We start from the raw sequence: 54,391 nt of genomic DNA, 5'->3' as shown, positions 1-54,391 counted from the left end.
CCTCGGGCGACGGCCGCACCGCCAAGCGGCCCCTGCTGACCCCGGTGGATCAGTCGACGCCGGGGACGTCCTCGGCGTCGTAGTCCACGTCGCCGTCGTCGGCCCGGCGCAGCTTGATGTCCTCCAGCCACTCCCGGGCGAAGCGCCGGACCGCCCGTACGCCCTCCTCGTCCAGCCCGCACGCCTCGAACTCCTCGTCGGCGATGAACTCGGCGAACTCCAGCCGGTCGGCCAGCTCGCGCACGGAGAAGGTCTCGTGGCGCCGCCGGGCGAGGCTTTCGAGCTCGCGGAAGGAGTAGAGGTCCCGGGCGGCGGCGACCTCGGCGAGGTCGCCCGCGTGGCCGCGCTCGTGCAGCGCCCGCATCGCGAGCGCGAGCTCGTCCACGCTCACGTGCGCCGGCGTGCGCGCCGCGTGGACGGCAGGTCGTGCCGCCCGGACAGGAACTCCTGGAAGGCGATCTTGGCCCGGATCGCCGGCCGCCGCCACTTCTCCTCCCTGCGCAGGGCCCGCGCCATCTTGCGCGGCGAGCGCCGGGCGAAGACCCAGCGCGCCCACGGCGAACCGGGACGGGCCAGCCGGATCGCGCCCACCAGCAGCACGGGCGGCACGAACAGTCCGGCCATCCCGGTCCAGATCTTCCCCTTGAGCAGGGTGATCACGGCCAGCACCAGGTTGCCCACGATCAGCACCGCCGGGTTGACCAGGAGCGGGCCGTAGTCCCAGGTGAGCGGCCGGAGCCCGATGAGCAGCAGCCCGGTGACGGCGACCGCGATGAAGACCGCGTCGACCGAGGTCCGCCCCTCCTCCTCCCAGTACACGTCGTGCAGGTGCAGGATCAGCGCGAACTCGTCGAGGACCAGCGCCGAGCCGACCCCGAAGACGCCCGCCGCCATCGCGTGCCCGGCCTGCGCGGCGGGCGCGACGACGATCTGCGTGACGCCGCCGACGAGCATCAGCACGACGCCGAAGACGACGTGGTGGATGTGCATCTCGCCCACGTTGACGTCGCGGAACCAGCCGACCTTCGCCCTGATCAGCCGGACGTTGATGCGGGTCGCGATGAACGCCACGATGAGCATGACGAAGAAGCAGAACAGCGACAGCCGTCCCGTGGCGACGATGGTGTGCTGAAACCAATCCCCCATGACCTTAAAACGATGGTACGAGGCGATCGCCCTTACCGTGACGTATCTTCCGTCAGGCGAGGAACGCCCGCAGCAGCGCGGCCGTGCCCTCCAGGTGCTCGGCCATGGCGCGGCGGGCCGCGTCGGGGTCGCCGGCGAGGATGGCGTCCACGATGGCCCGGTGCTGGACGGCGGCGTGGTCGAGGTTGACCTGGAGCATCGGGATCGCGTTGAGCAGGTCGCTGACCCGGGAGCGCGCGTCGGCGCAGGCCGTGGCGAGCAGCGAGGAGCCGGTCAGCTCGGCGATGGACAGGTGGAAGGCCGTGTCGAGGCGGCGGTAGTCCTCCAGGGACGCCCCGTTGAGGTCGGCAAGCCGGCGCAGGAGCAGGGCGCGCCGGTCGCCGGTGAGCTCCATGCCGGCCAGCACCTGGGCGGCGCCGCACTCGACCGCCAGGCGGAAGGTCAGGGCGTCGGCGAGGTCGTCGCGGCCCATCTCGGCGACGGCCTGGCGCAGCTCGCGGGCGTCCGGGGCGGGCGGCTCGTAGGTGACGAACGCGCCGCCGTAGCGGCCCCTGCGCACGTCAAGGTAACCGGCGTCGGACAGGGCGCGGATCGCCTCACGCAGGGTGACCCGGCTGATACCGAGCCGCACGGCGAGCTCGCGCTCCGGCGGCAGCTTGCCGCCCGGCGGCACCACGCCCAGCTTGATGGCCTGGAGCAGCCGTTCCACGGTCTCCTCGAAGGCGTTGCCGGCCCGCACCGGGCGCAGCACCGTCATCAGTCGCGCCGACTCGTCCAACATGTCCTCGGGTCTTGACAGACGATCCCACCATGCACATCAATGGTCTGAGACTAGCCCAATCAACGGGAAAGCGCCTCAGGCCAGATCGGAGCGACCTGAACGTGCACGAAGGCTTCCTGAGCGTGGACGAGCTGCGCGACGAGGTGACCGCGGGCCGGATCGACACGGTGCTCCTCGCCATCGCCGACATGCAGGGCAGGTTGCAGGGCAAACGGCTCTCGGCGCGCTACTTCCTGGACGAGGTGCTGCACCACGGCTCGGAGGGCTGCAACTACCTGCTCGCCGTGGACGTCGACATGAACACGGTCTCCGGCTACGCGATGTCGTCCTGGGACCGGGGCTACGGCGACTTCGTCATGAAGCCCGACCTCGCGACCCTGCGCCGGGTGCCCTGGCAGGAGGGGACCGCGATGCTGATGGCGGACCTGGCCTGGGAGGACGGCGGTGACGTGACCGCCTCGCCCCGCCAGATCCTGCGCCGCCAGCTCGCCCGCCTGGCCGAGCGGGACCTGGTCGCCTACGTCGGGACCGAGCTGGAGTTCGTCGTCTACGACAACTCCTACGAGGACGCCTGGAATCGCGCCTACCGCGACCTCACCCCCGCCAACCTCTACAACGTCGACTACTCCCTCCTCGGCACCGCCCGCGTCGAGCCCTTGCTGCGCCGCATCAGGCGCGACATGGAGGGCGCCGGCATGTACGTCGAGTCCGCCAAGGGCGAGTGCAACCTGGGCCAGCACGAGATCGCCTTCCGCTACGACGAGGCGCTCAGGACCTGCGACAACCACGCGATCTACAAGAACGGCGCCAAGGAGATCGCCGCCCAGGAGGGCCGGTCGATCACCTTCATGGCCAAGCCGAACCAGCGCGAGGGCAACTCCTGCCACATCCACATCTCGCTCCGCTCCACCGCCGGCGACCCGGTGATGGCCGGCGAGGGGCCGCACGGCCTGTCGCGGCTCGGCGCCCGCTTCATCGCCGGCCAGCTCGCCTGCCTGCGCGAGCTGACCCTCCTGCTCGCCCCCAACGTCAACTCCTACAAGCGCTTCGTCCCCGGCAGCTTCGCCCCGACGGCCGTCAAGTGGGGCCTGGACAACCGCACGTGCGCGCTGCGCCTGGTCGGCCACGGGCTCTCGCTGCGCATCGAGAACCGGGTGCCGGGCGGCGACGTCAACCCTTACCTGGCGGTCGCCGCGCTGGTCGCGGCCGGGCTGCACGGCATCGACGGCGAGCTGCCGCTGGAGGACCCGTACGAGGGCAACGCCTACGACTCCGGCGCCGAGACCGTGCCCGCGACGCTGCGCGACGCGCTGACCCTGTTCGAGGGGTCGAAGCCGGCGCGTGAGGCGTTCGGCGAGGACGTGGTCGGGCACTACGCGAACAACGCGCGGGTGGAGCTGGCCGCGTACGACGCGGCGGTGACCGACTGGGAGCTGTTCCGCGGTTTCGAACGGATGTGAGCATGAAGATCGTCAATCCGGCGACGGAGGACGTCGTCGCCGACGTCGAGTTCGCCGACGCGGCCGAGGTGGACCGGGCCGTGGAGCGTGCCAGGAAGGCGTACGCGTCCTGGCGCGCGGTGGCCCCCGGCGACCGGGCGCGGCTGCTGCGGCGCTTCGCCGACCTGGTGGGCGAGCACGCCGAGGAGCTGGCCAGGCTGGAGGTGGACAACGCCGGGCACACCATCGGCAACGCCCGCTGGGAGGCCGGCGCGGTCCGCGACGTGCTGCACTTCTACGCCGCCGCGCCCGAGCGCAACCACGGCAAGCAGATCCCGGTGCCCGGCGGCGTGGACGTCACCTTCCAGGAGCCCCTGGGCGTGGTGGGCGTGATCGTACCGTGGAACTTCCCCATGCTCATCCTGTCGTGGGGCGTGGCCCCCGCGCTGGCCGCGGGCAACACCGTCGTCGTCAAGCCCGCGGAGCAGACCCCGCTGACCGCGCTGCGGCTGGCCGAGCTGGCCCTGGCGGCGGGCCTCCCCGAGGGGGTGCTCCAGGTGGTGCCTGGGGCAGGGGAGGTCGCGGGGGCCCGGCTGGTGGAGCACCCGCACGTCGCCAAGATCGTGTTCACCGGCTCGACCGAGGTCGGCAAGGAGATCGCGGCCAAGGCGGCGGCCCAGGTCAAGCGGGTGACGCTGGAGCTGGGCGGCAAGTCGGCGAACATCGTCTTCGCCGACGCCGACCTCGCGAAGGCGGCCGCGGCGGCGCCGTACGCGGTGTTCGACAACGCCGGCCAGGACTGCTGCGCCCGCTCCCGGCTGCTGGTGCAGGCCGAGGTGTACGACGAGTTCATGGCGCTGCTCGCCCCCGCCGTGCGGGCCGTCCGGGTCGGCGACCCGCTCGACGAGGCCACCGAGATGGGCCCGCTGATCAGCGCCGAGCACCTGGAACGGGTCCGCGGGTTCGTCTCCGACCCCTGGCTGCAGGGCGAGTGCCCGGCGGGCAAGGGCTACTGGTTCCCCGCCACCGTGCTGACCCCGGAGGTGACCGATCCGGCGTTCACCGAGGAGATCTTCGGGCCCGTCGTGTCGGTGGCCCGCTTCACCGACGAGGCCGACGCGATCCGGGTCGCCAACGACACGCCGTACGGGCTGAGCGGCTCCATCTGGACGCGCGACGTCGGGCGGGCGCTGCGCGTGGCGCGGGCGGTCGAGTCGGGCGCGCTGTCGGTCAACTCGAACTCGTCGGTCCGCTACTGGACCCCGTTCGGCGGTTTCAAGCAGTCCGGCCTCGGCCGGGAGCTCGGCCCGGACGCCCTCGCGGCGTTCACCGAGACCAAGAACGTCTTCATCTCCTGGGAGTGAGCAAGTGCAGCGGTTGCAGGATCGGGTCGCCGTCGTCACCGGCGCGGGCAGCGGCATCGGGCTCGCCACGGCCCGCAGGTTCGCCGAGGAGGGGGCGCAGGTCGTCTGCGTGGACATCGACGCGGAGGCGGGCGTCAAGGCCGCGGGCGAGGTCGGCGGCCTGTTCGTCGAGGCGGACGTGACCCGCGAGGACGACGTCGAGCGGATGTTCGCCACGGCGTACGAGACCTACGGCAGCGTGGACGTCGCCTTCAACAACGCCGGCATCTCGCCGCCGGACGACGACTCCATCCTGGAGACCGGGCTCGACGCCTGGCGCCGGGTCCAGGAGGTCAACCTCACCAGCGTCTACCTGTGCTGCAAGCACGCGATCCCCTACATGCGGCGGCAGGGCAAGGGCTCGATCATCAACACCGCGTCGTTCGTGGCCGTGATGGGCTCGGCGACCTCGCAGATCTCCTACACCGCATCCAAGGGCGGGGTGCTGGCGATGTCGCGGGAGCTCGGCGTGCAGTTCGCCCGCGAAGGCGTCAGGGTCAACGCGCTCTGCCCGGGGCCGGTGAACACGCCGCTGCTGCAGGAGCTGTTCGCCAAGGACCCGGAGCGGGCGCAGCGGCGGCTGGTGCACGTGCCGCTCGGGCGCTTCGCCGAGGCGTCGGAGATCGCGGCGGCGGTGGCCTTCCTGGCCAGCGACGACTCCTCGTTCATCACTGCCAGCCAGTTCCTGGTGGACGGCGGCATCAGCGGCGCCTACGTGACGCCGCTCTAGGGGGAGCCCGTCGTGCGTCGCCCGTTGATCGGGATCACCTCGTACGTGGAGCCCGCCAGCTTCACGGTCTGGACGGACGTGACCGTGGCGCTGCTGCCGTACATGTACGTCGAGCAGGTCGTGCGGGCCGGCGGCCAGCCCGTCGTGCTGCCCCCGGCCGGCGAGCCAGCCGGGGCGCTGCGCGGTCTCGACGGGCTCGTCCTGGCCGGCGGCGGCGACATCGACCCGGCCAGGTACGGCGCGCAGGCGCACGAGCGCACCGGCTACGTACGCGGTTTCCGCGACGAGGCGGAGTTCGCGCTGCTGGCACGGGCGCTGGACGCCGGGCTGCCCTACCTGGGGGTCTGCCGTGGCCTCCAGGTGCTCAACGTGGCCCTCGGCGGCACCCTCCACCAGCACCTGCCGGACGTGGCAGGGCACACGGGGCACGCGCCGGGGCCGGGCGTGTTCGGCCATCTGCCGGTGACGCCGGTGCCCGGCAGCCGCCTGGCCAAGGTGCTCGGCACGGAGCCGGTGACGGTCCCGCACTACCACCACCAGGCCGTGGACCGGCTCGCCCCCGGCCTGACCGTGACCGCGACCGCCGGTGACGGCACGATCGAGGCGGTGGAGCTGGAGGGGGCGGCGTTCGCGATGGCCGTGCAGTGGCATCCGGAGGAGGCCGAGGACGGCGCGCTGTTCGAGGCGCTGGTCGCGGCCTGCTGACCCCCTAGGCGACAAATGCCCCGTACCGGCACTAGGCTTGCCGACATCACCGTCGAAACCGTGCGGGAGAGCACTCTGACAGCCGGTCAGGGTCCCTGAAGGAGCAAGCCCTCCCCGCGAACCTCTCAAGGCAAAGGACCGCACGGACGAGGTGGCCTCTGGAAAGCAGGCTCTTGGCCTCGCCGAAGGTGAAAGTCCGGCAAAAATCGGGCGAAGCTCTCAGGCATCGATGACAGAGGGGGAGGATGCTGGCATCCACTCCTGTCCTGAGGTGCGACACATGTCCCGACCGACACCGCTACGCGACGTCCACGAGAGCCTGGGCGCCACCCTCACCGACTTCGCCGGCTGGCTCATGCCCCTCCGGTACGGCAGCGAGTCCGCCGAGCACAAGGCCGTGCGCGAGGCGGCCGGGCTGTTCGACCTCTCCCACATGGGCGAGATCTTCGTGACCGGTCCGCAGGCCGCCGAGGCCCTGGACTACGCGCTGGTCGGACACCTGTCCGTGCTCGCGACCGGCCGCGCCAGGTACACCATGATCGTCGACGAGCGGGGCCGGGTGATCGACGACCTCATCGTCTACCGGCTCGGCGACGAGGAGTTCATGGTCGTCGCCAACGCCTCGAACTACCCGAAGGTCGCCCAGGAGCTCCAGGAGCGGGCCAAGACGTACGACGCGGCGGTCGAGGACCGCTCCGACCGCTACGCGCTCATCGCCGTCCAGGGCCCCCGCGCGCAGGAGATCCTGGCCACGCTGACCGACGCCGACCTCGCCGGGCTCAAGTACTACGCCGGACTGCCCGGTCTGGTCGACGGCCGCGAGGCGCTCATCGCCCGCACCGGCTACACCGGCGAGGACGGCTTCGAGCTCTTCGTCGCCAACCAGGACGCCGTCCCGCTCTGGAACGCGCTCATCGCCGCCGGGGAGCCGTACGGGCTCGCGCCAGCGGGCCTGTCCGCCCGCGACACGCTCCGGCTGGAGGCCGGCATGCCGCTGTACGGCAACGAGCTCGGCGCGGAGCTGACCCCGTTCGACGCGGGGCTGGGCAGAGTGGTGAAATTCGACAAGCCCGGCGATTTCGTCGGACGAGCGGCGCTGGAGGCGGTCAAGGACGACCAGCCCGGCCGCCGCCTCGTCGGTCTGGTCGCGCGGGGCCGCCGGGTGCCGCGGCACGGCTACCCGGTGACGCAGGACGGCGCCGTCGTCGGCGAGGTCACCAGCGGCGCGCCTTCCCAGACCCTGGGCAAGCCCATCGCGATGGCCTACGTCGACACCGGCGTGAGCGAAGGCCTGGCAGTGGACATCCGGGGCAGCCAAGAACCCGTGGACCTCGTAGAGCTGCCCTTTTACAGGAGGAAGAAGTGAGCAACATCCCTGACGAGCTGAGCTACACCAAGGAACACGAGTGGGTGGCCGGGCTGGACGACGGCCTGACCATCACCGTGGGCATCACCGAGTTCGCCGCCGAGGCCCTGGGTGACGTCGTCTTCGTGCAGCTCCCCGACGTCGGCTCGAACGTCGAGGCCGGCGACTCGATCGGCGAGGTGGAGTCCACCAAGTCCGTCAGCGAGATCTACGCGCCCGTGGGCGGCGAGGTGGTCGAGGTCAACCAGAACGTGGCCGACGACCCGTCCCTGGTGAACAGCGACCCCTACGGGGAAGGGTGGATGTTCCGGGTGCGCATCGAGGGCGAGCCCGAGGACCTGCTCTCCCCCGCGGAGTACACCGCACTCACCTCCGGCGAGTCCTGATCTCCCGCCGGGGCCCCGCCCGGGCCCCGGCTCCCGTCCCAAGAGAGGCGCACATCAATGGCGATCAGCGTCTTCGACCTCTTCAAGATCGGCATCGGGCCCTCCAGCTCCCACACGGGCGGCCCGATGGCGGCCGCGCACAAGTTCGCCCGGGGGCTGCACGAGGACGGCCTGCTGGAGCGGGTGGCGCGGGTCGAGGCCATCCTGTACGGCTCGCTCGGCCTGACCGGCAAGGGCCACGGCAGCGACAAGGCCGTCCTGCTGGGCCTGTCCGGCGAGAAGCCGGAGCTGGTGGACGTCGACACCGTCGACGAGCGCCTGGCCGCCATGCGCGCCTCCGGCACCGTCCACCTCCACGGCCGCCACGAGATCCCGTTCGTCGTCGGCGAGGACCTCGTCTTCGAACGCAAGATCTCCCTCCCCGAGCACCCCAACGGCATGCGCTTCACCGCCTACGACGCCGGCGGCGGCACCCTGCGGGAGAAGGTCTACTTCTCCGTCGGCGGCGGCTTCGTCGTGGACGAGAACGCCACCGGCGCCGACCGCATCAAGCCCGACGACACCGTGCTCCCCTACCCGTTCACCACGGGCGAGGAGCTGCTCAAGCACTGCTCCAACACCGGCCTGTCGATCTCCGCGCTGATGATCGAGAACGAGAAGGCGTTCGGCCGCACCGAGGCGGAGATCCGCGCGGGCGTGCTCAACCTGTGGCGGGTCATGCAGGAGTGCGTACGCCGCGGCATCTCCCGCGAGGGCGTGCTGCCGGGCGGGCTCAAGGTCAAGCGCCGCGCCAACCAGCTCTATCGGCGCCTCCAGACCGAGCCGCCCGAGAAGGACCCGCTCCAGGCGATGGACTGGGTGACGCTGTTCGCGCTGGCGGTCAACGAGGAGAACGCCGCCGGCGGCCGCATCGTCACCGCGCCCACCAACGGGGCGGCCGGCATCATCCCGGCCGTGCTCACCTACTACACCCGCTTCGTCCCGCAGGCCGACGACGAGGGCGTGATCCGCTTCCTGCTGACGGCCGCCGCGATCGGCGTGCTGTTCAAGGAGAACGCCTCCATCTCCGGTGCCGAGGTCGGCTGCCAGGGCGAGGTGGGCTCGGCCTGCTCGATGGCCTCCGCCGGGCTGACCGAGGTCATGGGCGGCACGCCGGAGCAGGTGGAGAACGCCGCCGAGATCGGCATCGAGCACAACCTGGGCCTCACCTGCGACCCGATCGGCGGCCTGGTGCAGATCCCGTGCATCGAGCGCAACGCGGTCGCCTCCAACAAGGCCATCACCGCGGCCCGCATCGCCCTGCGCGGCGACGGCCGCCACTTCGTGGCCCTGGACAAGGCCATCAAGACCATGCGCGACACCGGCCGCGACATGCTCGACAAGTACAAGGAGACCTCCCGCGGCGGCCTCGCCGTCAACGTCATCGAGTGCTGACCGCTTTTGAGTGGTACCCGTAAAGCTGTACCACTCAAAGGGAGGGTCATGTCCATAACCGCCGGCGAGGCCCGCCGCCGCCTGTTCCCGCTCATCGAAGAGGTCAACAACGACCGCACCGCCGTGGAGATCGTGTCCAAGAGCGGAAACGCCTACCTGGTCGCCGCCGAAGAATACGAAGCGCTCCGGGAGACGGCCTACCTGCTACGCTCTCCGGCCAACGCTCGAGGGCGTCGCGGCGCATCACCGAAGAGCACAGACTGGTCTGTCCGCCCATGGACGACGAGGTCGTCATCCTGCAGGCTCGCTACCACTACGAGTAGGAGACCCGGCCCGGCGGAACTTTGCACTTTCCCCCTCCGTTCCGTGACGACCCATCTACGATCGGTGGTCGAAGGGGATGACAGGAGGCAGGCCGTGTTCCGCGAGAGCAAGCCGAGTGTCCGATGGGTCCTTCCCGAAGGGCGGTACAACCCCGTCGTCGCCGACGGGGTGCGGTGGCTCGACTACGAGCGGGCCGCCGAGCTGGACGAGCACGCGCCGGTCCCTGGCCCGCTGGACCTGCCCGGGGCCGGCGAGCAGGACGCGCCCGGCATCGGCGAGGAGCCGCGGGCGACGCCGCCGAGGGCCGGCGAGGACGACTGGTTCGACCGGCCGCACCGGCCGCCGCCGCTCGCCGAGTGCCGGCCGTACGACGTGCCCGGCGGGCTGGCGCGCCCCGACCCGCGGGCGGAGCGCGACCTCATGGAGGCGCTGCCTCCGGGGGCGCGTTTCCCCGACCCGCGCGGCACCTGGATCAGGCTGATCAACGGCTGCGGCCCCGCCGACGACCCGTTCCGCGCCGCCAACGCCGCCGACTGCGCGCTCGCCGTGCTGTCCACCTGGCACGGCGAGCCGGCCGCGGCCGCGCCCCGGGTGCCCGAGCACGACCGCATCGGCCGGCCCGTGCTCACCGGCGAGCACGGCAGCACGGCCAGGATCGAACGGTGGGTCGGGCAGCGGCTGGAGTACACCGGGCAGGGGCGGCACGCCTATCCGATGATCGCGCGGCGGCTGATGGAGGCCGGGCACGGGGCCAGCGCGGTGATCGTGGTGCGCTGGCCCGGCGGCGGCAGCCACGCCTACAACGCGGTCAACGCCGAGGGCGAGGTCATCTGGATCGACGCCCAGCGGGGGCACATGTCGGTGGAGCCCCCTTACCTGACGGTCACCGGGGTGTTCTGTGTGATCCTCGACCGGCAGGGGAGGCCGCGGTGAACCTGGAGCAGGCTCGGGCGCTGGCCGAGGAGTACGTCAACGGGGCACTGCCTGCGGAGGACGCCGTCTCCGTCGGCGTCTACGGCTTCCACGACGGCTACGTCGCCTGGATCCGCGACCTCGAACCGGACGACCCCGCCCGGCTGCCGGAGACGATCGGCGGCGCGTGCGTCGTCATCGACGAGACCACCGGCGAGGTGGCCCCCAGGCCGCTCCTCGACCCGGAGACGGTCGCCGAGCTCTGGCCCGGCCCCATCCCCCGCTGACTCACCGCCCGGCCCCGGCCCGCCCGACCACTGAGCCCGCTCGGCCGCTGGGCGGGCGCGAGGGCCGGGCGTCGCCCCCATGAGACGCCCGGCCCTCGCGCGCATGCGCTCCCTATCCGCACATGACGGATTTATGCACTTTCACACCGCTTTACCCGACTTGACGCTCACCCGGCAGCGAGCGCCCCGGCGATCGACGCCCGTGCCGCCCGCCGCGCCGGCAGCAGCGAGGCCACCACCCCCGCCACCCCCGACAGCGCCACGAACAGCACGACCTGCCCCACCGGCACCGACAGGACCGCCCCGTCCAGCATCGCCAGCACCGCCACCCAGCCGTACAGCCCGCCGAGCACCACCCCGACCAGCGCTCCGACCAGCCCGAGCACCAGCGCCTCGACCAAGAGCATGCGTCGTAGCTGCGGCCGGGTCAGCCCGAGCGCCCGCAGCAGCGCCGACTCCCGCGAGCGCTCGTGCACCGACAACGACAGCGTGTTCGCGATGCCCAGCAGCGAGATCAGGATCGCCAGCCCCAGCAGCCCTCCGACGATCATGAGGAGCATGTCGAGCGTCTCGTCGAACTCGCCGCGCACCTCGGTCGAACTGCTGAGCAGTACGGTCGGGTAGTCGGCGACGGCCTCCCGCACCACGACCCTGGCCCGGTCGGCGGACACGCCGTCCCGGATGGTGACCAACACCCGGGCGTCGGGCAGCGCCCCGGCGTAGCGGTCGAACGCGCTCTCGGCGACGGTGAGCGACGGCAGCGCCGAGCCGCCCCCGTCGAGCACGGCGACCACCCGCAACGGCACGCCCCCCGCGCCTCCGGCCCGCCCGGACCCCGCGCGCCCCTTGTCCCGCACGCTGACCTGGACGGTGTCGCCGACCCGTACGCCCAGCTCGGTCGCCACCCGGTCGAGCAGCGCCACCTGACCCTCCGACAGCCCGGCGGCCATCGAACCCGTGACCACCTCGGGGGTGACAGGACCGTTAAAAGTGCCCAGATCGTACGTCCGCGCCCCGCCCGCCGGCCCCGTGACCTCGGCCGGCGTCTCGCGGATCTGCAGCACCGAGCCCAGCTCCGGCGCCCGGCGCAGCTCCTCGGCCACCGAACGCGGCACCGCGGCCTCGCCGCCCTGCGCGGACAGCAGGTAGTCCACCGGGAACTGCTCGTCCAGCTTCTCCATCACGGTCGCCCTGGTCGAGGCGCTGAGCACCGAGATCACCGTCATCAGCGTCACCCCGATCGTCAGGGCGACGGTCGTGGTCGCGGCCCTGCGCGGGTTGCGTGCCGCGTTGTCCAGCGCCAGCCGCCCCGGCACCCCGGCCAGCCGCGCCGGCAGCCGGCCCACGACCGCGCTCAGCGGCCGGATCAGCACCGGCCCGAGGACCAGCACGGCCAGGAAGGTCAGCATGCCGCCGGCCATGACCACGATCAGCGTGGCCACTCCCCCTGGCGGCATCCCCAGCACGCCGAACCCGGTCGCGCCCGCGCCGGCCAGCAGGAACAGCGCCGCGACGCTCCAGCGCGCCGCGCCCATGCGGAACGCCTGCTCGTCGGCCTGCGTACGCAGCGCCGCGACCGGCGGCACCCGCGTGGCCGACCGGGCGGGCAGCAGCGCCGCGGCCACGGTGACGACGAGGCCCACGGCCAGCCCGACGGCGATCGTGACGGGGGTGAGCGCGACGGAGGCGTCCGTGGGCAGCGGGGCGTCGAACGCGGCCAGCAGGGCGAGCGCGAGCGCCGCGAGCCCGTACCCGGTCGCGAGGCCGAGCACGGAGGCGAGCAGGCCGACCACGCCCGACTCCAGCAGGACCGAGCCGAACACCTGCCCCCGCGTGGCCCCGATGCAGCGCAGCAGCGCCAGCTCGCGGGCGCGCTGCGCGACGAGGATGGTGAAGGTGTTGTAGATGACGAGCGCGGCCACCATCATCGCCACGACCCCGAACAGCAGCAGGCCGACGGTCAGCGTCCGCATCTCCAGCCCGGCCGCGGCGGCGAGGTCGGCGGCCAGCTCGTCGCCGGTCTTCACCGTCGCCCCCGGCCCGGCGGCGGCGGCCACGGCCTGCTTCAGCCCGGGAGCGCCGCCCGCGACGTCGATCTCGTGGTAGCCCTTCTCGCCGGTCATCCGCAGGGCGGCGGGGGTGGTGAGGCCGACCGCGCCGGTGAAGGCGAGCTCCTGGTCCACGCCGGGGTCGAGGAGCCCGACGAGCTTGAAGGTGTGCCGCTCCCCTGCGGGGTCGAGCACCACGACGTCCTCGCCGAGCCGGAAGCCGTTGACGCGGGCGGTGTTCTCGTCGAGCACGGCGGCGCGGTCGTCCGTGCCGGGTCCGGTGCCGGCGACGATCGTGGTGCGCTGCAGCGGGCCGCGTACGACGGAGATCGCCGTGGCGGGCAGGTCGCCGGCCACCTTGCCGTCCTTGCCGAGCAGCCGCGCGGGCCCGCGCACCAGGCCCTGCGCGTCGGTGACGCCCGCGACCGCGCGCACCCGGCGCAGGACGTCCTCGGCGAGCACGCCGTCCTTGGCCAGCACCGCCACGTCCACCTTGCCGGCGTCGGCGGTGACCTTCTGGGAGAAACCCGCCTGGACGGTGTCGTTCAGGATGAATGTGCCCGCGATGAACCCCACCCCCAGCACGATCGCCAGGGACGTCAGCAGCAACCGCAGCCGGTACGCGCGCAGCCCGGCCAGCGCCGTTCTCAGCACCTCACGCCTCCAGCTTCACGAGCGTGTCCAGCACGGTCTGCGGCGTGGGCGCGGTCACCTCGGTGACCAACTCGCCGTCGCGCAGGAAGACCGCGCGGTCGGCGTACGAGGCCGCGACCGGGTCGTGCGTCACCATGACGATGGTCTGGCCCAGCTCGCGCACGGAGGTGCGCAGGAAGGACAGCACCTCGGCGCCGCTGCGCGAGTCCAGGTTGCCGGTCGGCTCGTCGGCGAAGATGACCTGCGGCTTGCTGATCAGCGCGCGGGCCACGGCCACCCGCTGCTGCTGGCCGCCGGACAGCTCGGACGGGCGGTGCCCGAGCCGGTCCCGCAGCCCGACGGTGTCGATCACCCGGTCGTACAGCGCCTGGTCGGGCTGGCGGGCGGAGATGTCGAGCGGCAGGCGGATGTTCTGCTCGGCGGTCAGCGTGGGCAGCAGGTTGAACGCCTGGAAGACGAAGCCGATGCGCTCACGGCGCAGCAGCGTGAGCCGCCGGTCGCTCAGCCCGGTCAGCTCGGCCTCGCCGACGCGTACGGTGCCGGAGGTGGCGGTGTCGAGCCCGGCCAGGCAGTGCATGAGCGTGGACTTACCGGAGCCGGACGGCCCCATGATCGCTGTGAAGGCCCCGGTGTGGAAGGCCACGGAGACGCCGCGCAGCGCGTGCACGGCGGCGTCGCCGTGACCGTAGATCTTGGTCAGGTTCGTGGCCACCACGGCGGGCGGGGCCTGGGTGCGGGTCACTCGTCGCTCCTTGTCGCGCTTTTTCAACGCGACCAACGCTAGAAGCGGAAATGCCGCCCACTCTGGGCCCTGAGGAGGGACTTCGGATGCGACTCCGGACGACCCCGGTCAGACTTTCGGCCGATGGGCGGGCACGATCAGCCCGGCCTCGTAGGCGTACACCACCACCTGGGCCCGGTCCCGCAGCCCGAGCTTGGCCAGCACCCGGCCGAGATGCGTCTTGACCGTCGCCTCCGCGACCTCCAGCCGGGCCGCGATCTCGGCGTTGGACAGGCCGCGCGCCACCGAGAGCAGCACCTCGCGCTCGCGCGGCGTCAGCTCGGCCGCCGCGACCGGATCCGGCGACGGGAGCTGGGCGGCGAAGCGGTCCAGCATGCGCCGCAACGTGGTCGGCGCGACCACGGAGTCACCCGCGTGCACGTGCCGGATGGCGCTCAGCAGGTCGTCCGGCGGCACGTCCTTGAGCAGGAAACCGGCCGCGCCCGCCTTGACGGCGGCGAAGGCGTACTCGTCCAGGTCGAACGTGGTCAGGATGAGCACCTTCGGCCCCTCGATGCGGCGGGTGGCCTCGACGCCGTCCATGTGGGGCATCCGCACGTCCATGAGGACGACGTCCACCTCGGTCGTGGCGAGCAGCTCCAGGGCGGCGGCGCCGTCGGCGGCCTCCGCGACCACCTCGATGTCCGGCTGCGCGCCCAGCACCATGCGGAAACCCGCCCGCAGCAGCTCCTGGTCGTCCACCAGCATCACCCGTATCACCGGGGCCGCCTCTCTCACGCCGCCCTCGCCATGGGGAGCCGGGCCAGCACCTCGTAGCCGCCCCCGGGGCGGGGGCCGGCCGTCACCGCGCCGCCGTACATGCCGACGCGCTCGCGCATGCCGATGAGGCCGTGGCCGCCGTCGCCGTGCGGCGCCGTCGCGCCCCTGCCGTCGTCGGTGACGCGTACGACCAGCTCGGGGCCGCCGAAGTCGATCTCCACCAGGGCGCGGGCGTCAGGGCCGCCGTGCTTGAGAGCGTTCGTGAGCGCCTCCTGGACGATGCGGTAGACGGCGAGCTGCTGGCCCTCGGGCAGCTCGCCGGGCGCGCCGGCCACCACCAGCCTGGCGGGCACGCCCGAGCCGCGCACCAGCTCCTCCAGCTGGTCCAGGCCCGGCTGCGGGGTGTAGTCGGTGTCGGGGTGCTCGTCGTCGCGCAGCACGCCGACCAGGCGGCGCATCTCGGCCAGCGCGGCCCTGCCGGTCTTGGAGATGGCCCGTACGGCCTGGCGGGCCTGCTCGGGATCGCTGTCGAGCGCGTAGCCCGCGCCGTCGGCCTGGACCACCATGACGCTGACGTTGTGGGCGACGACGTCGTGCAGCTCCCTCGCGATGCGGGCGCGCTCGGCCGAGGCCGCCATCCGCGCCTGCTGGTCCCGCTCGCGCTCCGCCCGTTCCGCGCGCTCCTCCAGGCCCTCCAGGTAGCGGTGGCGGGTGCCGGCGTACAGGCCGAACAGCCAGATCGTGACCACGAACACCGACCCGCCGAAGAACGTGCCGAACGACGGCGACTCCCAGTTGACCAGCGCCAGGAGGATCCCCAGCTCGGCCACCAGCATCGCGGCCAGCCCCCAGCGGAACGAGCAACGGTAGGCGACCGCCCAGAGCGCGACCAGCACGGCGAGGTTGGCGGGCATCGGGTCCAGGCCCGCGAGCCACTGCCCGAAGCTGATCAGCGCGATCAGCGCGTACGACGGGACCGGCCGCGCCAGCCACAGCAGCGGGGCCAGCAGCACCGCCGACAGCGCCAGATAACTGGCCACACCGAGCGCCAGGCCCCCGCCGGGCGGGGTGTAGGACGCGTACGGCACGGCGAACAGGCCGCACAGCACCGCGAGGGGAGCGACCCGCAGGGCGCTCGCCAGCTTCTCGTGGCCGCGGGACCACGACCGTACCCTGCCGAACACATCCTCACGATATGCAGGCAGAAAGCGGGGTTAGTCCGCCTGGAGGCGGAAGTCCGCCTACGACCCAAGTCGCACATCCAGGGAGGTCTTACACAGGGCTTACGGCCTTTGGTGCACTCTGGTCTCTGGGAGCGCCCCTTCAGTGGGCGAGTAAAGGGAGATCGTGATGGCGGATCATGATCGCGATGCCGGGTCGCGCGGCGATGAGGAAGCGCCGCGCGACCCTGACCCTCGCTCCCACCCTCACCCCGGACGATGAAAGTTTCCCCGGCCACGGCCGCTCCACCAGCACCGTTGTCGCCGGCTGCCGCCGCCCGTGTCCCCCTCTGCGGCGAATGACGTAACTTACTCCCTGCTCACCGACATCTTCGGTAAAGGGAGTCCTCGTGCGCGCATGGCTGGCCGGTGTCGTCGCGTCCGTCCTGATGGTGCCGCTGACGGCCCACCCCGCCTCGGCCGCACCGGACGCCCGTACGTGCGCCAAGGCGAACCTGCTGTTCTGCGAGGACTTCCAGGCCATGCCGGTCGGCGGCGCGAGCAGTCTCCGCTGGGGCATCGACACCAAGCACGGCACGCTCACCGTCGAGCACGACGGGCGGCGGGGGCAGAAGGTGCTGCGCGTGCACACCGAAGGCAACGGCCGCGCGTTCCTGAAGGTGGACGACTTCGCCGCGCCGGGCAACAGCTTCTACGGCCGCGTGCGGCTGCGGGCCGCCGCGTTCCCGACCGCGCCGGACTGGGCCCACTACACGCTCGTCGAGGCGACCGGCGACGGGCCCGAGGTCGTCCGCCCGCTCGGCGGCCAGTACGCGCCGCCGCCCCACGGGGGAGCCGCGTACTGGGGTGTCGGCGCCGACGGCGGCCCCACCGGGGACTGGACGAACTGGCGGACCACCGCGCCCTCCGTCGCCGGGACGTGGACCTGCGTGGAGTGGCGCATGGACGCCGCCGACAACCGCATCTCGTTGTGGTTCGACGGGGTGGCCAAGCCGGAGCTCACCGTGTCCACCCGGGAGCACGGCGGCAACCCCGTGGACTTCGTCTTCCCGCGCTTCGACACGATCAAGCTGGGCTGGCAGCTCTACCAGGCGAACCCCACCCCCGCCGGCTACGACGTGTGGATGGACGACATCGCGCTGAGCAGCAGGAGAGTGGGCTGCTGACCGCCCGTACCTGAAGGTGGGCTGACAGCCGATCCCGACGTCCACCCGGACTTCTGCCGGCTTGACTCTGCCGCTACGTCGATATCTAGCGTCACGAGGGAGCCGGAAGATCCGGCCTGGTGAACGGTACGGGACGGTGAGCAGGCAATGGCGTGGTCGATCGCCGAGGTGGCGCGGATGTCGGGAGTGACATCGAGGACGCTGCGCCACTATCACGAGATCGGGCTGCTGGAGCCTGCCCGGATCGGCGGCAACGGCTACCGCCACTACGAGGAGGGCCAGCTGCTGCGGCTGCAACAGATCCTGGTGCTGCGGGAGATGGGCCTCGGCCTCGCCGAGATCAAGGAGATCGTCGACCGGCACACCGACCCCCTGGCCGAGGACGGTGTGCCCAGAATCAGCAGGCCGGAGAACCTGTTCGAGGGGTTCGACGGCGCCCGCTACAGCGAGCAGGCCCGCGAGCAGTGGCCCGGACACCGGGAGCGGACTACCGGGAGCTGAGCAGGCTCTGGACGCCGACGGCCGAGCAGTACGCCCACCTGGGCCGGATGCAGGTCGAGGACGAGCGGTTCAGGGAGAACTACGAGCGGATCGCCGACGGGCTGGCTGTGTACATGCGGGACGCGATGGCCGCGTACGCACGGAGAATCCGCTGACCGTAGGGCCGGTGGGATTCGAACCCACACTGACAGCCACCTAAAGACTGCGCCTCTGCCATTGGGCTACGACCCCTGGTGAACTGCCCACCCGGCAGTTCGGCCAATCTTACACGGGTCAGGCCAGGCCGAGCTTCTTCTTCAGCGAGGCCACGTGCCCGGTCGCCTTGACGTTGTAGAGGGCCTGCTCGATCTTCCCGTCGCCGTCGATGACGAACGTCGAGCGGATGACGCCCTCCACCTCCTTGCCGTAGAGCTTCTTGAGCCCGTAGGCCGCGTACGCCTTGTGAACGGCCAGCTCGGGGTCCGACAGCAGCGGGAAGGTCAGCCCGTCGCGCTCGGCGAACCGGGCCAGCTTCGCCGGCTTGTCCTTGGACACGCCGAGCACCACGAACCCCTCGGAGGTGAGCTGCTCCAGACTGTCACGGAAATCACAGGCCTGCTTGGTGCAACCGGGCGTCATCGCGGCAGGGTAGAAATAGAGGATCACCCGCTTGCCGCGGTAGTCCTCCAGCGAGACGGCGCCGCCGGCGGCGGTGGGTAGCGTGAACTCGGGCGCGGCGTCGCCGGGCGCGAGCTTGGTTTCGGTCATGTGGCCCTCCTCGAGTTCTCCCCGCCAACCTACCGGCCCGGCCGGCGTGCCGTACCGCACGCGGACCTGACAGACTGATCACGACCGGGCGCACGGTCGAGAGGAGAGCCATGGCTGACACCGATCCCGACGAGCTGGAGCGGCGGATCGCGCGGGCGCGCGCGGAGCTGGCGCAGACGGTCGACGCCATCGCCGACCGGGTGAACCCCAAGCGGGTCGCCGAGCGCACGGTGGCCGACGTCAAGACCCGGGCCGGGCACTTCGTGGCGTCCGTCGGCGACGCGCTCGGGGTCACGCCGCGGCCGGTCGAGTACAGCGACGACCCCGCCCACGTGTGGGAGGACGAGCGGCCCAGCCTGGCTCCGGTGCTCATCGGGGTGGGCGCGGTGCTGGCCGTGGGCGCGGCCATCGTGCTCCTGCGGCGCCGCCGCCGCTGACGAGCGAAGCCCGGCGGGTCAGAGGAACGTGCGGCCCTCACCCCGGTACGTCGGCACCGTCTCCACGACCTTGTCCCCCTCCACCAGGTGCAGCGCGTCGAACCGCTCGCACAGCTCCCCCGCCTTCGCGTGCCTGAACCACACCCGGTCACCGGTCCGCAGGTCCTGCGCCGCCTGCCCGAGCAGCGGCGTCTGCACCTCGCCCGCTCCTTCGTCGGGCGCGTAGCGCAGGCCCGCGGGCAGGTACGGCTGCGGCAGCCGGCTCGGCCCCGCGGCCCCCGACGCCGGATAGCCGCCGCCCAGCACCGTCACCACGTCGGGCCGGGGCCGGCGCACCACCGGCAGCGCGAAGAGCGCGGCCGGGCGGCCGGTGAAGCTCCGGTAGAAGTCGAACAGCCGGGGATGGAACAGCCCGGACCCGGCGCCCACCTCCGTGATCGCCTTCTCCCGCACCGTCAGCTCGACGCTGCCGGTGCCGCCGCCGTTGACGAACTCCAGCTCGGCGAACTGCCGTACGGCGTTGACCACGCGCCCGCGCCGGACGACCAGCTCGCGGGCCGAGCGCGCCTGCATGAGACGGATGGCCCGCGCGTAGGCGGCCTGTCCTCGCGGCGCGTCGCCCACGCCCGCGATCTGGGCCTCGTACGCCAGCAGCCCCACCAGCCGCAGCCCCGGCCGCTTGGCGATCTCGGCGGCCAGGTCGGCGGCGTCCTCGGGCTCGCGGATCGGCGAGCGCAGCGCCCCGGCGCGGAACCTGCCGCCGAGCGTGACGTACCCGGCGTCGACGTCGAGGCAGAGCCGCAGCTCGGCCCTCGGCCCCGCGCCCTGCACGGCGTGCTCGATGAAGTCCAGGTGGGCGACGGAGTCGACGGTCACCGTGATCCGCCGGGCGGCCTCGGCGTCGGCCGCGAGGGCGGCGAGCGCGTGCCGGTCGGCCGTCGGGTAGGCGACCAGGATGTCGGTGAAGCCGTGCCCGGCCAGCCACAGCGCCTCGGGGAGCGTGAACGCCATGACGCCGCGGAAGCCGTCCATGGCGAGGACGCGTTCGAGCACGGGGCGGCTGCGGATCGACTTGCTGGCCACCCGGATCGGCTTGCCTCCCGCCCGCCGGACAAGGTCGGCCGCGTTGGCGCGCATGGCCGCCAGGTCGAGGATGGCGAAGGGAGGCTCCAGCTCAGCGGTGGCATGGTCGTAGCGCCGGCGGTCGTCCATATGAGCAGCGTAACGACATACGGAACAAATGAACATGAGCGCCGTTCGTGTTCAGTCGGCTTCCCGTAAGGATCGGGCAAACCGGCGGCGAGGACGGGACGGCTGCGGCCCGGCCTCCGTGTACGTCTGGTGCTCGTGATGACCACGCTCCAGCGGCAACGCTCCGCCGCGCCCGCCGCTCCGCGGCAGAGCCGCCTGCGCCGGGCGCGGCGGGCGCTCAGGCCGGCGCGCACCCTGCCGGGCGCCCTAGTGTCGCTCACGCTGGCCGGCGGGCTCGGGGCGAGCGCCGCCGAAGTGGTCTCGGCGCTGCTCGGGCATCCGCTCGGCTGGGTTCCGCTGAACGAACTGGCCGAGCTGGCGGGCCGTACCTCATGGCCGGAGACGTCCACGACGGCCCTGGCCCTCGCTGGCGCGGGCGCCGCCATGCTGCTGCTCGCCGTCGTCCCCGGCCGCTCCAGGCTCGTGCCGGTGGAGACCACCGACCCGCTCATCGTCATCGGCATCACCCGTACGGGCCTGCGCCGCACCCTGCGGGCCGCCGCCCAGCAGGTGCCCGGCGTGCACCGGGCCCACGTACGGCTGCGCCGCCGCACCATCGAGGTCACCGTCGTGACGGAGGCCGAAAGCTCAGGCTCGATGCTCCGCCAGGTCGGCACCGCCGTCGGCGACCGCCTGGCCGGGGTGGGCACGTTCGGCGCCGGCGAGGTCGTCGTCCGGCTGCTCGGGAAAGGCGGCTGATGGCCGTCTCGAGGAGGGCGTGACATGCGCCAGTACACCGGCAACCGCATCGGCCTCGCCGTCGTCGGCGGCACGCTGGCCGCGGCCGGCTGCTTCGCCTGGCTCCGCGGCCACGGCCGCTTCCTCGGCCTGCCGCCGAACGCCAAGGTGCTGCCCGCGCCCGCCGCCCACGCCCTGACCGACGCCGCCTGGCCCCTGTGGGCGCTCGCCCTCGCCCTGCTCCTGCTGGCGCTGACCGCGCTGCGCTGGCTGCTGCTCTGCCTCGGCTGGGGCCGCCGCGGCGCCCACAACGGCACCGGCACCGCCATGCTGTACGTCGGGCTCAAGAGCGTGGACGGGCTGAGCAAGGCCAAGGTGCGGCTCGGACCCGACGGCCTGCGCCTCGCGCTCACCTGCCCGGCGGCCACGGACGTCGGCGCCGTGGTGGGCAAGCTCGACCAGGACGTCATCGGCCGGATCCGCCGCGAGCTCCGCGACGACGAGACCCCGGCGCTGGCCCGCCTGCACGTACGCCGGTAGTTCCGGGGGTTCAGGCCACGCTGACCGTGATCGTGTGCCAGCCGGTCGCGCCGTCCGGGGCCGGCGGGGCCTCCTGCTCGGTCTGGGTGTAGCCGGTGGTGTCGGTGGCGCGTACCTGGAGGGTGTGGGAGCCGGGCGTGGCGTCCCAGTCCAGCGACCACTGCCGCCAGGTGTCCGGGCCCGGCACGTCGGCCAGCCTGGCCTCCCGCCACGCGCCGCCGTCCACCCGTACCTCGACGGCCGCCACACCCTTGTGCTGGGCCCACGCCACGCCGGCGATCGTCGTACGGCCCCGCTTGACCGAGGCGCCCGAGCTCGGCACGTCGATGCGGGACTGCGTCTTGATCGGGGCCTTGGCCGACCAGCCGCGCGGCGTCCAGTACGCCTCGTCCCGGTCGAACCTGGTCACCTTGACGTCCACCACCCACTTCGTGGCCGACACGTACCCGTACAGGCCGGGCACCACCTGACGCACCGGGAACCCGTGCTCGACCGGCAGCGGCTCACCGTTCATGGCGATCGCGAAGAGCGCCTCACGACCGTCCATGACGACGTCCACGGGCGTGCCGCAGGTGAACCCGTCCGCGGACGTGGACAGCAACATGTCGGCGTCGGCATGCAGACCGGCACGGCGCAGAATGTCCGACATGTGCACGCCGAGCCAGCGGGCGTTACCGACGAGCCGCCCGCCCACCTCGTTGGAGACGCAGGTGAGCGTGACGTCGGCCTCGGTGAGCGGCATCCGGAGCAGATCGGCGTACGTGATCTCGACAGGCCGGTCCACCATGCCGTGGATGCGCAGCGTCCACGTACCGGGATCGACCTGAGGGACGACGAGGGCCGTGTCGACCCGGTAGAAGTCCCGGTTGGGGGTGACGAAGGACGACAGCCCGCCGATGCGCAGGTCCGCGCCCGCGGGGATCGGCTTCGCCGGGGTGGCGGGCGCGGGCAGCGCCACGTTCACGCGGGCGAGGTCCACCGCCCGGGACCCGGCCAGCCGGCTCCCGGCCACCGCCCCCACCCCGGCCACCACCAGACCCCCGGCGACCCCGGTCAGCAACCGACGCCGATCGAAGGTCTGCGCTTCACCGCTCGCCCGCACGACAGCAGGCCGTTCGGCCTCGCCACCCGCCCCCGTCACTGCGGGCCGTTCGCCGTCACCGAGCCCCTCGCCGCGATCCTGGCCGGAGGGCGCCCCCGAGACGGCGGGGACGGTGGCACGGCGAAGCAGCCAGGCGAGCGTCCACATCCCGCCGGCGGCCCCCGCGAGCGTCGGCAGAACGTCCACGACCGAGGCGCCCGGACGGGTGACGACAGCGACCAGCCCCACCACCGCGAACGCCGCCAGCCCCGCCATCCCGTACGCGAGCCGCCGCCGCGCGAGCACGCCGATGACCGCCGCCACGACGGCGAGCAGCACCAGCACGCCCCAGACGAGCACCGTCTTGTCGTTCTCGCCGAAGGTCGTGATCGCGAAGTCCTTGACGGGCGCGGGCGTCAGGTCAACGACACCGTCGCCCACCGCGATGACGGGCGAGGTCTGCGGCCCGAAGAGCCCCGCCACGAGCTGCGCCAACCCGAGAGCCACGCCACCGGCCGTCAGCCCGGCCAGCGCACCCGCCCAGCCGGGCACCGAGATGTTCCTCTGCACACTGCCGACGCTACGCCCCGCGCCACCACCCGGTTCTTACGCGATGGTTACGACATCCCCAGCCCCTCACTCCTTGTACGGCGTTCAGGCCGGCTTTCGACGTGGACCTATGGGTGCCTGGGGAGCGTCGAGCCAGAGCTGCTGCCCCTCACGATCGACGGACATGCCGAACCGCTCCAGGCCCGGCTCGCCCCAGCTCACCCACTGGAAGTACGCGCGGGTCACCTCCTCCCAGAGGTGGCGGTCGCCGAGCTCGTACACCCACGACTCGCCGTCAGGTTCGTAGATGGCGACGCCCCACCGGCCGGGGTCGCCGGGGTCGAGGAGGAACATCCGGTCGTCGTCGTCCAGGCGCATGCACGACCCGGTCAGGGCCGATATCACCAGATCGGCGCCCGCCGGCGCGTAGGTGATCGTGCGGGGATCCAGGTCGGTGGTGAACCGCCGGCCGCTGCCGTCGTCCGGGTCGCCCGGGGTGGTGACGTTTTGGGAACGCATCATCATGTACCGGGTGTCGCAGGGGAATCTCCCGATGGCGCTGCCGTCCGGTGTGGTGACCAGCCGCAGGGAGTGGTCGGCGTCGAATCCGGGCGAGTACGGGGTGACGATGACCGCGCCGGGGCGGCACTGCTCGACCCAGGCGTAGGGCACGGTGTGGACCGCGCAGGTCACGTGCACGCGGTCGTACGGTGCGCCCTCCGGCCGGCCGTCCGCGCCGTCGCCGACGACCAGGTTGGGGTGCACGCCGGCCGCCGCGAGGTTCTTCGCCGCTTGCTCGGCGACGGCCGGGTCTACTTCGACGGACGTGACCCGGGAGGCGTCGCCGACGAGGTGGGCCAGCAGCGCGGCCGTCCATCCCGTGCCGGTGCCGACTTCGAGTACACGGTGTCCGGGCTCGGGGTGGAGTTGCGTGAGCAGGTCGACCACCGTGCCCGGCGAGGAGTTGGAGGAGGTGTAGTGGCCTTCCACGGCGCGGATGTCGGTCGCGCCCATGTCGAGCTGCGTCACGATGGCGGACGGCCCGTACACGGTCGCCCACCACGCTTCAGGGTCGCTGTCGCGGTCGATGAGCCGGGGGCCGGTCTCGGTCAGAGCGACCCCTACATGGGGGACGAACCGGTGCCTCGGCACGGCGTGCAGCGCGTCGATGATCGCGTCGGCGATCGGGGCGCGGGTCTCGCTGATCGCGTCGATCATGCCGCCGATGGCCAGGTCGAGGTCAGGTGTCACTTCTTCGGACCGCCGCCGTGCGAGCCTCCCTTGCCACCGTCGCTGTCGCCCTCCTTTTTGCCGGGCGCGGGCGGCTGGAACGGCTCAGCTTGGGCTGGTCGCCCTTGTGCTTGCCCATGTGATGTCCTCATACAACTAGACGTATGCTTTCCGCCATCATACGACTACCGTCAGTCATCAACAAGAAGCCGCACGGTCAGGCGAGCCAGACGGTGCACGCCGAGTTACTGCCACCACCCGCGATTACGCTCAAGTCCTGGGCGATGCCGGAAGTGGCGGAAGCCTGCGAAGATCGCAGCGTGCCGATCTTCCGTTTCGTCCTGGTCGCCGTCGCCGTGCTGGTCGCCGCCGTCCTGGCCTTCCCTCAGTCGGTGCCGAATGGGATCGGTCGCCTCGGCAGCCTGGTCGAGACGTTCCTGCCGTGGCTGGCGCTGGCCGTTCCCGTGCTGCTCGGCCTGGCCTGGTGGCGGCGTTCCGCGGCGGGCGCGCTGGCCGCGCTGCTGCCGCTCGCCGCCTGGCTCGCCCAGTTCGGGGGGCATCTGCTGCCCCGAGGGGAGCAGCCGCATCACCTGGTCGCCGTGCAGCACAACGTCAGCGACGAGAACGCCGACCCGGCCGGTACGGCCCGCACGCTGATCGCGGCCCGGCCGGATGTGATCGGCCTGGAGGAACTCCTGCCGGCAGCCCTGCCGGCCTGGGAGGACGCGCTGCGCGCCGACTACCCCTATCGGACAGTGCACGGCACCGTCGGCCTCTGGTCCCGTCACCCCCTCGCGGAAGCCGCGCCGGTGGACATCCGCCCGCACGACGTCGGCCCGGACTGGAACCGCGGGCTGCGCGCCGTTGCCCGCACCCCGCACGGCGACATCGCGGTCTACGTCGCCCACTTGCCCTCCGTACGCATCGGCCTGGAAGGATTTGACGCCGTACGCCGGGACGAGAGCGCCCGCCGGCTCGCCGCGGTGCTGGCCGCCGAACCGCTCGGCCGTGTCCTTCTGCTGGGCGACCTCAACAGCACCGTCGACGATCGCGGGTTACGCCCGGTGCTCTCGCTGATGACGGCCCCGCCACGCGATTTCGCCTTCAGCTGGCCGGCCCGCGTCCCGCTGGCGCGCATCGACCAGATCCTGACCCGCGCGATGGTGGTGACCGGAATCGACTCGCTGCCGAGGACGGGCAGCGACCACCTGCCGATCGCCGCCCGCATCCGCCTCTGACCGTGATGACGGAGAGGAACGCCTCCCGGCTCGTCCTCACCTCGCCCGCCCCCACATGAGCTCTCGCCACAGCAACTCAGCTTCACGGACCTTCACTCCAAGGCCAGGAGCCCACGACAGGCCCCATGCTCCTCGGCCGGCCCGTCACCTGGCTGGCCCGGCGAGCTGATGATCAGGATCTCCGACGACGGCCAGGGGCCCGCGCGGAAAGGCAGGCCGGCGAGCGGCCGTGGCCTGGAGGGCATGCGGGAGCGGGCCGCGGCCTGCGGCGGCACGAGCAGCGGCGATCAGGTAGCGAGCAGTTCGCGCACCAGTGGCGCGAGCGCCCGGAAGGCCCGCCCCCGGTGGCTGATGGCGTCCTTCTCCTCGGGGGCCAGCTCGGCGGTCGTGCGCTGCTCGCCCTCGGGCACGAAGATCGGGTCGTAGCCGAAGCCGTGATCGCCGCGCGGCGCCCTCACCAGGTGGCCCGGCAGCGTGCCCTCGACCACGCGCTGCTCGCCGGAGGGCAGCGCCAGGGCCGCGACGCAGGCGAAGTGGGCGCTCAGCTTGTCGGCGGGCACGTCGGAGACCTGCGCGAGCAGCAGGTCGAGGTTGCCCCGGTCGTCGCCGTGCCGGCCGGACCAGCGGGCCGAGAAGACGCCCGGCATGCCGTTGAGGACGTCGACGCAGAGCCCGGAGTCGTCGGCCACGGCGGGCAGGCCCGAGCCCTGGGCGACGGCGTGCGCCTTGAGCAGGGCGTTGTCCTCGAAGGTGACGCCGGTCTCGGCGACGTCGCCGATCTCGGGGAACTCCTCCAGCCCGACGATGTCGAACCCGGACAGGATGCGGCGCAGCTCGGCGATCTTGCCGGGGTTGCGGGTGGCGAGGACGATCTTCATGACTCCAGGGCCTCCTGCTGGATGAGCGTCAGCTCCTCGCATCCGGCCACGGCGAGGTCGAGCAGCTTGTCGAGCAGCGCGCGGTCGAACGGCGCGCCCTCGGCGGTGCCCTGCACCTCGACGAAGCTGCCCTCGCCGGTCATGACGACGTTCATGTCGGTCTCGGCGGCGACGTCCTCGGTGTAGCAGAGGTCGAGCATCGGCACCGAGCCGACCACCCCGACGGAGACGGCGGAGACCGAGCCGATCAGCGGGTCGCCGGGGCACATGCGGCGCTCGCGCATCCAGGCGACGGCGTCGGCCAGCGCGACGTAGGCGCCGGTGATGGCGGCCGTGCGGGTGCCGCCGTCGGCCTGCAGCACGTCGCAGTCGAGCAGCACGGAGTTCTCCCCCAGCGCCTTGTAGTCGACGCAGGCGCGCAGCGAGCGGCCGATGAGGCGGGAGATCTCGTGGGTGCGCCCGCCGATCTTGCCTCGGACCGACTCGCGGTCGTTGCGGGTGTTGGTCGCCCGCGGCAGCATCGCGTACTCGGCCGTGACCCAGCCCTGCCCGCTGCCCCGCCGCCAGCGCGGCACGCTGTCCTGGACGGAGGCCGCGCAGAGCACCCGCGTGCCACCGAACTCCACCAGCACCGAGCCTTCGGCGTGCGCCAGCCAGTTGCGGGTGATCGTGATGGGACGGAGCTGGTCAGGGTTGCGGCCATCCTGTCGGGACATGCAGATCACCCTATCTCCGACCCACGACGCTCTTGACCAAAGGTGTCGGCCACATGGATCCTTACGCAATGACAACGGGGGTGTTGCGCAACCCTGACTTCCTCCGGTTCCTCAGCTCACATCTGGCCAGTGAACTCGGGGCGAACATCTCCCGGGTCGCGCTTCCGCTGGTGGCCGTACTCGTGTTGCATGCCGGGCCGGCCGAGGTCGGCCTGCTCGCGGCGTTACAGACCACCGCTTATCTGGTGATCGGCCTGCCCGCGGGGGTGTGGGTCGACCGGATGCGCAGGCGGCGGGTGATGATGGCGTCCGACCTCGCCAGGTTCGTGCTGGTCGGCAGCGTTCCGGTGGCGGCGGAGCTGGGCGTGCTGACGATGCCGATGTTATGCGTGGTCGCGCTGCTCGCGGGCACCGCTCAGGTGTTCAACGACGTGGCCGACCAGACCTACCTGCCGAGACTCGTACGCGGACCGCAGCTCGCCGACGGCAACGCGAAGCTGGAGACCGTACGCGCGGCGTCGTTCCTGTCCGGGCCCGCGATCGGCGGCGCGCTGGTCGAGCTGGTCGGCGCCTCGCGCACGATCGCGGCCACCGCGATCGGCTCGCTCGCCTCGATGCTCTTCCTGACCACCATCAGGACGCCGGACGAGCCGCGCCGGGCGGACGGGCGCGAGCCGCTGCTACGGAGCATCCGCGAGGGGCTGGCCTACCTGTGGCACGACCGGCTGATGCGGATGTTCACGGCGTCGTCGGCCATCTCCAACCTGTCGGTGAGCGGCGTGCTCGGCCTGTCGGTGCTGTTCCTCGCCGACGTGGTCAGGCTGGAGCCGGGCGTGCTCGGCGCGCTGCTCACCGTCGGCGGCGTCGGCGGCATGGTGGGCGGGCTGAGCGCGGGGTGGCTGTCGCGGCGGGTGGGGTCGGCGCGGATGACCTGGCTGGCCGCCGTGATCGTCCCGCCGTTCTGCCTGCTGCTGCCGATGACGCAGGCGGACTGGCGGGCGTCGTTCTTCGCGGTCACCTCGTTCGCGATCTCGTTCGCGGCGGCGATGAGCAACATCGGCCAGCTCACCTACCGGCAGACCGTGACCCCCGAGCACCTGCTCGGCCGGGTCAACGGCTCGGTGCGCTTCCTCGTGTGGGGCACGATGCCGGTGGGCGCGCTGCTCGGCGGGCTCATCGCCGCGCAGCTCGGGGTCCGTCAGGCGCTCTGGATCCTGCTGACGGGCCGGGCGCTCGCGTTCGTGCCGCTGCTGTTCTCGCCGCTGCCGCGGATGCGGCAGTTCGACGAGGCGGGCGAGGTTCAGGCGAGGTCGTAATCAGGCCAGGTCGTAGTCAGGCGAGGTCGTAGACCGCGCCGCTGCGGGCCAGCTCGATCGGGCCGCCGTAGCCGCCGCGGCCGGCCTCGGCGAGCACCTCGGCCTGATCGTTCCACGGCACGAGGTGGGTGAGGACGAGCCGTCCGACGCCGGCCTTGGCGGCGTGCTCGGCGGCCTGGCGTCCTGTCATGTGCAGGCCGGTCGGCAGGTCGGGCCGCTCGACGAACGACGCCTCGCACAGCAGCAGGTCGGCGTCCTCGGCCAGCGTGACCAGCTCCTCGCACTCGCCGGTGTCGCCCGAGTACGCGACGACCCGCCCACCCGCGGCGACGCGGAAGCCGTACGCCTCGACCGGGTGGTTGACCAGCCCCGCCGTGACCGTGAACGGGCCGAGCTCGAAGCTGCGGGGCTCCAGCGGCACGAAGTCGAACGCCGTCTCCAGACCGGGCTCGTCCGGCATGCCGTACGCGGCCGCCAGCCGGGCGGGGGCGCCCGCGGGCGCGTGGACCGGCAGCATCGGGTACGGGGCCCGCGGCCCGTAGGTGCGGGCGACGTGATAGCCGCAGAGGTCCAGGCAGTGGTCGGCGTGCAGGTGGGAGAGGCAGATCGCGTCCACGTCGTACAGCCCGATGTGGCGCTGGAGCGCGCCGAGCGCCCCGCTGCCGAGGTCGAGCAGCAGCCGGAAGCCGTCGGCTTCGAGCAGGTAGCAGGACGCGGGGCTGTCGGGGCCGGGATAGCTTCCTGAGCAGCCGACGACGGTCACCTTCATGTGGGCTCCTTCTCGTTGCGACGCTCGGCGTCGCGGCTCGGCCGCGCGGCTCCGGCGTCCAGCACCTCCCAGCCGCCGCCGAGGGCGGCCAGCGGCGCGGGCGCCGGGCGGGCCGGGCGGCCGTTCACGGTGGTACCCCCCACGGGTGCGACTTCGACCGCGTCGATCTCGGGCCCCAGGAACCGCCGCCCGAGGCGGGCGAAGAGCCGGGGGTCGCCGGTGGCGAGGAAGCGGTGCCGGGGGGTGGCTTCGCCTCCTGACGCCAGGCCGCGGTCGTGCAGGATCCGGTAGACGTCCTTGGCCGTCTCGTCGGCGCTGGAGACCAGCGTGACCTCCTCGCCGGCGACGTACGAGATCGCGCCGGCGAGCAGCGGATAGTGGGTGCAGCCGAGGATGAGAGTGTCGCACCCGGCGGCCCTGACGGGCTCCAGGTAGTCGCGTACGACCTCGATGAGCTCGCCGCTCATCGTCTCGCCTCGTTCGACGTACTCCACCAGGCGTGGGGCGGCCACGCCGGTGAGCTGCACGTCGGGAGCCGCGGTGAAGGCGTCGTGATAGGCCATGGACTCGATGGTGGCCCTGGTGGCGATCACGCCGACCCTGCCGTTGCGGGTCGCGCGCACGGCGCGCCTGGTGGCGGGGTGGATCACCTCGACGACGGGCACGTCATAGCGTTCGCGGGCGTCGCGAAGCACGGCGGCGCTGGCGCTGTTGCACGCGATCACGAGCAGCTTGACGTCGAGCTCGACGAGGTGGTCCATCACCTCCAGTGCGCAGGCGCGGACCTCGGGGATGCTCTTCGGCCCGTACGGCTGCCGGGCCGTGTCGGCCACGTAGGTGATGGACTCGTGGGGAAGCTGGTCGATGATCGCGCGAGCGACCGTCAGGCCGCCGACCCCGCTGTCGAATATCCCGATGCTCGTGTCCGGCACGCTTCAGAGGGTAGGCGACCTGGGCGATCAACACTGCGTAAGAATGCTCACATGTGCGACTCGTGAGCAGGATGCGATGTCGCCTTGGTCACATCCGTACGCTTCGCTGCCGGTCAGCCCCTCCCCACCCGGGCGAGCTGGCGGGACTGCGCGACCAAGCGGCCGGTGGAGTCGCGTACCTCGACCTCCTCGTCGAACCAGCCGTCGGAGATCATCCGGCCGCCGCCGATGAGCGTGAGCCAGCCGGGGGCGGGCAGGGCGCGCAGGTGCCAGGTGAGGTCCACGGTCGGCGCCCAGCCGCGCGCCCCGGCCGAGAAGACCACGGGGGGCAGGGCGTCCACGGCCAGCGCCACCACGTACGGGTCCGGGTCCTGCGGCTCGGCCATGCGGAAGTAGGCGCGCGACTCGGGGCGGCCGGTCGGCTCGCCCTTGAGCCAGCCGATCGTGGGCGGGTCGAAGCGCAGCTCCATCTGGGCGTTCAGCGTCATGCCGGACTCGGGCTTGGGGTCGGGGAGCCGGAGGCAGTCCTCGACGGGCGGCATGGGGTGGACCTCGTCGTCGTGGTAGTCGGGGGTCGCGCCGCTGAGCGTGGCAGTGGTGATCAGTCCCTCGATCTTGGCGGTGCCGTCCTGGACGAGCGTGGCGCGGGCGAACGCGGCCGTCCGGCCCGCCTTCAGCGGCTCCACCCGCACCTGCGCGGGCCCGGGGACCGGTGCCTTGAGGAACTGCGCGGTGGTGCTCACGGGGTGCTCGAACGGTGAGGCGTCCACCGCCGCGCGCAGGATCACGGCCATGAGGTAGCCGCCGTTGAGCGGGCCGCCGATCGAGTAGCCGGGGTCGAGGCACACGTCGTACGTGGTGTCGTCGATCTTGATCGCCTGCGTTGCCTCGTCGAACTTCGTCATCCGCCTCACCCGTGAAGTCTGGAACTATATTCTAGTCGCCACATACTCTACGGCATCGCCTCATCAGCGCGCCTACCAGGGAAAACGTGATCGGACTGAGACGGTTTGATCATGGCAACTGTTACCCAGCTCATCGGTCAGTCCGTGTGGGACGCCAACGGGGTGTGGGTCGGGCACGTGGTCGACATCCGGGTGGTCCGGCACAAGGGCGAGCTCCAGCAGAGTGGCACCGTCTACGGGCTCGTGGTCTCCCAGCTCCGTGCCCCGCTCCTGCTCGGGCTCACCCGCGAGCGCGAAGGGCGGGCGCCCTGGGTGTCGAAGGCGCTGGCGCGGGTGCTGTACGCCGGATGCGCGTTCGTCCCCTGGGCGGACGTGGCCGACTACGGCGGGGGCGAGGTGCACATCAGCGCCTTGAAGGGTGAGCTTGACCGCGCGTAAGCGCAGGATCCAGCGTTCTGCAAGCGTCTGATAAGCAGCAGGCACTATGGTCCGATGTGGCCACAAGTCCACATTGTGAGTGAAGTGATGTCTGCGAATAACCCCCCTTACGGTGCTGGTCAGGACCCTGACCGCACCCAGGCGTACAACTGGAACCAGGGTCAGCCCTATCCGCCACAGCAGGGCCAGCCCGCGCACCAGCAGCAGCTTCCTCAGGGCGGCTGGCAGCAGGAGCAGATCCAGCAGGGCCAGTACGGCCAGCAGTACGGCCAGCAGGCCCCGTCCGGGCAACAGCACGGCCAGCAGTACGGCCAGCAGGCCCCGTCCGGGCAACAGCACGGCCAGCAGTACGGCCAGCAGGCCCCGTCCGGCCAGCAGTACGGGCAGCAGTACGGCCAGCAGCCCCAGTACGGGCAGCAGTACGGCCAGCAGGGCCAGTACACCCAGCCCCAGTACGCCCAGCAGGGCGCCTACGCCCAGCAGGACCTCTACGGGCAGCAGCAGGGCTGGCAGCAGCAGCAGCCGCCCGCGCAGCCCCCCAAGAAGGGCCGCAAGAGCTGGCTCGTCGCGGGCGCCGCGGCGCTCGCCGTGGTGGTGCTCGGCGGCGGCGCGGTGTGGGCCGTCGGAGCGCTCGGCGGCGGCGGCACGCAGCCGTCCGACGTCCTGCCCGCCAACTCGATCGCCTACGCCCGCCTCGACCTGGACCCGGCCGCCAACCAGAAGCTGGCGCTGTTCCAGCTCGCCAGGAAGTTCACGGTCACGAAGGACAGCTTCTCCGGCGAGGACCCGCGCAAGGCGCTGTTCGACACCATCAACAAGGACTCCGGCGGCAAGCTCGACTTCGCCAAGGACGTCGACCCGTGGCTGGGCAGCAGGATCGGCTTCGCCGCCGTGCCCTCCGGCAAGGACGAGCCCGACGTCGCGGTGGCCGTCCAGGTCAAGGACCAGGAGCAGGCCAAGGCCGGCATCGCCAAGCTGATGGACGGCGACAAGTACGGCATCGCCTTCCGCGACGACTACGCCCTGCTGACCCCCACCCAGGCGCTGGCCGAGAAGTACGCCGCCGCCGACGGCAGCCTGGCCGACAACGCCGAGTTCAGCGACGACATGGGCGCCGTCGGCGAGCAGGGCGTGCTGTCGTTCTGGGCCGACATGGGCGGCCTCGTCGAGGCGGCGGGCAAGGAGATCCCGGCCGACCAGCGCGCGGCGGTCGAGCAGGTCAAGGACGCCCGCTTCGCCGGCGCGCTCCGCTTCGACAGCTCCTACGTCGAGCTCGCCGGCACCGTACGCGGGGCCAAGGGCCTGACGCCGCAGGGCGACCTGCCGCAGGCGAACCTCGGCACGCTGCCCGCCTCCACCGCGGGCGCCCTGTCGATCTCCGGCCTCGACCAGGTGGTCACCAAGCAGTGGGCGGAGATCGAGAAGCAGGCCACGGCGACCGGCTCGGCCGAGATCACGCAGCTCCTCCAGCAGGCCAAGACCCAGTACGGCCTCAGCCTGCCCGGCGACATCGCCACGCTGCTTGGCAAGAACGTCACCTTCGCGGTCGACTCCGAGGGCCTGGACGGCGACCAGATCAAGGCGGGGGTGCGCATCGCCACCGACCCGGCCAAGGCGCAGGCCGTCTTCGACAAGGTGCAGCAGGCGATCACGTCGAGCGGCCAGCCCGCCCCGCAGATCGCCAAGGTCACCGGCGACGGCGTCTTCACCGTGGCGAGCAGCGACGCCTACGCCAAGTCGCTGTCGGAGGAGGGCTCGCTGGGCGACTCGGAGACGTACAAGACGGCGGTCGCGGACGGCGACGAGGCCAACTTCGCGCTCTTCGTGGACCTCGACAAGGTGGAGAGCCTCTACCTGGAGTCCATGAAGGGTGACGACAAGGCCAACCTTCAGGTGCTGCGGGCCGTGGGGCTGAGCGGGAAGGTGACCGACTCGGAGGCGACGTTCTCGCTGCGGGTGCTGTTCAACTGACCCCTGACATGATGAAAGGGCGGCCCGGCGGGCCGCCCTTGATCATGCGCTCAGGCCCAGAGCTGGCCTTCGAGGCGTTCCTCGGCCTCGTCCAGGGTGCCCTCGTAGGCGCCCGTGGACAGGTATTTCCAGCCGCCGTCGGCCACCACGAAGACGACGTCGGCGCGTTCGCCGGCCTTGACCGCCTTGTTCGCCACGCCGAGCGCGGCGTGCAGCGCGGCCCCGGTCGAGACGCCGGCGAAGATGCCCTCGGCGGCCAGCAGCTCGCGGGTGCGCCGCAGCGCGTCGGCCGAGCCGACCGAGAAGCGCGTGGTCAGCACCGACTCGTCGTAGAGCTCGGGGATGAAGCCCTCGTCCACGTTGCGCAGGCCGTAGACCAGCTCGCCGTAGCGCGGCTCGGCTGCCACGATCCGCACGTCCGGCACCTGCTCGCGCAGGAAGCGGCCGACGCCCATGAGCGTGCCCGTGGTGCCGAGCCCGGCCACGAAGTGCGTGACGGTGGGCAGGTCGGCGAGGATCTCGGGGCCCGTGGTCTCGTAGTGGGAGCGCCAGTTGGCCGGGTTGCCGTACTGGTAGAGCATGACCCACGACGGGTTGTCGGCCGCGAGCTGCTTGGCGACGCGGACCGCCTCGTTGGAGCCGCCGGCGGCGGGCGAGGAGATGATCTCCGCGCCCCACATGCGCAGGAGCTGGCGGCGCTCCTCCGAGGTGTTCTCCGGCATGACGCAGATCAGCTTGTAGCCCTTGAGCTTGGCCGACATGGCGAGCGAGATGCCGGTGTTGCCGCTCGTGGGCTCCAGGATCGTGCAGCCGGGCGTGAGCAGGCCGTCCTTCTCGGCCTGCTCGACCATCCAGAGCGCGGGCCGGTCCTTGATGGAGCCGGTCGGGTTGCGGTCCTCCAGCTTGGCCCAGATCCGTACGTCATCGGACGGCGACAGCCTCGGCAGGCCGACGAGCGGCGTGCGGCCCACCGAGTCGATCAGCGATTCGAAACGCATGTCATCCGCCGGCGACGGCGGGGAGCACGGTCACCGTGTCACCGTCGGACACCGGGGTGCCGAGGCCGCCGAGGAAGCGCACGTCCTCGTCGTTGAGGTAGACGTTGACGAAGCGGCGCAGGCCGCCGGCCTCGTCCACCAGCCGGTTCTTGATGCCCGGGTGGTTGGTCTCCAGGTTGGTGATCAGCTCGTCCAGGGTCGCGCCCTCGGCGTTCACGGCCTTCGCGCCGTCGGTGTAGTTGCGAAGGATCGTCGGAATGCGAACCTCGATGGCCATCGCGGTCAGTCTCCTCATGAGTGGTCAGTCGTCGTCCATGGGGCGTCAACGCCCAGGGTGTGGCAGGTGTTCCACGCTCAGCGACAGTCGTAGAGGACGACGACCGGAGTGTGCGCGAAGAGGAAGCTCTGCACAGGCCGGACCATCATGGGAGGAACTCTACCTCTTCCTCCGTGACCACCCCATCGAGGATGCGGAAGGAGCGGAATTCCATCTCGCCCTCCTCGCGGGTCGAGACCAGCACGTAGTGGGTGTCGGGCTCGGAGGCGTAGGCGATGTCGGTGCGCGACGGGTAGGCCTCGGTGGCCGTGTGCGAGTGGTAGATCACAACGGGCGTCTCGTCGCGGTCGTCCATCTCGCGCCAGACGCGGAATTGTTCCCTGGAGTCGAAACGGTAGAAGGTCGGCGAACGCTCGGCGTTCTCCATCGGGATGAACCGCTCGGGCACGCCGTTGCGGCCGGCGATCACCCCGCACGCCTCATCGGGATGGTCGGCCCGGGCATGGGCGACGATCTTGTCAGCGAGTTCCTGCGCGATCGACAGCATGGCCCGGAAGTTACCAGAGGGCCCGGACCAGGCTGTCCTGGAGGTAGGTCAGCCAGTCGTAGGTCACGTACGCAGGGTAGCGGGGATCGTCCTCGGACATCATCGCGATCTCGTCGTGCACCTCCTCGGTCACCTCCAGCTTGGTGCCGAGCGTGAGGCGGACGTCGTTGAGCGCGCGCAGCCACGCCTGCGCCTGCTCCGGGGTCAGCTCGAAGCGGCCCGGGGCGGCGGTGTCGTGGACGGTCTGGGCGTCGGCCCGCTTGCCCTCGCGCAGGGTCGCCTCGGTGTAGCGGCGGAACTCGGAGGCGTCGTTCGCGTCCTCGTACGCCGAGGGGAACAACCGCGCCAGCACCGGATCCGACGGCGCCTCGCCCCCGCCGATGCCGAGCGCCCGCTCCAGCGGATCGTCGCTGGTCTCCCCGGGCGGCACCAGGCCGAGCATCATCGACACCAGTGAGCGCAGCAGGGAGATCTCCGCGGCCTCGAACCGCGCGACCACCCGTCCGCCCTCCCCCGGCGAGAACCCCGAACTCACCCGCACCTCTTCACGCGCGTCGAGAGCGTCATACGCCCTACTTGACCGAATCTGGCTGGAGCGTCGCCCACAAGCCGTAGGAGTGGAGAATCTGCACATCGCGCTCCATCTCTTCGCGCGTGCCGCTGGACACCACGGCCTTGCCCTTGTGGTGCACGTCCAGCATGAGTTTTTCGGCCTTCTCCCTGGTGTAGCCGAAGACCGTCTGGAAGACGTAGGTCACGTACGACATCAGATTGACGGGGTCGTTCCACACGATGGTTACCCAGGGCAGATCGGGCCGGACGTCCGATGACGGACGCTCGACGGCGATTGGAGCGGTGGTACCCACATCCGCAAGTCTGCCCTATCTGAGTCGTAGTCTTCGAGTCGTGACAATGACCATGAGCACTGCGTTGCTCACAGATCACTATGAGCTGACGATGCTGCAGGCGGCCCTGCGCAGCGGCGCGGCGCACCGGCGCGCGGTCTTCGAGGTGTTCGCCAGGCATCTGCCGGGCGGGCGCAGGTATGGAGTCGTCGCGGGCACCGGGCGTGTCCTCGACGAGCTCGAACGCTTCCGTTTCGGTGACGAGGAACTCACTTTCCTGCGCGAGCACCGGGTCGTCGACGAGGCCACGCTGGCGTTCCTGGCCGACTACAGGTTCGCCGGGAACATCTGCGGCTACCAGGAGGGCGACCTCTACTTCCCCGCCTCCCCCATCCTCGTCGTCGAGGGGACCTTCGCCGAGGCCGTGCTGCTGGAGACGCTGATCCTGTCGATACTCAACCACGACTGCGCGATCGCCTCGGCTGCCTCCCGCATGACGAACGCGGCCGGCGAGCGGCCCCTCATCGAGATGGGCTCGCGGCGCACGCACGAGGACGCGGCCGTGGCGGCGGCCCGCGCGGCCTACATCGCCGGGTTCGCCTCGACCTCCAACCTCATGGCCGGCCACCGCTACGGCATCCCCACCGCCGGCACCGCCGCCCACGCCTTCACGCTGCTGCACGACAGCGAGCGGGCGGCGTTCGAGGCGCAGATCGCCTCGTTCGGCGCCGCCACCACCCTGCTGGTGGACACCTACGACGTGGCCGAGGCGGTGCGCACGGCGGTCGAACTGGCCGGGCCCGCGCTGGGCGCGGTCCGCATCGACTCCGGCGACCTCGCCGCCGCGGCCCAGGAGGTACGCCGGCAGCTCGACGCGCTCGGCGCGACCGGCACCCGCATCCTCGTCACCTCCGACCTGGACGAGTACGCCATCGCCGCCCTCGCCGCCGCCCCCGTGGACGGCTACGGCGTCGGCACCTCGCTGGTGACCGGTTCCGGGGTGCCGACGGCGGCGCTGGTCTACAAGCTGGTGGCGCGCGAGACGGCGAGCGGCGAGCTGGAGGCCGTGGCCAAGCGCTCGGTGGGCAAGCCGTCGCGGGGCGGGCGCAAGGAGGCGTACCGGCTGCTCGACGACTCCGGGCACGTCGAGACCGAGCTGATCACCACCGGCGGCCTGGTCCCCGAGGGCGGCGTACCCCTGCTGCACGACCTGGTGCGCGACGGCAAGGTGATCGGCAGGGAGTCCCTGGCCGAGGCCCGCGAGCGCCACCGGAGCGCGGTCGCCACCCTCCCCCTGGAGGCCCTGCACCTGGGCAGAGGGTACGCGGCGATCCCGACCGAGTTCGCGTGACGTATCGTGCTCTTATGGGCACCGCGCTGATCATCGTCGATGTGCAGAACGACTTCTGCGAAGGTGGCAGTCTCCCCGTTGCCGGCGGCTCCGCCGTGGCCGCGGCGATCACCCGCCACGTGCGCGAGCACGGCTACGACCACGTGGTGGCCACCCGCGACTATCACGTCTCCCCCGGCGACCACTTCGCCGACTCCCCCGACTACGTCTCCACCTGGCCCGCCCACTGCGTGGCGGGCACGCCGGGCGCCGACTTCCACCCGTCGTTCGACGTGTCGGCGGTGGAGGAGGTCTTCAGCAAAGGCGCTTACACCGCAGCCTACAGCGGCTTCGAGGGCGAGAGCGGCGACGGCGCGACCCTGATCGACTGGCTGCGGGAGCGCGGGGTGAGCGAGGTTGACGTCGTCGGCATCGCCACCGACCACTGCGTGCGCGCCACCGCCCTCGACGCCGTGAAGAACGGCCTCACGGTGCGGGTGCCGCTCGACCTCACGGCGGGGGTGACGCCGGCGACGACCGAGGCCGCGCGGGCGGAGCTGGAGCGGGCGGGCGTCACGCTGACGGGGGCTCCCGTTACGGGCTGACCACAACGGCCGTTCACGTTGCGTACGCGCTTCGCAACGCTTCGGTCATGTGATACTCAAGAGGATGAACCCTCTCCGGAGCCACAGTAGTACGGAGAGTGACATGATCCTCTGACTCGAAGGTTTCCCATGCTGGCCCTCTCACTCGGGGCGGCCTGGCTGCTCCTCGCTCCGCTCAGCCTCTGGCTCCTGTTCAGGGGTCGCCCCCTGGAGCGAGCGGGCGCGATCGTGACCCTGCTGCTGCTGGAGGCCGGCACGATCGTCATGGGCCGGCTCACCACGCCGCACGCGACCCCCGACCACACGGTCGTGGCCCACGACGTCGCGCCGCCGGCCTCCTGCCCGGAGCGCGCCCCCACCCCGCGCTCGGCCCGGCTGGGCACGAGCCTCGTGCTGACCTGGGCGGCCCGCCGCCACGAGTGCGACACGGCGGAGGTCGCGATGCGCTCGCAGGGCCGGCGGCTGCTGGTCTGGCTGCACACCGGACACCTGGCCCCGGCCGGGGGCGCGCGGCGGCTCGCCTACACCCTGCCGGTGCACGTCAAGGGCCACACCGCGGCGGTCACGGTGCCGCTGCCGAAGGACGCCGCCCGGGTCCCGGTCGACGGCCGCAACGGCCGCCGCATCCCGCCGCCGCGCGGCTGAGCGGAGTCAGGGGGCCGCGACCGCGAGCCGGAGCGCATCGTCGAACTGCGCGAACACCTCGAACGCGTGCCGCAGCCCGGTGATCGAGAGCACCCGCGCCATCACGCCCTGCACCCCGCCGAGCAGCAGCCGGGTGCCCCGGGCCTCGCAGCGCTGCATGACGCCGACGAGCTCGTTCATGCCCATCGAGTCACAGAACTGCACCTCGGCGAGATCGAGGATGAGAAACGGGGGCGGGGGCAGCTCCCAGACGAGCTCCAGGTGCTCCCGCAGCAGGGGCACCGCGTTGACGTCGAGCTCGCCTTCGAGCCGAAGGATCACGGCGTTGCGCGAGAGGCCTGAAGTGACGTTGAGCGTCGATTTTCGGTTGGCCTCATATGACATGGGCTGGAGTCCTTCTGCGCATCAACGCGAGCCAAGAGAGTTGTTGCCGCTTCTGCCGGGTCTCTAACGGAAGGTCACTGCTCTGTGGCCAAATGCGTATGGTTCAGACCCGGTCGATCGACGTCCGGCGCCCGCCTGAAGCAGGAGCGGGAACCGGACGCGACGCCCTCACGTCAGTCCGCTGACGAAGGGGTAGGCGAGGATCAGCACGACGAGGAACGCGAGCAGCAAGGCGGTGCCACTGATCACCACCAGGATCTGGGTCCGCCGGGCCGTCCAGCGGATCGCGGCCACCACGGAGGTGATCAGCGCGGTCAGGAGCAGCAGGGAAAAGCCGCTGCTGCCGGCGGTCTGGAGAGCGGTCAGGACAAGGGGGGAAGCCGAGAACATCATGAGGTGATCCCTGTACGGAGACGAGAAACTGGTGAGGGTGCCGCTCCGGCCGGGGCGTGACGGAGTCTCAAACGGGCTCGCGGCAATGAACCACCTCGCCTACATTCAGTTAACTTCAGTGTATTTACCGAACTTACCGACTGAATGATTCCCCCGGCTGAAGCCGGACATTCCTTCCCATCGGTCAGAGATGTCTGGCTAAACTGTTGTCTTTCGCGTGCGGCGTTTTCGCGCGTAGCGCATGTGTCGGGGCCTAGCTGCGGGTTCTCTGCGAATCCCGCAGCGAGGTGGATATTCACTAGAAATTGCTGAAGTTAGATTGAGGCAGGCATGAGCGGCGACGATTCCGCGCGGACCGCGCTGGCCCGGCGTCTGCGCGAGCTCCGCGACAGCCACTGGCCGGACCTCCGGGTCACCCAGGCGCAGCTGCGGGAGGCGTTCGGGGTCAGCGTCCCGCTGATCTCCTCCTGGGAGTCCACCACCACGGCCAAGATCCCTCCCCTGCACCGCCTGGAGAAGTACGCCGCCTTCTTCGCGACCCGGCGCTCGCTCGCGGGCGACGTCCCTCGCGTGCCGTCGCCGTCCGAGCTGACCTCCGATGAGCTGGACCAGCACAAGAAGCTCCTGGCCGAGCTGACCCGGCTGCGCCAGACGGCGCTGCGCCACCAGGTCACGGCGGAGGGCGGCGGTCCCGGCGGGCCCGGCGACGCCCTGACGACCGGCCCATGGCACTTCCCTGAGGGCGAGCCGATCACGATCATCTGCTCGCAGATCCCGGAGAAGGAGCGGGCCAGGATCCCGTTCGCCGTCCCGTCCCAGGGCGACTACATCGAGCTCTACAAATACTCCGACCTCGACTCTTTATTCGAGTTATGGGGCCACCTGCGGGCCGCCAACCCGCACAGCCAGGTGACCCTGCGCGCCACCGAAGACCTGCGCTCCGACGACCTCACCACGCACGTCGCGCTGCTCGGCGGCGTCGACTACAACGAGGTCACCGCCTCCACGCTGGCCCGCATGTCCGGCCTGCCGGTGCGGCAGGTGCCCGACTGGGACGGCGAGCGGGGCCCGTACTTCGAGGTCGGCGATGGTGACGACACGCTTCGTCACCATCCGACGACGGTCCGTTCCGGCGATAGTGTACGACTGCTCGAAGACGTCGCCTTCTTCTACCGCGGCGTCAACCCGGACAACCGCGAGCGCACCTTGACCATCTGCAACGGCATGTACGCCAGAGGCGTCTACGGCGCGGTCCGCGCGCTCACCGACGCCCGCTTCCGCGACCGCAACGCCACCTACCTGCGCGAACGCTTCGGCGACGCCGAGTCCTACAGCATCCTCATGCGGGTCAGGATCGAGGGCAGGGTCGTGGTCACGCCCGACTGGACCCAGGAGTCGTTCCGGCTGCACGAGTGGTCGGACGCCCGTGGAGCATGACAGGTCGCGCGGCGGCGGCGAGCACCACCACGGCTCGCACCGGCACCTCGTCGACGTCTTCGAGGAGGGCGAGCAGCCGCCGCACGGCCGGGGCGCCATCGACGCGATCGTCGTCCCGACGATCCGGCATCCGCGCTGGCTGACGTACGCGACCCGGCTCGCCCTCGCCCTCGGCTGCCACCTGGTGTCGCTGCACAGCCGCAACTGGAGCCGGGCCAGGGAGGCGGCCCAGGCCATGCCGGCCGGCCTGCGCTACATCAGCGCCGACGTCGACCACGTGGACCGGCTGCGGCTGCCCGACTTCGAGACCACGGCCGTGCTGCGGGACACCCCGTTCGCGCGTACGACCGACCTCAGCGCCAAGCGCAACACCGGGCTGCTGCTGGCCCGGCTGCTCGGCTGGCGGCGGATCGTCTTCCTGGACGACGACATCGAGGTGGGCCGCCTGGCGGACGTCGAACGGGCCGCGGCGCTGCTCGACACCTACGACGCCGTCGGCATGCACATCGGCGGCTATCCGGACAACTCGGTGGTGTGCCACGCGCATCGCCTCACCGGCGGGCACCAGGAGTCGTTCGTGGGAGGGGGCGCGCTGGCCGTCGCCGTGGATCCCGGGCGCACGCCCTCCTTCTTCCCCAACGTCTACAACGAGGACTGGTTCTACCTGCTGGGCGAGCGGAGACTGCGCCGCCTCGCGGTGGCCGGGCAGGTCAAGCAGCGGCCGTACGACCCGTTCGACCGGCCGGTGCGGGCGCGCGAGCAGGAGTTCGGCGATGTGCTGGCCGAAGGCGTCTACTGGCTGCTGGACGGGGACGCAGCGGCCGGATGGCGGGCGGCGGCCGACGCCGCGTACTGGCGGGACTTCCTCGCCAAGCGGCGGCGCTTCGTCGAGGACGTGCTGAGCCGCGTACGCCGCCTGCCCCAGGGGCCCCGGCACAACCGGCACGCGATGGAGAACTCCCTGCTCGCCGCGCTCGGCCGGCTCCGCCGCATCGAGCCTGAGCTGTGCGTACGCTACCTGAAGGCGTGGTCCGTCGACCGCCGGCGCTGGGCGGCGCACCTCGACGAGCTCCCGCACCTGGAGTTCGCCACCGCGGACGCGGTCAAGTGGCTGGTGAAGGACGGCGAGCGCGGACTGCATTGGTACGGATCCATGGTGGATTGACCGGTTTCGGCAAGATTCGTGCCGCCGCCCTCCGGGAACGTGTGCTTCCGTGGGCGCCCCCGACATACGCCGAGCCGTCCGTGCGGACCTCCGTCCCATCGTCCGGTCGCTCGGGCAGGAGCACTACTTCCACGACCGCCTGGCCCTGCAGGACGCCGGGCACGGCTTTCTCCTCGTGGCCTGGGAGCGGGAGGTGGCGGTCGGCGACGTGTACGTGTGGCTGGCGCCCGCCGAGGAGCCCGAGTTGCGCGCCCACTTACCCGGCGTGGCGCTGCTCACCCATCTGGAGGTGGCCGCGCCACGCCGGAACCAGGGCATCGGGACCGAGCTGCTGTGGGCGGCCGAGGACCGGCTGCTCGCAGAGGGCCACGAGTGCGTCGCCCTCGGCGTGGACCTGGACAACCACGACGCGCAGCGGCTGTATCGCCGCCGCGGCTACGCCGAATGGCCCCACGGCCCGGTCGCGACGACGGAGGTCGTCTACCACGCCGACGGGACCCGCGAACGCCGGCCCGAGACCTGCCGCATCATGATCCGCCACCTCGGCCACAACCGCTACCGCTGAGGACCGGCCGAGGGCATGCGGGGGTCAGCGGCGCTGGGTGGCCCAGCGGCGGATCATGTCGATGCGTTCCTGGATCTGCTCCGCCGTCGCCTGCGCGATCGGCGGGCCGCCGCAGACGCGGCGCAGCTCGGCGTGGATGACGCCGTGCGGCTGTCCGGTGCGGTGGTTCCAGGCGCCGACCAGGCCGTTGAGCTCGCGGCGCAGCTCGGCGATCTGCTCGTGCGGGGCCAAGGTCTGGGCGGCCGGCTCCGCGGACGCCTGCTTGCGCTTGGCCGCCTGCTGGTCGGACTGGCGCTTGCGGAGCAGGGTCGCCACCTGGTCGGGCTCCAGGAGGCCGGGCAGGCCGAGGAAGTCCTCCTCCTCGGCGGAGCCGATCTCGGCCCCGGTGCCGAACTCGCCGCCGTCGAAGAGCACCCGGTCGAACGTGGCCGAGGTCTCCATCGTCTCGAACGGCAGCTCGTCACCCAGAACGTCAGGATTGTCCTGCTTACGGTTGGCCTGCTCCAGCAGCGAGTCGTCGAGCCCGTCCTCCGGCGGGCGCTTGTTGAGCACGTGGTCGCGCTCGACCTCCATCTCGTTGGCCAGCCCCATGAGCATGGGCACCGACGGGAGGAAGACCGAGGCCGTCTCGCCACGCTTGCGGGCGCGGACGAACCGCCCCACCGCCTGCGCGAAGAAGAGCGGCGTGGAGGTGGAGGTGGCGTAGACGCCCACGCACAGGCGCGGGATGTCGACGCCTTCGGAGACCATCCGGACGGCGACCAGCCAGCGATCCTGCGACGCCGCGAACTGCTTGATCTTCTTCGAGGCGCCGGGGTCGTCGGACAGGACCACGGTGGCGCCCTCGCCGGTGATGTTGCGCAGGTGCCTGGCGTAGGCGCGGGCGGTCTCGTGATCGGTGGCGATGACCAGGCCGCCCGCGTCGGTCACGCCCCGGCGCACCTCGGTCAGCCGCCGGTCGGCGGCCTGCATGACCTGGCGGATCCAGTCGCCCTTGGGGTCGAGCGCGGCCCGCCACGCCTGGGAGAGCTGGTCCTTCGTGAGCGGGGTGCCGAGCGTGGCGGCCAGCTCGTCGCCGGCCCGCGTGCGCCACTTCATCTCGCCGCTGTAGGCGAGGAAGATCACTGGGCGTACGACGCCGTCGTCGAGGGCGGGACCGTAGCCGTAGGAGTAGTCGGCGACGCTGCGCTTGAAGCCCTCGGCGTCCTCCTCGTATCCGACGAACGGGATCGGGTTGTCGTCGGAACGGAACGGGGTGCCGGTGAGCTGGAGGCGGCGGGCGGCCGGCTCGAACGCCTCGCGCACGCCGTCGCCCCACGACTTGGCGTCGCCCGCGTGGTGGATCTCGTCGAAGATGACCAGCGTCTTGCGCGCCTCGGTGCGCGCCCTGTGCAGCGCCGGATGCATCGCGACCTGCGCGTAGGTCACCGCGACCCCGGTGTAGTCGCGCGAGGTGGTGCCCTGGCTGTTCTTGAACTCGGGGTCGATGCCGAGGCCGACCCGCCCGGCGGCGTCGGCCCACTGGCGCTTGAGGTGCTCGGTCGGGGTGACGATGGTGACGGCCCTGATCACCCCGCGGGACAGCAGCTCGCTGGCGATGCGCAGGGCGTAGGTCGTCTTGCCCGCGCCCGGCGTCGCCACGGTGAGGAAGTCACGCGGCTCGCGCCTGAAGTAGAGGTCGAAAGCCTCCTGCTGCCAGGCGCGCAACTTGGGAGCGGTGCCCCACGCGGCCCGGTCAGGATAGGAAGGAGACAGGTGGGACGCGGCGAAGGTGCTCACCGCATCACCTCTGGGGTTCGTGTGCTTCGCTCTCTCACAGTGACCCAAGAGTAATCGGGCCCACTGACAAGACGTGCCGTGAGCCGTGGATTCTGGCCAAGGTCGTCCTCACGTGCTATGCGGCTTATCGGAGGCTCGTCAGCACCGTGTCGAGAGCCTGTCTGCGTGCGGTTTGCTCGGGTTGCAGCAGGCCGAGCAGGAGCACGCTCCGCTCGCCCCGCGTGAGAAGCGTCACCCTCAGGTACGCGGGCCGGTTGACCACGTCACGGTACTCCGCCCGCATCGCCCGCGTGTGCCCGCCCGGGATCTGCCGGTCCTCGACGACCTTGACGCGGTCGCCCTTGAGCAGCAGCCGGGAGTACAGTTCGGCGGCCTCGGCCGTGGCCTTCTTCGCGTCCGCGGCGGGTTCGGGGAGCGGGCGGGCCATCACCAGGCTCCCGGCTCCGTCCCTGGCCACCGACGTGAAGCCGGACACGGGGGGCACGGGCGCGACGTACCAGCCTTCCGGCAGGGTCACGGCCACCCCGGCCAGGCCGTCGCTCAGCCTGCCCGTCCCGGCCTCCGGTCCTGGCTCCGGCGCGACGAGGCGCGGCGCCAGGTTGATCGCCGCCGCCACGAGCGCCGCGCCGGTCAGGAGCACCGCCAGCGCGAACGCCCAGCGGCGCGGCACGCCCGTGGCGGCCGTACGCGCGCCGGGGGCGGCGGGGGTGCCGTAGAGGCGGGCGGAGGGCGGCAGGGCGTCCGTGGAGCTCTCCCTGGACACGGGGGACGGGATCGGCGGGAACGGCGACCGCAGGGATTCCGCCTCCGGGTACGACGGCGACTCGCCCCAGAACTCGGCGTCCGGATCCTCGTCGGCCGGGGGGAGCGGGCTGCCACCGCTCTTGAGACCGCCCGCGTCGGCGTCCCAGGGGTTGTCCCGGTCGGCGTCCCCTAAGGTGCCCCAGCCATCCTGTCCGTCATCGTCAACGTCTCGGGAAGTGGACCTGGGGATGGTCGTCGCGTCCGGGTACGGAGTCCGGCCCGACCGGGGCTGGGCGGTGTGGGGAGTGGTGCGCCGGATGCGCGGGTTCCAGGGCTCGTCGAGCTCCACGGTCTCCCCCGGCTCCAGGTCCAGCGGATGCCCCCGCCGCCGGCGGCCCGCAGGCTCCTCCGGGGGAGCGGCCCCCTGCTCGCCGTCCGGCGGAGGACTGCGGCGGTGTCTGGCCCCCGCGGGCAGGGGCGGCCAGACCAGGTGATCATCCTCCATGACACCTCCTCGCCCGCTGTCCTATCACTCCTGGCGACGGAGATCAGGCGTTCCGTGATCGCTGGGGCGGGAGGGACGGAATTCACCTCATGCGACCGGCGAGCACCGCCCCGCTCCCCCCGACCACCGCCATGAGGAGGCAGATGACCACGAACCCGGTGGCGATCTGCGACGACGCGTGCCCGACCAGGTTGACCAGCGCGCCCCCGGCCCCGATGGCGAGCGCCGAGCCCAGCATGTCCGTGACGTTGAGTGCCGCCGAGTTCGCGCCCTGCTCGTTCTCCGGCGACTGCTTGAGCGTGGTGACGCTGACCGTGGCCATGCCGACCCCCATGCCGAGCCCGGCGACGATCCAGGCCGGCACCGCGACCCAGCCCGTCACCCCGGGCAGGACGGCGAGCAGCGCCAGCAGCACGCCGACGGTGACGCAGGACGTCGCGAACCTGATCCGCAGGTGCGGCTCCCCGGCCTGGCGGCTCTGCAGGTAGGACCCCGCCGACCAGCCGAGCGCCCCCGTGGTGAGCGCGATCCCCGCCTCCCTGACGCCGAACCCCTTCACTTCCTGGAGCGCCAGCGGGATGAAGGAGTTGACCCCGAAGAAGGCGGCCGACAGGAAGCCGCGCATGAGCACGGTCGTGGGCAGCCCGCGGGCGAAACGCAGGGCGCCCGGGGGCAGCAGCCGGTAGAGGCCGTACAGCAGGAAGGCGAGCCCCACGACGGTCTCGGCGGCGCCGGCGACGGGCGCCTGGTGCAGCCGGTCGACGCCGTGCAGCAGCACGCCGGCCCCGCCGGCGGCGGCGGCAGCGGCCAGCGTCATGGCGAGCGGGCGCGAGCGCGGCCCGTCGGGCAGCTGCTCGGCGGCGGCCGAGCGCTTCAGCGACGGGAGCAGCATGAGCAGCGCGGGCACGACCAGCGGGATGATGCCGTAGAAGACGTACCGCCAGCCCCACTGCCCGGCCACGGAGCCGGCGATGGCGGGGCCGACCATGGACGGCACGACCCAGGCGGCCGAGACCGCCGCGAACGCCTTCGGCCGCATGTCGACCGGGTAGACCCGCGCGATCATCACCAGCAGCGCCACGAACGAGGCCCCGGCCCCGAGCCCCTGCACGGCCCGCGCCGACAGGAACAACCCCGACGTGTTCGCCGCGCCCGCCAGCGCCATGCCGGTCACGAACAGCGCCAGCCCCGCCACGAACGGCACCGCGAACCCCCGCCGGTCCGCGAAGAGCCCGGCCACCACGTTCGCGAACAGGCTGGAGACCAGGAAGGCGGAGAAGCTCAGCCCGTAGAGGTCGAGGGCGTCCAGGTCGCGGGCGACGTCGGGCATGACGACCCCGACCGACATGCCCTCGAAGGCCACGAGGGTGACCACGAGCAGGATGCCGAACGTGGCGATGCGGTAGTCGGCCCCGAAGAGCCGAGGGGGTTGGTGGGGGGCGTCGAGTGCTTTTGGTGCTGTCACCTGCACATCGTAATTTGTCGCACCGTTGACGTTTCCGGGGTGTGCCGGTGAGCATGCCGACGAGACGGTGGTCGCGCGCCGGGGTCGGGGCCGTGGCCCCGCGGCACGCGATTACCGCTCAGCCGCACTCACTGCTTGTCGCCGCCCTGGTCGCCGCCACCGCCCACCGGCAGGCCCTCGTAGATCTCCTTGCACTCCGGGCACACCGGGTATTTCTTGGGGTCGCGGCTGGGCACCCAGATTTTGCCGCACAGGGCGCGGATGGGCGTGCCGGTGACCATGCTCTCGGTGATCTTGTGCTTGTCCGCGTAGTGGGCGAACCGCTCGTGATCGCCGTCGCCGTGCGACGTCTGTGGCGTGGTTTCCTGCTTCGGAAGGATCTTCGTGCTCACCCCATCGAGTTTATGCCCGCCCGCGGCCCGCGCCTCCCCCGCACAGCGGAACGGCCCCCGCCGCCTGGCGGGGGCCGTTCAGGAACACGGGCTCAGCCCATGTGCACGGGCGCGCCCTCGCTCTTGCGGCCGGCCTTCACGAACAGCGTGAGGGCCGCGGTCAGCACCGCGACGCAGGTGCTCACCATGAAGGCGAGGTGCATGCCGTCCATGAACGAGTTGTGGACGGCGCTGGTGACCACCTCGGGCAGCCCAGGCGGCGCGACGCCGAACGCGGCGGCCGCCTCCAGCCCCGCCATCTGCTCCGGCGCCATCATCTTGGCCGCCGGGCCGAGGTAGCCGGGCAGCCTGTCGGAGATCTCACCGGCCATCACGGCGCCGAGGATCGCGGTGCCGAGCGCGCCGCCGACCTGCATGGCCGACTGCTGCAGGCCGCCCGCGACGCCGCTCAGGTCGAGCGGGGCGTTGCCCACGATGATCTCGGTGGCGCCCACGAACACCGGCGACAGGCCGAAGGCCAGCAGCACGAACGGGATCGCGGTGTCCACGAACGAGGCGTCGATGCCGAGCCTGGACATGAGGAACATGGCGCTCGCGGTGATGAGCAGGCCGCCGGCCATCGTGACCTTCGGCCCCAGCTTCCCGATCGCCAGGCCGGCGAGCGGCGAGGCGACGATCATGCCGGCGCTCATCGGCAGCATGCGCATACCGGCCTCCAGCGGCGTCAGCCCGTGCACGCCCTGGAAGAAGAAGCCCAGGAAGAACATGGCGCCGAACATGGCGAAGGCCACCATCATCATCAGGAACGTACCGATGGAGATGGACGGGTTCGCGAACAGCGACAGCGGCACCAGCGGCTGGCCGCCGCGCTGCTTGAGCAGGTGCTGCCAGAGGACGAACAACCCGATCAGCACCGCGAAGCCGGCGAGGAAGCCCAGCGTGGTGCTGTCGCCCCAACCCCACTCGGGGGCCTTGATGATGGTCCACACCAGCGCGAACATCGCGCCGGACAGCAGCAGCACGCCCAGCCAGTCGATGCGCGCGAACGTCTTGGCCCGGCTGTCCTTGATCAGCATGACGCCGAGGATCAGCGCGACGACGCCGACGGGCGCGTTGATGAAGAAGACCGACTCCCAGCTCACCTTCTCGACCAGCACGCCGCCGACGATCGGGCCGGCGGCGCTGGACAGGCCGATGATCGCGCCCCACGCGCCCATGGCCTGGTTGAGCTTCTCCCCCGGGAACGCGCTCCGCAGCAGCGCCAGCGCGGCGGGCTGGAGCAGCGCGCCGAACAGGCCCTGCAGCACCCGCAGGCCGATCAGCGCGCCGACCGGCGAGATGCCGGGAATGATGTCGGCCAGCTCGGCGCTGAGTCCGATGCCGACCGACGTGACGGCGAATCCGGCCACACCGATCAGGAAGACCCGCTTGTGCCCGAACAGGTCACCGAGCTTGCCCGCGGTGATCAGGAACACCGCCAGGGCCAGCAGATAGCCGCTGGTCACCCATTGCAGATCCGACAGCGACGCCTTCAGGTCGACCTGGATCACCGGGTTGGCGATGCCGACGACGGTGCCGTCCAGCATCACCATGATCACACCCAGGCTGACCGCCAGCAGCACGAGCCATGGATTCCCCCCGGCCCCCGCCTTCGCCACCTCGGGCGAGGACGGCGCGTCAACCGCCTTCGCGTTCGCCATGAAGCCCCCTAGTTTCACACACGCCCCTCAACAGGGCGGAAGTCTCTTAAGCCTCCGGTAATCTATGGCAGACGATGACGTCTGACAAACGACTTTTAAAAGGCAGCGGATGACTTCTGTCACACTGTGACAGGAAGGTTTCGAGGGAGTGACGGCAGTGGGTCTCCGCGAACGCAAGAAGGAGAAGACGCGCCTGGCGATCCTCGACGCGGCGCTCGAACTGTTCCTCGAACAAGGATACGAGTCGACCACCGTCGAGCAGATCGCGGGGGCCGTCGACGTCTCCCCCCGCACGTTCTTCCGTTACTTCACCAGCAAGGACCATCTGGTGCTGTGGTTCCACGACCAGAGCGAGGAGATCCTGCTGGAGACGATGGCGGCCCGGCCGCCGGACGAGCCGCCGTTCACCGCGCTCATGCACGCCCTGCGCGCCATGCTGGCCGACATCGAGGACGCGACGCCGCAGGAGCACGAACGTTTCCTCAAGCTGCGCCGCATCCTGGACGAGAACCCGCGCCTGATCGGCCAGTCGGTGGCGCGGGGCACCGAGACCGAGCGCCGCCTCGCCGAGGTGGTGGCCGCGCGGCGCGGCGTCAGGGCCGACGAGGACCAGCTCTCCCACCTGATCGTGGCCTTCGCCATGTCCACGATGCGGGTGGGTTTCGAGTGCCCGCGCAGCGACGGGAGCCTGCCCGAGATCACCGGCAGGATGGCGGAGAGCATCGAGCTGGCCGAGCGTTCCCTGCGGCCCGGCTGGGACGCCTGAGGGGTCAGTTCAACGAGGGGTCGTCCGGGCAGGTGGCGACGAAGGCCAGCTCGCCCGGCTGCCGCCGCAGCACGTGCCGCCACAGCGACCCGGGGTCGGCGTGGAAGGTGTCGCCCACCTCGGAGTCGACGACATACCAGGCGCCTTCGGCGATCTCGCTCTCCAGCTGGCCGGAGGACCAGCCGGCGTAACCGGCGAAGATCCGCATCTGGGCGATCTCGCCCTGGAGGATCTCGGGCGGGGCGTCGAGGTCGACCGTGCCGAGCCGGGACACCGCGGGCGTCCCCGCGTGCAGCCTGCGCCAGCCGAGCGGCTCCTGCCCGCTCGGCACCGCCGCCAGCGCCAGCGCGCTGTCGGTCTGCACCGGCCCGCCCTCGAAGAGCACCGAGGGCCCGGTGACCAGCGGGTCCCAGACCGGGAGCACCTGGGTCACCGAGATGTCGCTGGGCCGGTTGAGCACGACGCCGAGGGTGCCCCCGTCGCGGTCGTGTTCGAGGATCAGCACGACGCTACGCCGGAAGTTGGGGTCGTCGAGAAGCGGCGTCGCCACCAACAACCCGCCGACGTAGATCGCCTCCGCCATACCTCCATCATGAAGGGTGCAGGGGGGTGCGCGCTGCCCTAGAGGGCTCATGTTACTTTTCGTGTTCACAAAGACACTTGCGGTAGCAAAGATCACGACGTGTGGACCTTGGGGGAGCTCATGCGCATCGGTACCCGTCTGGCCCTGGCCGCCCTGGCGGTGGGCGCCGCGGCCTCCGGCCCGGCGTCCGCGTCTGCCTGGCCTGGGGCGTCCGATTCCGGGGATGCGTTCACCATGACCGTGGACGACGTCGGCTGCCGCTCTGGGCGGGCGAAGGTGACGCTGCGCAACCAGACCCGGCAGGCGGTCCGCTTCGACCTGAAGTCCGACGCGGTCAGCGTGGCCAGCGGCTCGATCCCGGCCCGCAAGAGCGTCGTGCGGCAGGTGCCGGTCGGCAAGGGCAGCCGCGCCGAGATCGAGGCTTACCAGGTCACCGAGCACCAGCCGGAGACCCTCATCGACTCCACCCGGGTGAAGAACGACTGCCCCTGGGGTCACCGCACCGGGCAGCTCCCCTTCACCGGCCCGCCCGCCGACCTCATGGCCAAGCTGGCGACCGCGGGCGGGCTGGTCGTGATGGGCGGGATCTTCTGGTGGTACGGCTCCGTCTGGCCCCGCCGCCCCGACCTGCCCAAGGGGTGCCCCACCTCGCCTACGGGATGAACGCGCCCGCCTTCGCGGCGGCCAGCGCGCGGCGTACGGACCGCTCGGCCGCCTCGGCGGTCACCGGCTCGCGGGTGACGACGAGCAGGTAGTAGAGCGGGGCCGAGACCGCCCGGATCACCTCTGTGGCGTCCGTGCCCGGCGGCAGCTCGCCGCGCCCGACCGCGAGCTCGACCACGCCCGCCCACTCCTCGATGCGCCGCAGGTAGAACGCGCGCAGCGCGGCGGCCGCCTGCTCGTCGCAGGTCGCGGCGGCGATCATCGCCTGGAACGTGGCCCCGAGCCGCCCGTCGTTGACCGCCTCGACCACGGCCATGGCGTTGGCGCGCAGGTCGCCCTCGATGGAGCCGGTGTCGGCGTGCGGCGAGGACTGCTCGGCCAGCTCGACCATGAGATCGGTGACCAGGCCGGCGGGGCTGCCCCAGCGCCGGTAGAGCGTGGTCTTGCCGACGCCGGCCCGGACCGCCACCTGGTCCATGGTCAGGCCGTGGAAGCCGTGCTCGACCAGCTCGTCCTGGGCGGCCTGGAGCACGGCCGCGCGGACCCGGGCGGTGCGGCCGCCCGGCCGCACGGTTCCCGCGACGCGGGCGGGTGAGTCCATCTGTCTCCTCGTCCCTCGGGGGCGCGCACGGCCGCCGGGACGGGGAGTCCCGGTGCGTGCGAAGGGTGGCGGCGCCTGCAGGTCCGCCGGGCGTCCGCTGCGAGATTGCTTACCGCTTGCGCAATTGTAGAGGCGCGCGGGGCGACCGTCGGCAGGGCGATCCGCGTTCGGCGATATCGAACAACCCTGCGCTACAGTGCCGAACGTGGGAGAGACCATCCAGTCCGTCGAGCGGGCGGCCGCGATCCTGCGGCTGCTGGCCTCCGGCCCCCGCCAGCTCGGGGTGGCCGAGCTGGCCCGAGGGCTCGGCCTGCCGAAGGGCACGCTGCACGGCATCCTGCGCACGCTGGTCGTGGTCGGCTTCGTCGAGCAGGATCCGGCCACGGGCAAGTACCGCCTCGGCGCGACGCTGCTCCACCTCGGCAGCAGCTACCTCGACGTCAACGAGCTGCGCGCCAGGGCCATCAACTGGGCGGACGCGCTGGCCGGGCGGAGCAGGGAGAGCGCCTGGATCGGCACGCTGCACGAGGGCCACGTCCTGGTGATCCACCACGTCTTCCGGCCCGACGACAGCATGCAGACGCTCCAGGTCGGCACCTACCTGCCGGTGCACGCCAGCGCGCTCGGCAAGGTGCTGCTCGCCCACGACCCGTACGGCGAGCCGGCCGCGCCGCTGCCCCCGTACACCGCGGCGACGATCACCGATCCCGAGCGACTGGAGGCGGAGCTGGAGCTGGTCCGCGCGCGTGGCTGGGCCGCCGAGATGGAGGAGTTGACCGAGGGCGAGGTGGCCGTCGCCGCGCCCATCAAGGACTCCCGTGGCATCGTGGTCGGCGCCATCGGCATCAGGGGCGCACTGGAGCGCCTGGCGCCGGAGGGCGGGCCGCGCATGGAATTTGTCTCGTACGTCAGGGACGCGGCCCGCGCGATCACCCGCGACCTGGCCCGTTGACCCCGACCAGTTGCCCAGCAGTTGCCTGACCAGTTGAACGCCTCCAGCGGAACCGAATACCATTCCTCTTGTCGTTCGACATTGTCGAACCCCGAGCTAGCGAGGAACCGCCAGTGCCTCGACCGACCTACATCGCCGCCATCGACCAGGGCACCACGTCCAGCCGGTGCATCGTCTTCGACCGGACCGGCAACATCATCTCCGTCGCCCAGCGCGAGCACCGCCAGATCTTCCCCAGGCCCGGCTGGGTCGAGCACGACGCGGAGGAGATCTGGCAGTCGGTCCAGCTCGTCCTCGCCGAGGCCGTCGGCGGCGTCGACGGCGACATCGCCGCGCTCGGCATCACCAACCAGCGCGAGACCACCGTGCTGTGGGAGCGCGACACCGGCCGGCCCGTCTGCCCGGCGATCGTCTGGCAGGACACCCGCACCGCGCCGCTGACGCACGCGCTGGCCGAGCACGAGGCGCTGTTCAAGGGGCGGGCCGGGCTGCCGCTCGCCACCTACTTCTCCGGGCCGAAGATCCGCTGGCTGCTGGACGAGCACCCGGGGCTGCGCGAGCGGGCCGAGCGCGGCGAGGTGCTGTTCGGCACCATGGACAGCTGGCTGCTGTGGAACCTGACCGGCCGCCACGTCACCGACGTCACCAACGCCAGCCGTACGATGCTCATGAACATCCACACCCTGGCCTGGGACGACGACCTGCTGGCCGCGCTCGGCGTGCCGCGCGCGATGCTGCCCGAGATCCGCCCGTCCGCCGAGGTCTACGGCCGCACCGCCGACGGCGTCCCGGTGGCCGCCGCGCTCGGCGACCAGCAGGCGGCGCTGTTCGGCCAGACCTGCTTCGACCCCGGCGAGACCAAGAGCACCTACGGCTCGGGCAGCTTCCTGCTCATGAACACCGGCGACCGGCCCGTCGTCTCCAAGCACGGACTGCTCACCACGGTCGGCTACCAGCTCGGCGACACGCCGGCCACGTACGCGCTGGAGGGCGCGATCGCGGTCACCGGCTCGCTGGTGCAGTGGCTGCGCGACAACCTCGGCCTGATCTCCAGCGCCGCCGAGATCGAGACGCTGGCGAAGACGGTCCCCGACAACGGCGGCTGCTACTTCGTGCCCGCGTTCTCCGGGCTGTTCGCGCCGCACTGGCGCTCGGACGCGCGCGGCGTGATCGCGGGGCTGACCGGGTTCGTCACCAAGGGGCACCTCGCGCGGGCCGTACTCGAGGCCACCGCGTGGCAGACCCGCGAGGTCGTCGACGCGATGAACGCCGACGCGGGGCTCGGGCTCACCACCCTGCGCGCCGACGGCGGCATGACAGCCGACAACCTGCTCATGCAGACCCTCGCCGACGTGCTCGCGGTGCCGGTGATCAGGCCCATGGTGGCCGAGACCACGGCGCTCGGCGCGG

The 54,391-nt window shown here is 71.6% G+C and carries 61 protein-coding genes, 1 tRNA gene, 1 pseudogene and 2 riboswitches (2 of these 65 cut by a window edge); of the genes and pseudogenes, 32 read left to right on the top strand and 31 right to left on the bottom strand.

Translation table 11 applies throughout. From position 1 onward, the window contains the following. A protein-coding gene (locus tag BMW85_RS36880; protein WP_091091038.1) for an SGNH/GDSL hydrolase family protein crosses the window boundary here: on the top strand, positions 1 to 83 show its 3' end. The gene continues 709 nt to the left of window position 1, outside the view; the window shows 83 of its 792 coding nt (coding positions 710-792); its start codon lies beyond the left edge, outside the window; its stop codon occupies positions 81 to 83. Here the strand turns inward: BMW85_RS36880 and BMW85_RS36875 are convergent. From BMW85_RS36875 to BMW85_RS36865, 3 genes are read right to left on the bottom strand one after another with little or no spacing between them, the layout of a single operon-like run. Further along, positions 50 to 391, bottom strand: a complete 342-nt coding sequence (locus tag BMW85_RS36875; RefSeq protein WP_091091036.1) for a hypothetical protein — start codon at positions 389 to 391, stop codon at positions 50 to 52. The two genes, BMW85_RS36880 and BMW85_RS36875, sit on opposite strands and share 34 nt — an antisense overlap. Next, the gene (locus BMW85_RS36870) at positions 388 to 1,146 is read right to left on the bottom strand and encodes a hypothetical protein (protein WP_091091033.1); all 759 of its coding nucleotides are present in this window, start codon (positions 1,144 to 1,146) and stop codon (positions 388 to 390) included. The genes BMW85_RS36875 and BMW85_RS36870 overlap by 4 nt, the downstream gene beginning before the upstream one ends. Positions 1,147 to 1,198: 52 nt before the next feature. Next, the gene (locus tag BMW85_RS36865) at positions 1,199 to 1,927 is read right to left on the bottom strand and encodes a FadR/GntR family transcriptional regulator (protein WP_245775274.1); all 729 of its coding nucleotides are present in this window, start codon (positions 1,925 to 1,927) and stop codon (positions 1,199 to 1,201) included. 101 nt (positions 1,928 to 2,028) lie between these two features. On the opposite strand from BMW85_RS36865, the gene BMW85_RS36860 reads away from it, so the two are divergent. The 11 genes and pseudogenes from BMW85_RS36860 to BMW85_RS36810 all read left to right on the top strand — a co-directional run bounded on the left by BMW85_RS36860 (position 2,029) and on the right by BMW85_RS36810 (position 10,913). Continuing rightward, on the top strand, positions 2,029 to 3,387 hold the full coding sequence (locus BMW85_RS36860) for a glutamine synthetase family protein (protein WP_091091028.1): 1,359 nt from the start codon (positions 2,029 to 2,031) through the stop codon (positions 3,385 to 3,387). 2 nt (positions 3,388 to 3,389) lie between these two features. Then, on the top strand, positions 3,390 to 4,730 hold the full coding sequence (locus tag BMW85_RS36855; RefSeq protein WP_091091025.1) for an aldehyde dehydrogenase family protein: 1,341 nt from the start codon (positions 3,390 to 3,392) through the stop codon (positions 4,728 to 4,730). 4 nt (positions 4,731 to 4,734) lie between these two features. Beyond that, positions 4,735 to 5,499, top strand: a complete 765-nt coding sequence (locus tag BMW85_RS36850) for a 3-oxoacyl-ACP reductase (protein ID WP_091091023.1) — start codon at positions 4,735 to 4,737, stop codon at positions 5,497 to 5,499. Between the two features lie 12 nt (positions 5,500 to 5,511). Beyond that, complete coding sequence (locus BMW85_RS36845; protein WP_245775273.1) at positions 5,512 to 6,204, top strand: gamma-glutamyl-gamma-aminobutyrate hydrolase family protein; 693 nt, start codon at positions 5,512 to 5,514, stop codon at positions 6,202 to 6,204. A 53-nt stretch (positions 6,205 to 6,257) separates the two neighbouring features. After that, a riboswitch (glycine riboswitch) is annotated at positions 6,258 to 6,355 on the top strand. Continuing rightward, positions 6,356 to 6,450, top strand: a riboswitch (glycine riboswitch). A 34-nt stretch (positions 6,451 to 6,484) separates the two neighbouring features. Then, on the top strand, positions 6,485 to 7,570 hold the full coding sequence (gene gcvT / locus BMW85_RS36840) for a glycine cleavage system aminomethyltransferase GcvT (protein WP_091091018.1): 1,086 nt from the start codon (positions 6,485 to 6,487) through the stop codon (positions 7,568 to 7,570). Then, positions 7,567 to 7,956, top strand: a complete 390-nt coding sequence (gene gcvH, locus BMW85_RS36835; RefSeq protein WP_091091016.1) for a glycine cleavage system protein GcvH — start codon at positions 7,567 to 7,569, stop codon at positions 7,954 to 7,956. Before gcvT ends, gcvH begins: the two co-directional genes overlap by 4 nt. A 57-nt stretch (positions 7,957 to 8,013) precedes the next feature. Continuing rightward, complete coding sequence (locus BMW85_RS36830; RefSeq protein ID WP_091091013.1) at positions 8,014 to 9,390, top strand: L-serine ammonia-lyase; 1,377 nt, start codon at positions 8,014 to 8,016, stop codon at positions 9,388 to 9,390. 48 nt (positions 9,391 to 9,438) lie between these two features. Continuing rightward, positions 9,439 to 9,615: pseudogene (locus BMW85_RS36825) on the top strand (type II toxin-antitoxin system Phd/YefM family antitoxin); the annotation flags it as partial. Beyond that, entirely contained in the window at positions 9,564 to 9,713 is a 150-nt protein-coding gene (locus BMW85_RS52380) for a type II toxin-antitoxin system YoeB family toxin (protein ID WP_091091120.1), read from the top strand. The pseudogene BMW85_RS36825 and the gene BMW85_RS52380, both read left to right, overlap by 52 nt. A gap of 94 nt (positions 9,714 to 9,807) precedes the next feature. After that, on the top strand, positions 9,808 to 10,647 hold the full coding sequence (locus BMW85_RS36815) for a toxin glutamine deamidase domain-containing protein (RefSeq protein ID WP_091091117.1): 840 nt from the start codon (positions 9,808 to 9,810) through the stop codon (positions 10,645 to 10,647). Beyond that, a complete protein-coding gene (locus BMW85_RS36810) occupies positions 10,644 to 10,913 on the top strand; it encodes an SUKH-4 family immunity protein (RefSeq protein WP_091091011.1) in 270 nt (89 codons plus the stop codon). Before BMW85_RS36815 ends, BMW85_RS36810 begins: the two co-directional genes overlap by 4 nt. A gap of 167 nt (positions 10,914 to 11,080) precedes the next feature. Here the strand turns inward: BMW85_RS36810 and BMW85_RS36805 are convergent, their stop codons facing one another. The 4 genes from BMW85_RS36805 to BMW85_RS36790 all read right to left on the bottom strand — a co-directional run bounded on the left by BMW85_RS36805 (position 11,081) and on the right by BMW85_RS36790 (position 16,300). Then, positions 11,081 to 13,615, bottom strand: a complete 2,535-nt coding sequence (locus BMW85_RS36805; protein WP_091091009.1) for an ABC transporter permease — start codon at positions 13,613 to 13,615, stop codon at positions 11,081 to 11,083. A 1-nt stretch (position 13,616) separates the two neighbouring features. Then, entirely contained in the window at positions 13,617 to 14,357 is a 741-nt protein-coding gene (locus BMW85_RS36800) for an ABC transporter ATP-binding protein (RefSeq protein ID WP_091091005.1), read from the bottom strand. A gap of 108 nt (positions 14,358 to 14,465) precedes the next feature. Beyond that, positions 14,466 to 15,116, bottom strand: a complete 651-nt coding sequence (locus tag BMW85_RS36795; RefSeq protein ID WP_218156094.1) for a response regulator transcription factor — start codon at positions 15,114 to 15,116, stop codon at positions 14,466 to 14,468. Positions 15,117 to 15,130: 14 nt separating this feature from the next. Then, complete coding sequence (locus tag BMW85_RS36790; RefSeq protein WP_091091000.1) at positions 15,131 to 16,300, bottom strand: sensor histidine kinase; 1,170 nt, start codon at positions 16,298 to 16,300, stop codon at positions 15,131 to 15,133. Between the two features lie 386 nt (positions 16,301 to 16,686). Between BMW85_RS36790 and BMW85_RS36785 the strand changes: the two genes are divergently transcribed. The 3 genes from BMW85_RS36785 (at position 16,687) to BMW85_RS51535 (ending at position 18,119) form a co-directional block, all read left to right on the top strand. Further along, the gene (locus BMW85_RS36785; RefSeq protein ID WP_091090999.1) at positions 16,687 to 17,463 is read left to right on the top strand and encodes a hypothetical protein; all 777 of its coding nucleotides are present in this window, start codon (positions 16,687 to 16,689) and stop codon (positions 17,461 to 17,463) included. Positions 17,464 to 17,610: 147 nt separating this feature from the next. Continuing rightward, positions 17,611 to 17,964, top strand: a complete 354-nt coding sequence (locus BMW85_RS36780) for a MerR family transcriptional regulator (protein ID WP_245775272.1) — start codon at positions 17,611 to 17,613, stop codon at positions 17,962 to 17,964. Continuing rightward, positions 17,928 to 18,119, top strand: a complete 192-nt coding sequence (locus tag BMW85_RS51535; RefSeq protein ID WP_245775271.1) for a TipAS antibiotic-recognition domain-containing protein — start codon at positions 17,928 to 17,930, stop codon at positions 18,117 to 18,119. Before BMW85_RS36780 ends, BMW85_RS51535 begins: the two co-directional genes overlap by 37 nt. Positions 18,120 to 18,122: 3 nt before the next feature. On the opposite strand, the gene BMW85_RS36775 is transcribed toward BMW85_RS51535, so the two are convergent. Both BMW85_RS36775 and bcp read right to left on the bottom strand, forming a co-directional pair. Beyond that, a tRNA-Leu gene (locus BMW85_RS36775) sits at positions 18,123 to 18,195 on the bottom strand. 42 nt (positions 18,196 to 18,237) lie between these two features. After that, complete coding sequence (gene bcp / locus BMW85_RS36770; protein WP_091090996.1) at positions 18,238 to 18,711, bottom strand: thioredoxin-dependent thiol peroxidase; 474 nt, start codon at positions 18,709 to 18,711, stop codon at positions 18,238 to 18,240. A 110-nt stretch (positions 18,712 to 18,821) separates the two neighbouring features. Here bcp and BMW85_RS36765 point away from each other — a divergent pair, with 110 nt between their 5' ends. Beyond that, positions 18,822 to 19,148 carry a DUF3618 domain-containing protein gene (locus BMW85_RS36765; RefSeq protein ID WP_091090994.1) on the top strand — a complete coding sequence of 109 codons (327 nt, stop codon included), beginning with the start codon at positions 18,822 to 18,824 and terminating at the stop codon, positions 19,146 to 19,148. Positions 19,149 to 19,166: 18 nt separating this feature from the next. Here the strand turns inward: BMW85_RS36765 and BMW85_RS36760 are convergent, their stop codons facing one another. After that, on the bottom strand, positions 19,167 to 20,360 hold the full coding sequence (locus BMW85_RS36760; protein ID WP_091090992.1) for an amino acid deaminase/aldolase: 1,194 nt from the start codon (positions 20,358 to 20,360) through the stop codon (positions 19,167 to 19,169). A 138-nt stretch (positions 20,361 to 20,498) separates the two neighbouring features. Here BMW85_RS36760 and BMW85_RS36755 point away from each other — a divergent pair, with 138 nt between their 5' ends. Both BMW85_RS36755 and BMW85_RS36750 read left to right on the top strand, forming a co-directional pair. After that, positions 20,499 to 21,098, top strand: a complete 600-nt coding sequence (locus BMW85_RS36755; protein ID WP_143082525.1) for a DUF6286 domain-containing protein — start codon at positions 20,499 to 20,501, stop codon at positions 21,096 to 21,098. A gap of 24 nt (positions 21,099 to 21,122) precedes the next feature. Further along, the gene (locus BMW85_RS36750; RefSeq protein WP_091090986.1) at positions 21,123 to 21,617 is read left to right on the top strand and encodes a hypothetical protein; all 495 of its coding nucleotides are present in this window, start codon (positions 21,123 to 21,125) and stop codon (positions 21,615 to 21,617) included. Positions 21,618 to 21,627: 10 nt separating this feature from the next. Here the strand turns inward: BMW85_RS36750 and BMW85_RS36745 are convergent, their stop codons facing one another. Next, positions 21,628 to 23,268 (bottom strand): molybdopterin-dependent oxidoreductase, encoded by a 1,641-nt coding sequence (locus BMW85_RS36745; protein WP_245775270.1) that lies wholly within the window; start codon positions 23,266 to 23,268, stop codon positions 21,628 to 21,630. A gap of 84 nt (positions 23,269 to 23,352) precedes the next feature. Further along, positions 23,353 to 24,498, bottom strand: coding sequence for a methyltransferase domain-containing protein (locus tag BMW85_RS36740; protein ID WP_091090976.1), 1,146 nt, complete (start codon positions 24,496 to 24,498; stop codon positions 23,353 to 23,355). 299 nt (positions 24,499 to 24,797) lie between these two features. Between BMW85_RS36740 and BMW85_RS36735 the strand changes: the two genes are divergently transcribed. After that, complete coding sequence (locus tag BMW85_RS36735; RefSeq protein WP_177241074.1) at positions 24,798 to 25,715, top strand: endonuclease/exonuclease/phosphatase family protein; 918 nt, start codon at positions 24,798 to 24,800, stop codon at positions 25,713 to 25,715. A gap of 287 nt (positions 25,716 to 26,002) precedes the next feature. Here the strand turns inward: BMW85_RS36735 and rdgB are convergent, their stop codons facing one another. Continuing rightward, positions 26,003 to 26,593 carry an RdgB/HAM1 family non-canonical purine NTP pyrophosphatase gene (gene rdgB / locus BMW85_RS36730; RefSeq protein WP_091090971.1) on the bottom strand — a complete coding sequence of 197 codons (591 nt, stop codon included), beginning with the start codon at positions 26,591 to 26,593 and terminating at the stop codon, positions 26,003 to 26,005. Beyond that, a complete protein-coding gene (gene rph, locus BMW85_RS36725) occupies positions 26,590 to 27,309 on the bottom strand; it encodes a ribonuclease PH (RefSeq protein WP_091091116.1) in 720 nt (239 codons plus the stop codon). The genes rdgB and rph overlap by 4 nt, the downstream gene beginning before the upstream one ends. A 68-nt stretch (positions 27,310 to 27,377) precedes the next feature. On the opposite strand from rph, the gene BMW85_RS36720 reads away from it, so the two are divergent. Further along, positions 27,378 to 28,625 (top strand): MFS transporter, encoded by a 1,248-nt coding sequence (locus tag BMW85_RS36720; protein ID WP_177241073.1) that lies wholly within the window; start codon positions 27,378 to 27,380, stop codon positions 28,623 to 28,625. 16 nt (positions 28,626 to 28,641) lie between these two features. On the opposite strand, the gene BMW85_RS36715 is transcribed toward BMW85_RS36720, so the two are convergent. The 3 genes from BMW85_RS36715 to BMW85_RS36705 form a co-directional block, all read right to left on the bottom strand. After that, positions 28,642 to 29,394: an MBL fold metallo-hydrolase gene (locus BMW85_RS36715; protein ID WP_091090966.1), complete on the bottom strand. Its 753-nt coding sequence runs from the start codon at positions 29,392 to 29,394 to the stop codon at positions 28,642 to 28,644. Continuing rightward, on the bottom strand, positions 29,391 to 30,326 hold the full coding sequence (gene murI, locus BMW85_RS36710; RefSeq protein ID WP_091090963.1) for a glutamate racemase: 936 nt from the start codon (positions 30,324 to 30,326) through the stop codon (positions 29,391 to 29,393). The genes BMW85_RS36715 and murI overlap by 4 nt, the downstream gene beginning before the upstream one ends. A gap of 113 nt (positions 30,327 to 30,439) precedes the next feature. Further along, positions 30,440 to 31,231, bottom strand: coding sequence for a thioesterase family protein (locus tag BMW85_RS36705; protein ID WP_091090961.1), 792 nt, complete (start codon positions 31,229 to 31,231; stop codon positions 30,440 to 30,442). Between the two features lie 111 nt (positions 31,232 to 31,342). On the opposite strand from BMW85_RS36705, the gene BMW85_RS36700 reads away from it, so the two are divergent. Next, positions 31,343 to 31,669 (top strand): hypothetical protein, encoded by a 327-nt coding sequence (locus BMW85_RS36700; protein WP_143082524.1) that lies wholly within the window; start codon positions 31,343 to 31,345, stop codon positions 31,667 to 31,669. Between the two features lie 87 nt (positions 31,670 to 31,756). Beyond that, on the top strand, positions 31,757 to 33,640 hold the full coding sequence (locus BMW85_RS36695) for a DUF3352 domain-containing protein (protein WP_091090956.1): 1,884 nt from the start codon (positions 31,757 to 31,759) through the stop codon (positions 33,638 to 33,640). Between the two features lie 50 nt (positions 33,641 to 33,690). On the opposite strand, the gene BMW85_RS36690 is transcribed toward BMW85_RS36695, so the two are convergent. The 5 genes from BMW85_RS36690 to clpS form a co-directional block, all read right to left on the bottom strand. Continuing rightward, positions 33,691 to 34,638 carry a PLP-dependent cysteine synthase family protein gene (locus BMW85_RS36690; RefSeq protein WP_091090954.1) on the bottom strand — a complete coding sequence of 316 codons (948 nt, stop codon included), beginning with the start codon at positions 34,636 to 34,638 and terminating at the stop codon, positions 33,691 to 33,693. A 1-nt stretch (position 34,639) separates the two neighbouring features. Continuing rightward, positions 34,640 to 34,915, bottom strand: coding sequence for a MoaD/ThiS family protein (locus BMW85_RS36685; protein ID WP_020546633.1), 276 nt, complete (start codon positions 34,913 to 34,915; stop codon positions 34,640 to 34,642). Between the two features lie 145 nt (positions 34,916 to 35,060). After that, positions 35,061 to 35,462, bottom strand: a complete 402-nt coding sequence (locus BMW85_RS36680) for a M67 family metallopeptidase (RefSeq protein ID WP_091090952.1) — start codon at positions 35,460 to 35,462, stop codon at positions 35,061 to 35,063. Between the two features lie 10 nt (positions 35,463 to 35,472). Continuing rightward, positions 35,473 to 35,997 (bottom strand): DUF2017 domain-containing protein, encoded by a 525-nt coding sequence (locus BMW85_RS36675; protein WP_091090950.1) that lies wholly within the window; start codon positions 35,995 to 35,997, stop codon positions 35,473 to 35,475. 37 nt (positions 35,998 to 36,034) lie between these two features. Continuing rightward, the gene (gene clpS / locus BMW85_RS36670) at positions 36,035 to 36,328 is read right to left on the bottom strand and encodes an ATP-dependent Clp protease adapter ClpS (protein WP_026215058.1); all 294 of its coding nucleotides are present in this window, start codon (positions 36,326 to 36,328) and stop codon (positions 36,035 to 36,037) included. A gap of 46 nt (positions 36,329 to 36,374) precedes the next feature. Here clpS and BMW85_RS36665 point away from each other — a divergent pair, with 46 nt between their 5' ends. The 3 genes from BMW85_RS36665 to BMW85_RS36655 all read left to right on the top strand — a co-directional run bounded on the left by BMW85_RS36665 (position 36,375) and on the right by BMW85_RS36655 (position 38,887). After that, entirely contained in the window at positions 36,375 to 37,658 is a 1,284-nt protein-coding gene (locus BMW85_RS36665; RefSeq protein WP_393186490.1) for a nicotinate phosphoribosyltransferase, read from the top strand. A 14-nt stretch (positions 37,659 to 37,672) separates the two neighbouring features. Next, positions 37,673 to 38,242 (top strand): isochorismatase family protein, encoded by a 570-nt coding sequence (locus tag BMW85_RS36660; RefSeq protein WP_091090944.1) that lies wholly within the window; start codon positions 37,673 to 37,675, stop codon positions 38,240 to 38,242. Between the two features lie 129 nt (positions 38,243 to 38,371). Continuing rightward, a complete protein-coding gene (locus BMW85_RS36655) occupies positions 38,372 to 38,887 on the top strand; it encodes a hypothetical protein (protein ID WP_091090941.1) in 516 nt (171 codons plus the stop codon). A 6-nt stretch (positions 38,888 to 38,893) separates the two neighbouring features. On the opposite strand, the gene BMW85_RS36650 is transcribed toward BMW85_RS36655, so the two are convergent. Together BMW85_RS36650 and BMW85_RS36645 are read right to left on the bottom strand one after the other, a co-directional pair. Continuing rightward, entirely contained in the window at positions 38,894 to 39,271 is a 378-nt protein-coding gene (locus tag BMW85_RS36650) for an STAS domain-containing protein (RefSeq protein WP_091090939.1), read from the bottom strand. Between the two features lie 168 nt (positions 39,272 to 39,439). Next, on the bottom strand, positions 39,440 to 39,664 hold the full coding sequence (locus BMW85_RS36645; RefSeq protein ID WP_091090937.1) for a hypothetical protein: 225 nt from the start codon (positions 39,662 to 39,664) through the stop codon (positions 39,440 to 39,442). A 330-nt stretch (positions 39,665 to 39,994) separates the two neighbouring features. Between BMW85_RS36645 and BMW85_RS36640 the strand changes: the two genes are divergently transcribed. From BMW85_RS36640 to BMW85_RS36630, 3 genes are read left to right on the top strand one after another with little or no spacing between them, the layout of a single operon-like run. After that, entirely contained in the window at positions 39,995 to 41,101 is a 1,107-nt protein-coding gene (locus tag BMW85_RS36640; RefSeq protein WP_091090934.1) for a helix-turn-helix domain-containing protein, read from the top strand. Continuing rightward, on the top strand, positions 41,091 to 42,266 hold the full coding sequence (locus tag BMW85_RS36635) for a hypothetical protein (RefSeq protein ID WP_091090932.1): 1,176 nt from the start codon (positions 41,091 to 41,093) through the stop codon (positions 42,264 to 42,266). Before BMW85_RS36640 ends, BMW85_RS36635 begins: the two co-directional genes overlap by 11 nt. A gap of 49 nt (positions 42,267 to 42,315) precedes the next feature. Next, on the top strand, positions 42,316 to 42,831 hold the full coding sequence (locus tag BMW85_RS36630) for a GNAT family N-acetyltransferase (RefSeq protein ID WP_091090929.1): 516 nt from the start codon (positions 42,316 to 42,318) through the stop codon (positions 42,829 to 42,831). A 24-nt stretch (positions 42,832 to 42,855) separates the two neighbouring features. Here the strand turns inward: BMW85_RS36630 and BMW85_RS36625 are convergent, their stop codons facing one another. The 5 genes from BMW85_RS36625 to BMW85_RS36605 form a co-directional block, all read right to left on the bottom strand. Then, a complete protein-coding gene (locus tag BMW85_RS36625) occupies positions 42,856 to 44,610 on the bottom strand; it encodes a DEAD/DEAH box helicase (RefSeq protein WP_177241072.1) in 1,755 nt (584 codons plus the stop codon). A gap of 124 nt (positions 44,611 to 44,734) precedes the next feature. After that, positions 44,735 to 45,859, bottom strand: coding sequence for a hypothetical protein (locus BMW85_RS36620; RefSeq protein WP_091090928.1), 1,125 nt, complete (start codon positions 45,857 to 45,859; stop codon positions 44,735 to 44,737). Positions 45,860 to 45,941: 82 nt separating this feature from the next. Beyond that, positions 45,942 to 47,324 carry an MFS transporter gene (locus BMW85_RS36615; RefSeq protein WP_245775269.1) on the bottom strand — a complete coding sequence of 461 codons (1,383 nt, stop codon included), beginning with the start codon at positions 47,322 to 47,324 and terminating at the stop codon, positions 45,942 to 45,944. A gap of 128 nt (positions 47,325 to 47,452) precedes the next feature. After that, entirely contained in the window at positions 47,453 to 47,716 is a 264-nt protein-coding gene (locus BMW85_RS36610) for a DUF3039 domain-containing protein (RefSeq protein ID WP_091090924.1), read from the bottom strand. A gap of 92 nt (positions 47,717 to 47,808) precedes the next feature. Then, positions 47,809 to 49,416, bottom strand: a complete 1,608-nt coding sequence (locus BMW85_RS36605; protein WP_091090921.1) for an MFS transporter — start codon at positions 49,414 to 49,416, stop codon at positions 47,809 to 47,811. 148 nt (positions 49,417 to 49,564) lie between these two features. Between BMW85_RS36605 and BMW85_RS36600 the strand changes: the two genes are divergently transcribed. Next, positions 49,565 to 50,182, top strand: a complete 618-nt coding sequence (locus tag BMW85_RS36600) for a TetR/AcrR family transcriptional regulator (RefSeq protein ID WP_091090919.1) — start codon at positions 49,565 to 49,567, stop codon at positions 50,180 to 50,182. Positions 50,183 to 50,186: 4 nt separating this feature from the next. On the opposite strand, the gene BMW85_RS36595 is transcribed toward BMW85_RS36600, so the two are convergent. After that, positions 50,187 to 50,765 (bottom strand): YqgE/AlgH family protein, encoded by a 579-nt coding sequence (locus tag BMW85_RS36595; RefSeq protein ID WP_091090916.1) that lies wholly within the window; start codon positions 50,763 to 50,765, stop codon positions 50,187 to 50,189. A 120-nt stretch (positions 50,766 to 50,885) separates the two neighbouring features. On the opposite strand from BMW85_RS36595, the gene BMW85_RS36590 reads away from it, so the two are divergent. Continuing rightward, positions 50,886 to 51,428: a hypothetical protein gene (locus tag BMW85_RS36590; protein ID WP_091090913.1), complete on the top strand. Its 543-nt coding sequence runs from the start codon at positions 50,886 to 50,888 to the stop codon at positions 51,426 to 51,428. Here the strand turns inward: BMW85_RS36590 and BMW85_RS36585 are convergent. Continuing rightward, positions 51,418 to 52,029 carry a TetR/AcrR family transcriptional regulator gene (locus tag BMW85_RS36585; RefSeq protein ID WP_091090910.1) on the bottom strand — a complete coding sequence of 204 codons (612 nt, stop codon included), beginning with the start codon at positions 52,027 to 52,029 and terminating at the stop codon, positions 51,418 to 51,420. The genes BMW85_RS36590 and BMW85_RS36585 overlap by 11 nt on opposite strands. A 205-nt stretch (positions 52,030 to 52,234) precedes the next feature. Between BMW85_RS36585 and BMW85_RS36580 the strand changes: the two genes are divergently transcribed. Together BMW85_RS36580 and glpK are read left to right on the top strand one after the other, a co-directional pair. Next, on the top strand, positions 52,235 to 52,981 hold the full coding sequence (locus BMW85_RS36580; protein WP_091091112.1) for an IclR family transcriptional regulator: 747 nt from the start codon (positions 52,235 to 52,237) through the stop codon (positions 52,979 to 52,981). 113 nt (positions 52,982 to 53,094) lie between these two features. Beyond that, positions 53,095 to 54,391, top strand: the 5' portion of a protein-coding gene (glpK, locus tag BMW85_RS36575; RefSeq protein ID WP_091090907.1) for a glycerol kinase GlpK. 185 nt of this gene lie beyond the right edge of the window; the window shows 1,297 of its 1,482 coding nt (coding positions 1-1,297); its start codon is at positions 53,095 to 53,097; the stop codon falls past the right edge of the window.

This window comes from Nonomuraea wenchangensis (assembly GCF_900111685.1).
Lineage (GTDB): Bacteria > Actinomycetota > Actinomycetes > Streptosporangiales > Streptosporangiaceae > Nonomuraea > Nonomuraea wenchangensis.
Note: the sequence above shows the minus strand (reverse complement) of the source record. Positions and strands in the feature narration are given on the sequence as shown.

What these genes read in the sequence shown, in the direction of transcription:
- BMW85_RS36640 (WP_091090934.1), top strand. Translation starts at nt 39,995, where the DNA reads ATGAGCGGCGACGATTCCGCGCGGACCGCGCTGGCCCGGCGTCTGCGC.
- BMW85_RS36590 (WP_091090913.1), top strand. Translation starts at nt 50,886, where the DNA reads ATGCGCATCGGTACCCGTCTGGCCCTGGCCGCCCTGGCGGTGGGCGCC.
- BMW85_RS36690 (WP_091090954.1), bottom strand. Translation starts at nt 34,638, where the DNA reads ATGCGTTTCGAATCGCTGATCGACTCGGTGGGCCGCACGCCGCTCGTC.
- BMW85_RS36780 (WP_245775272.1), top strand. Translation starts at nt 17,611, where the DNA reads ATGGCGTGGTCGATCGCCGAGGTGGCGCGGATGTCGGGAGTGACATCG.
- BMW85_RS36595 (WP_091090916.1), bottom strand. Translation starts at nt 50,765, where the DNA reads ATGGCGGAGGCGATCTACGTCGGCGGGTTGTTGGTGGCGACGCCGCTT.
- BMW85_RS36605 (WP_091090921.1), bottom strand. Translation starts at nt 49,416, where the DNA reads ATGGCGAACGCGAAGGCGGTTGACGCGCCGTCCTCGCCCGAGGTGGCG.
- BMW85_RS36755 (WP_143082525.1), top strand. Translation starts at nt 20,499, where the DNA reads ATGACCACGCTCCAGCGGCAACGCTCCGCCGCGCCCGCCGCTCCGCGG.
- BMW85_RS36685 (WP_020546633.1), bottom strand. Translation starts at nt 34,915, where the DNA reads ATGGCCATCGAGGTTCGCATTCCGACGATCCTTCGCAACTACACCGAC.
- BMW85_RS36750 (WP_091090986.1), top strand. Translation starts at nt 21,123, where the DNA reads ATGCGCCAGTACACCGGCAACCGCATCGGCCTCGCCGTCGTCGGCGGC.
- BMW85_RS36680 (WP_091090952.1), bottom strand. Translation starts at nt 35,462, where the DNA reads ATGCTGTCGATCGCGCAGGAACTCGCTGACAAGATCGTCGCCCATGCC.
- BMW85_RS36870 (WP_091091033.1), bottom strand. Translation starts at nt 1,146, where the DNA reads ATGGGGGATTGGTTTCAGCACACCATCGTCGCCACGGGACGGCTGTCG.
- BMW85_RS36700 (WP_143082524.1), top strand. Translation starts at nt 31,343, where the DNA reads ATGGCAACTGTTACCCAGCTCATCGGTCAGTCCGTGTGGGACGCCAAC.
- BMW85_RS36865 (WP_245775274.1), bottom strand. Translation starts at nt 1,927, where the DNA reads ATGTTGGACGAGTCGGCGCGACTGATGACGGTGCTGCGCCCGGTGCGG.
- BMW85_RS36650 (WP_091090939.1), bottom strand. Translation starts at nt 39,271, where the DNA reads ATGTCATATGAGGCCAACCGAAAATCGACGCTCAACGTCACTTCAGGC.
- BMW85_RS36655 (WP_091090941.1), top strand. Translation starts at nt 38,372, where the DNA reads ATGCTGGCCCTCTCACTCGGGGCGGCCTGGCTGCTCCTCGCTCCGCTC.
- BMW85_RS36705 (WP_091090961.1), bottom strand. Translation starts at nt 31,231, where the DNA reads ATGACGAAGTTCGACGAGGCAACGCAGGCGATCAAGATCGACGACACC.
- gcvT (WP_091091018.1), top strand. Translation starts at nt 6,485, where the DNA reads ATGTCCCGACCGACACCGCTACGCGACGTCCACGAGAGCCTGGGCGCC.
- BMW85_RS36695 (WP_091090956.1), top strand. Translation starts at nt 31,757, where the DNA reads ATGTCTGCGAATAACCCCCCTTACGGTGCTGGTCAGGACCCTGACCGC.
- bcp (WP_091090996.1), bottom strand. Translation starts at nt 18,711, where the DNA reads ATGACCGAAACCAAGCTCGCGCCCGGCGACGCCGCGCCCGAGTTCACG.
- BMW85_RS36855 (WP_091091025.1), top strand. Translation starts at nt 3,390, where the DNA reads ATGAAGATCGTCAATCCGGCGACGGAGGACGTCGTCGCCGACGTCGAG.
- BMW85_RS36645 (WP_091090937.1), bottom strand. Translation starts at nt 39,664, where the DNA reads ATGATGTTCTCGGCTTCCCCCCTTGTCCTGACCGCTCTCCAGACCGCC.
- BMW85_RS36720 (WP_177241073.1), top strand. Translation starts at nt 27,378, where the DNA reads ATGACAACGGGGGTGTTGCGCAACCCTGACTTCCTCCGGTTCCTCAGC.
- rph (WP_091091116.1), bottom strand. Translation starts at nt 27,309, where the DNA reads ATGTCCCGACAGGATGGCCGCAACCCTGACCAGCTCCGTCCCATCACG.
- rdgB (WP_091090971.1), bottom strand. Translation starts at nt 26,593, where the DNA reads ATGAAGATCGTCCTCGCCACCCGCAACCCCGGCAAGATCGCCGAGCTG.
- BMW85_RS36830 (WP_091091013.1), top strand. Translation starts at nt 8,014, where the DNA reads ATGGCGATCAGCGTCTTCGACCTCTTCAAGATCGGCATCGGGCCCTCC.
- BMW85_RS36660 (WP_091090944.1), top strand. Translation starts at nt 37,673, where the DNA reads ATGGGCACCGCGCTGATCATCGTCGATGTGCAGAACGACTTCTGCGAA.
- BMW85_RS36665 (WP_393186490.1), top strand. Translation starts at nt 36,375, where the DNA reads ATGACCATGAGCACTGCGTTGCTCACAGATCACTATGAGCTGACGATG.
- BMW85_RS36760 (WP_091090992.1), bottom strand. Translation starts at nt 20,360, where the DNA reads ATGGACGACCGCCGGCGCTACGACCATGCCACCGCTGAGCTGGAGCCT.
- BMW85_RS36715 (WP_091090966.1), bottom strand. Translation starts at nt 29,394, where the DNA reads ATGAAGGTGACCGTCGTCGGCTGCTCAGGAAGCTATCCCGGCCCCGAC.
- BMW85_RS36765 (WP_091090994.1), top strand. Translation starts at nt 18,822, where the DNA reads ATGGCTGACACCGATCCCGACGAGCTGGAGCGGCGGATCGCGCGGGCG.
- BMW85_RS36620 (WP_091090928.1), bottom strand. Translation starts at nt 45,859, where the DNA reads ATGGAGGATGATCACCTGGTCTGGCCGCCCCTGCCCGCGGGGGCCAGA.
- BMW85_RS36585 (WP_091090910.1), bottom strand. Translation starts at nt 52,029, where the DNA reads ATGGACTCACCCGCCCGCGTCGCGGGAACCGTGCGGCCGGGCGGCCGC.